The 55,694-nt window shown below is 64.9% G+C and carries 59 protein-coding genes and 1 tRNA gene (2 of these 60 only partly in view); 30 read left to right on the top strand and 30 right to left on the bottom strand.

Annotation, left to right across the window (positions count from 1 at the left end; genetic code table 11):
* The 6 genes from K3551_RS14490 to K3551_RS14515 all read right to left on the bottom strand — a co-directional run.
* Positions 1-783: the 5' portion of a site-specific integrase gene (locus K3551_RS14490; RefSeq protein ID WP_259914727.1), read on the bottom strand. Its footprint begins 564 nt before the window's first position; 783 of the gene's 1,347 nt are visible here — the first part of the coding sequence; it begins with the start codon at positions 781-783; its stop codon lies off the left edge, out of view.
* Between the two features lie 678 nt (positions 784-1,461).
* A complete protein-coding gene (locus tag K3551_RS14495) occupies positions 1,462-2,517 on the bottom strand; it encodes a GGDEF domain-containing protein (RefSeq protein ID WP_259914729.1) in 1,056 nt (351 codons plus the stop codon).
* Entirely contained in the window at positions 2,517-3,113 is a 597-nt protein-coding gene (locus tag K3551_RS14500; protein ID WP_259914737.1) for a heme NO-binding domain-containing protein, read from the bottom strand. The genes K3551_RS14495 and K3551_RS14500 overlap by 1 nt, the downstream gene beginning before the upstream one ends.
* Positions 3,114-3,171: 58 nt before the next feature.
* Entirely contained in the window at positions 3,172-3,885 is a 714-nt protein-coding gene (locus tag K3551_RS14505) for an HAD family hydrolase (protein WP_259914739.1), read from the bottom strand.
* A gap of 5 nt (positions 3,886-3,890) precedes the next feature.
* Positions 3,891-4,565 (bottom strand): thioredoxin family protein, encoded by a 675-nt coding sequence (locus tag K3551_RS14510; RefSeq protein ID WP_259914741.1) that lies wholly within the window; start codon positions 4,563-4,565, stop codon positions 3,891-3,893.
* Between the two features lie 110 nt (positions 4,566-4,675).
* Positions 4,676-5,122 carry an isoprenylcysteine carboxylmethyltransferase family protein gene (locus tag K3551_RS14515; protein ID WP_259914743.1) on the bottom strand — a complete coding sequence of 149 codons (447 nt, stop codon included), beginning with the start codon at positions 5,120-5,122 and terminating at the stop codon, positions 4,676-4,678.
* 132 nt (positions 5,123-5,254) lie between these two features.
* Here K3551_RS14515 and K3551_RS14520 point away from each other — a divergent pair, with 132 nt between their 5' ends.
* Together K3551_RS14520 and K3551_RS14525 are read left to right on the top strand one after the other, a co-directional pair.
* Complete coding sequence (locus K3551_RS14520) at positions 5,255-5,758, top strand: hypothetical protein (protein WP_259914745.1); 504 nt, start codon at positions 5,255-5,257, stop codon at positions 5,756-5,758.
* 100 nt (positions 5,759-5,858) lie between these two features.
* Positions 5,859-6,227: a peptidoglycan-binding protein gene (locus K3551_RS14525; protein WP_259914747.1), complete on the top strand. Its 369-nt coding sequence runs from the start codon at positions 5,859-5,861 to the stop codon at positions 6,225-6,227.
* Positions 6,228-6,372: 145 nt separating this feature from the next.
* On the opposite strand, the gene acnA is transcribed toward K3551_RS14525, so the two are convergent.
* The gene (gene acnA / locus K3551_RS14530) at positions 6,373-9,165 is read right to left on the bottom strand and encodes an aconitate hydratase AcnA (protein WP_259914749.1); all 2,793 of its coding nucleotides are present in this window, start codon (positions 9,163-9,165) and stop codon (positions 6,373-6,375) included.
* 227 nt (positions 9,166-9,392) lie between these two features.
* Here acnA and ccmA point away from each other — a divergent pair, with 227 nt between their 5' ends.
* The 6 genes from ccmA to K3551_RS14560 all read left to right on the top strand — a co-directional run bounded on the left by ccmA (position 9,393) and on the right by K3551_RS14560 (position 13,052).
* Positions 9,393-10,028 carry a heme ABC exporter ATP-binding protein CcmA gene (ccmA, locus tag K3551_RS14535; RefSeq protein WP_259914751.1) on the top strand — a complete coding sequence of 212 codons (636 nt, stop codon included), beginning with the start codon at positions 9,393-9,395 and terminating at the stop codon, positions 10,026-10,028.
* On the top strand, positions 10,025-10,681 hold the full coding sequence (gene ccmB / locus K3551_RS14540) for a heme exporter protein CcmB (protein WP_259914753.1): 657 nt from the start codon (positions 10,025-10,027) through the stop codon (positions 10,679-10,681). Before ccmA ends, ccmB begins: the two co-directional genes overlap by 4 nt.
* Before the next feature lie 86 nt (positions 10,682-10,767).
* Complete coding sequence (locus tag K3551_RS14545) at positions 10,768-11,559, top strand: class I SAM-dependent methyltransferase (RefSeq protein ID WP_259914756.1); 792 nt, start codon at positions 10,768-10,770, stop codon at positions 11,557-11,559.
* A 106-nt stretch (positions 11,560-11,665) separates the two neighbouring features.
* Positions 11,666-12,394: a heme ABC transporter permease CcmC gene (gene ccmC, locus K3551_RS14550; protein ID WP_259914757.1), complete on the top strand. Its 729-nt coding sequence runs from the start codon at positions 11,666-11,668 to the stop codon at positions 12,392-12,394.
* Positions 12,391-12,528, top strand: coding sequence for a heme exporter protein CcmD (ccmD, locus tag K3551_RS14555; RefSeq protein ID WP_259914759.1), 138 nt, complete (start codon positions 12,391-12,393; stop codon positions 12,526-12,528). The genes ccmC and ccmD overlap by 4 nt, the downstream gene beginning before the upstream one ends.
* The gene (locus K3551_RS14560) at positions 12,525-13,052 is read left to right on the top strand and encodes a DsbE family thiol:disulfide interchange protein (protein WP_259914761.1); all 528 of its coding nucleotides are present in this window, start codon (positions 12,525-12,527) and stop codon (positions 13,050-13,052) included. The genes ccmD and K3551_RS14560 overlap by 4 nt, the downstream gene beginning before the upstream one ends.
* A gap of 232 nt (positions 13,053-13,284) precedes the next feature.
* Here K3551_RS14560 and galE read toward each other — a convergent pair whose 3' ends face one another.
* Positions 13,285-14,298 (bottom strand): UDP-glucose 4-epimerase GalE, encoded by a 1,014-nt coding sequence (gene galE, locus K3551_RS14565; protein ID WP_259914763.1) that lies wholly within the window; start codon positions 14,296-14,298, stop codon positions 13,285-13,287.
* A 159-nt stretch (positions 14,299-14,457) separates the two neighbouring features.
* Here galE and K3551_RS14570 point away from each other — a divergent pair, with 159 nt between their 5' ends.
* From K3551_RS14570 to K3551_RS14580, 3 genes are all read left to right on the top strand, one after another.
* Entirely contained in the window at positions 14,458-15,150 is a 693-nt protein-coding gene (locus K3551_RS14570; protein WP_259919700.1) for a hypothetical protein, read from the top strand.
* Between the two features lie 149 nt (positions 15,151-15,299).
* Positions 15,300-17,258 (top strand): DNA topoisomerase IV subunit B, encoded by a 1,959-nt coding sequence (gene parE, locus K3551_RS14575; RefSeq protein ID WP_259914771.1) that lies wholly within the window; start codon positions 15,300-15,302, stop codon positions 17,256-17,258.
* Positions 17,251-18,516, top strand: coding sequence for an ATP-binding protein (locus tag K3551_RS14580; protein ID WP_259914773.1), 1,266 nt, complete (start codon positions 17,251-17,253; stop codon positions 18,514-18,516). Before parE ends, K3551_RS14580 begins: the two co-directional genes overlap by 8 nt.
* A 178-nt stretch (positions 18,517-18,694) precedes the next feature.
* On the opposite strand, the gene K3551_RS14585 is transcribed toward K3551_RS14580, so the two are convergent.
* Entirely contained in the window at positions 18,695-19,189 is a 495-nt protein-coding gene (locus K3551_RS14585) for an REP-associated tyrosine transposase (protein ID WP_259914775.1), read from the bottom strand.
* 100 nt (positions 19,190-19,289) lie between these two features.
* Between K3551_RS14585 and K3551_RS14590 the strand changes: the two genes are divergently transcribed.
* Both K3551_RS14590 and K3551_RS14595 read left to right on the top strand, forming a co-directional pair.
* Complete coding sequence (locus K3551_RS14590) at positions 19,290-19,997, top strand: hypothetical protein (RefSeq protein ID WP_259914777.1); 708 nt, start codon at positions 19,290-19,292, stop codon at positions 19,995-19,997.
* Between the two features lie 47 nt (positions 19,998-20,044).
* Positions 20,045-20,740 (top strand): DUF1194 domain-containing protein, encoded by a 696-nt coding sequence (locus K3551_RS14595; protein WP_259914779.1) that lies wholly within the window; start codon positions 20,045-20,047, stop codon positions 20,738-20,740.
* Between the two features lie 54 nt (positions 20,741-20,794).
* Here the strand turns inward: K3551_RS14595 and K3551_RS14600 are convergent, their stop codons facing one another.
* Together K3551_RS14600 and K3551_RS14605 are read right to left on the bottom strand one after the other, a co-directional pair.
* Positions 20,795-22,603, bottom strand: coding sequence for an ABC-F family ATP-binding cassette domain-containing protein (locus tag K3551_RS14600; RefSeq protein WP_259914780.1), 1,809 nt, complete (start codon positions 22,601-22,603; stop codon positions 20,795-20,797).
* A 35-nt stretch (positions 22,604-22,638) separates the two neighbouring features.
* Entirely contained in the window at positions 22,639-23,319 is a 681-nt protein-coding gene (locus K3551_RS14605) for a GNAT family N-acetyltransferase (RefSeq protein WP_259914782.1), read from the bottom strand.
* 77 nt (positions 23,320-23,396) lie between these two features.
* Here K3551_RS14605 and msrB point away from each other — a divergent pair, with 77 nt between their 5' ends.
* Positions 23,397-23,798, top strand: a complete 402-nt coding sequence (gene msrB, locus K3551_RS14610; protein ID WP_259914784.1) for a peptide-methionine (R)-S-oxide reductase MsrB — start codon at positions 23,397-23,399, stop codon at positions 23,796-23,798.
* A gap of 3 nt (positions 23,799-23,801) precedes the next feature.
* On the opposite strand, the gene K3551_RS14615 is transcribed toward msrB, so the two are convergent.
* Positions 23,802-24,287: a cupin domain-containing protein gene (locus K3551_RS14615; protein ID WP_259914786.1), complete on the bottom strand. Its 486-nt coding sequence runs from the start codon at positions 24,285-24,287 to the stop codon at positions 23,802-23,804.
* A 3-nt stretch (positions 24,288-24,290) separates the two neighbouring features.
* Entirely contained in the window at positions 24,291-24,773 is a 483-nt protein-coding gene (locus tag K3551_RS14620; protein WP_259914788.1) for an outer membrane protein assembly factor BamE, read from the bottom strand.
* A 124-nt stretch (positions 24,774-24,897) separates the two neighbouring features.
* Here K3551_RS14620 and K3551_RS14625 point away from each other — a divergent pair, with 124 nt between their 5' ends.
* From K3551_RS14625 to K3551_RS14660, 8 genes are all read left to right on the top strand, one after another.
* Complete coding sequence (locus tag K3551_RS14625; protein WP_259914790.1) at positions 24,898-25,443, top strand: DUF177 domain-containing protein; 546 nt, start codon at positions 24,898-24,900, stop codon at positions 25,441-25,443.
* Between the two features lie 169 nt (positions 25,444-25,612).
* The gene (gene rpmF / locus K3551_RS14630) at positions 25,613-25,816 is read left to right on the top strand and encodes a 50S ribosomal protein L32 (RefSeq protein ID WP_259914792.1); all 204 of its coding nucleotides are present in this window, start codon (positions 25,613-25,615) and stop codon (positions 25,814-25,816) included.
* A 40-nt stretch (positions 25,817-25,856) separates the two neighbouring features.
* Entirely contained in the window at positions 25,857-26,933 is a 1,077-nt protein-coding gene (gene plsX / locus K3551_RS14635) for a phosphate acyltransferase PlsX (RefSeq protein WP_259914794.1), read from the top strand.
* Positions 26,934-26,936: 3 nt separating this feature from the next.
* Positions 26,937-27,908 carry a beta-ketoacyl-ACP synthase III gene (locus K3551_RS14640; protein ID WP_259914796.1) on the top strand — a complete coding sequence of 324 codons (972 nt, stop codon included), beginning with the start codon at positions 26,937-26,939 and terminating at the stop codon, positions 27,906-27,908.
* Between the two features lie 153 nt (positions 27,909-28,061).
* On the top strand, positions 28,062-28,367 hold the full coding sequence (ihfA, locus tag K3551_RS14645) for an integration host factor subunit alpha (RefSeq protein ID WP_259914812.1): 306 nt from the start codon (positions 28,062-28,064) through the stop codon (positions 28,365-28,367).
* Positions 28,368-28,369: 2 nt separating this feature from the next.
* On the top strand, positions 28,370-29,296 hold the full coding sequence (locus tag K3551_RS14650) for a MerR family transcriptional regulator (RefSeq protein ID WP_259914814.1): 927 nt from the start codon (positions 28,370-28,372) through the stop codon (positions 29,294-29,296).
* 58 nt (positions 29,297-29,354) lie between these two features.
* Positions 29,355-29,431, top strand: a tRNA-Pro gene (locus tag K3551_RS14655).
* Between the two features lie 79 nt (positions 29,432-29,510).
* Complete coding sequence (locus K3551_RS14660) at positions 29,511-30,581, top strand: 2'-deoxycytidine 5'-triphosphate deaminase (RefSeq protein ID WP_259914816.1); 1,071 nt, start codon at positions 29,511-29,513, stop codon at positions 30,579-30,581.
* Positions 30,582-30,603: 22 nt separating this feature from the next.
* On the opposite strand, the gene K3551_RS14665 is transcribed toward K3551_RS14660, so the two are convergent.
* The 9 genes from K3551_RS14665 to K3551_RS14705 form a co-directional block, all read right to left on the bottom strand.
* Positions 30,604-31,374: a DUF3445 domain-containing protein gene (locus K3551_RS14665; RefSeq protein WP_259914819.1), complete on the bottom strand. Its 771-nt coding sequence runs from the start codon at positions 31,372-31,374 to the stop codon at positions 30,604-30,606.
* The gene (locus tag K3551_RS14670; RefSeq protein ID WP_259914830.1) at positions 31,371-32,717 is read right to left on the bottom strand and encodes a mechanosensitive ion channel family protein; all 1,347 of its coding nucleotides are present in this window, start codon (positions 32,715-32,717) and stop codon (positions 31,371-31,373) included. The genes K3551_RS14665 and K3551_RS14670 overlap by 4 nt, the downstream gene beginning before the upstream one ends.
* A gap of 77 nt (positions 32,718-32,794) precedes the next feature.
* Positions 32,795-34,381 (bottom strand): capsule biosynthesis protein, encoded by a 1,587-nt coding sequence (locus tag K3551_RS14675; protein ID WP_259914840.1) that lies wholly within the window; start codon positions 34,379-34,381, stop codon positions 32,795-32,797.
* Positions 34,365-35,018 carry an ABC transporter ATP-binding protein gene (locus K3551_RS14680; protein WP_259914842.1) on the bottom strand — a complete coding sequence of 218 codons (654 nt, stop codon included), beginning with the start codon at positions 35,016-35,018 and terminating at the stop codon, positions 34,365-34,367. Before K3551_RS14680 ends, K3551_RS14675 begins: the two co-directional genes overlap by 17 nt.
* A gap of 166 nt (positions 35,019-35,184) precedes the next feature.
* Entirely contained in the window at positions 35,185-36,483 is a 1,299-nt protein-coding gene (locus K3551_RS14685) for a Na+/H+ antiporter NhaA (RefSeq protein WP_259914845.1), read from the bottom strand.
* A 224-nt stretch (positions 36,484-36,707) separates the two neighbouring features.
* Positions 36,708-38,351, bottom strand: coding sequence for a chaperonin GroEL (groL, locus tag K3551_RS14690; RefSeq protein ID WP_259914847.1), 1,644 nt, complete (start codon positions 38,349-38,351; stop codon positions 36,708-36,710).
* Between the two features lie 51 nt (positions 38,352-38,402).
* Positions 38,403-38,690 carry a co-chaperone GroES gene (locus K3551_RS14695; protein ID WP_259914849.1) on the bottom strand — a complete coding sequence of 96 codons (288 nt, stop codon included), beginning with the start codon at positions 38,688-38,690 and terminating at the stop codon, positions 38,403-38,405.
* Between the two features lie 131 nt (positions 38,691-38,821).
* On the bottom strand, positions 38,822-39,433 hold the full coding sequence (locus K3551_RS14700; protein WP_259914858.1) for a hypothetical protein: 612 nt from the start codon (positions 39,431-39,433) through the stop codon (positions 38,822-38,824).
* A 55-nt stretch (positions 39,434-39,488) separates the two neighbouring features.
* Positions 39,489-39,965 carry a hypothetical protein gene (locus K3551_RS14705; RefSeq protein ID WP_259914860.1) on the bottom strand — a complete coding sequence of 159 codons (477 nt, stop codon included), beginning with the start codon at positions 39,963-39,965 and terminating at the stop codon, positions 39,489-39,491.
* Between the two features lie 180 nt (positions 39,966-40,145).
* On the opposite strand from K3551_RS14705, the gene K3551_RS14710 reads away from it, so the two are divergent.
* Complete coding sequence (locus K3551_RS14710) at positions 40,146-40,724, top strand: uracil-DNA glycosylase family protein (protein ID WP_259914862.1); 579 nt, start codon at positions 40,146-40,148, stop codon at positions 40,722-40,724.
* On the top strand, positions 40,721-41,476 hold the full coding sequence (locus tag K3551_RS14715) for an SseB family protein (protein ID WP_259914864.1): 756 nt from the start codon (positions 40,721-40,723) through the stop codon (positions 41,474-41,476). The genes K3551_RS14710 and K3551_RS14715 overlap by 4 nt, the downstream gene beginning before the upstream one ends.
* Before the next feature lie 137 nt (positions 41,477-41,613).
* On the opposite strand, the gene K3551_RS14720 is transcribed toward K3551_RS14715, so the two are convergent.
* The 4 genes from K3551_RS14720 to K3551_RS14735 all read right to left on the bottom strand — a co-directional run bounded on the left by K3551_RS14720 (position 41,614) and on the right by K3551_RS14735 (position 44,871).
* Entirely contained in the window at positions 41,614-41,952 is a 339-nt protein-coding gene (locus K3551_RS14720; RefSeq protein WP_259914866.1) for a hypothetical protein, read from the bottom strand.
* Positions 41,953-42,335: 383 nt separating this feature from the next.
* Entirely contained in the window at positions 42,336-43,097 is a 762-nt protein-coding gene (locus K3551_RS14725) for a LamB/YcsF family protein (protein ID WP_259914868.1), read from the bottom strand.
* Positions 43,094-44,071 carry a biotin-dependent carboxyltransferase family protein gene (locus tag K3551_RS14730; RefSeq protein ID WP_259914872.1) on the bottom strand — a complete coding sequence of 326 codons (978 nt, stop codon included), beginning with the start codon at positions 44,069-44,071 and terminating at the stop codon, positions 43,094-43,096. The genes K3551_RS14725 and K3551_RS14730 overlap by 4 nt, the downstream gene beginning before the upstream one ends.
* The gene (locus tag K3551_RS14735) at positions 44,068-44,871 is read right to left on the bottom strand and encodes an allophanate hydrolase subunit 1 (protein ID WP_259914875.1); all 804 of its coding nucleotides are present in this window, start codon (positions 44,869-44,871) and stop codon (positions 44,068-44,070) included. Before K3551_RS14735 ends, K3551_RS14730 begins: the two co-directional genes overlap by 4 nt.
* On the opposite strand from K3551_RS14735, the gene K3551_RS14740 reads away from it, so the two are divergent.
* From K3551_RS14740 to K3551_RS14750, 3 genes are all read left to right on the top strand, one after another.
* Positions 44,870-45,376, top strand: a complete 507-nt coding sequence (locus K3551_RS14740) for a DUF2478 domain-containing protein (protein WP_259914877.1) — start codon at positions 44,870-44,872, stop codon at positions 45,374-45,376. The genes K3551_RS14735 and K3551_RS14740 overlap by 2 nt on opposite strands.
* Before the next feature lie 91 nt (positions 45,377-45,467).
* Positions 45,468-48,446, top strand: a complete 2,979-nt coding sequence (locus K3551_RS14745) for a CheR family methyltransferase (protein ID WP_259914879.1) — start codon at positions 45,468-45,470, stop codon at positions 48,444-48,446.
* A 90-nt stretch (positions 48,447-48,536) separates the two neighbouring features.
* Positions 48,537-49,253, top strand: a complete 717-nt coding sequence (locus K3551_RS14750; protein ID WP_259914881.1) for a hypothetical protein — start codon at positions 48,537-48,539, stop codon at positions 49,251-49,253.
* A gap of 12 nt (positions 49,254-49,265) precedes the next feature.
* Here the strand turns inward: K3551_RS14750 and K3551_RS14755 are convergent, their stop codons facing one another.
* From K3551_RS14755 to K3551_RS14770, 4 genes are read right to left on the bottom strand one after another with little or no spacing between them, the layout of a single operon-like run.
* On the bottom strand, positions 49,266-50,507 hold the full coding sequence (locus K3551_RS14755; RefSeq protein WP_259914883.1) for an OmpA family protein: 1,242 nt from the start codon (positions 50,505-50,507) through the stop codon (positions 49,266-49,268).
* Positions 50,504-51,502 (bottom strand): hypothetical protein, encoded by a 999-nt coding sequence (locus tag K3551_RS14760; RefSeq protein WP_259914885.1) that lies wholly within the window; start codon positions 51,500-51,502, stop codon positions 50,504-50,506. The genes K3551_RS14755 and K3551_RS14760 overlap by 4 nt, the downstream gene beginning before the upstream one ends.
* 1 nt (position 51,503) lies before the next feature.
* A complete protein-coding gene (locus K3551_RS14765; RefSeq protein ID WP_259914888.1) occupies positions 51,504-52,307 on the bottom strand; it encodes a hypothetical protein in 804 nt (267 codons plus the stop codon).
* A 1-nt stretch (position 52,308) separates the two neighbouring features.
* Positions 52,309-53,727, bottom strand: coding sequence for a hypothetical protein (locus K3551_RS14770; protein ID WP_259914890.1), 1,419 nt, complete (start codon positions 53,725-53,727; stop codon positions 52,309-52,311).
* 124 nt (positions 53,728-53,851) lie between these two features.
* On the opposite strand from K3551_RS14770, the gene K3551_RS14775 reads away from it, so the two are divergent.
* From K3551_RS14775 to K3551_RS14785, 3 genes are all read left to right on the top strand, one after another.
* On the top strand, positions 53,852-54,535 hold the full coding sequence (locus tag K3551_RS14775; RefSeq protein ID WP_259914893.1) for a TVP38/TMEM64 family protein: 684 nt from the start codon (positions 53,852-53,854) through the stop codon (positions 54,533-54,535).
* 77 nt (positions 54,536-54,612) lie between these two features.
* Positions 54,613-55,413, top strand: a complete 801-nt coding sequence (locus tag K3551_RS14780) for an SDR family NAD(P)-dependent oxidoreductase (RefSeq protein WP_259914896.1) — start codon at positions 54,613-54,615, stop codon at positions 55,411-55,413.
* Positions 55,410-55,694: the start of an alpha/beta hydrolase gene (locus K3551_RS14785; RefSeq protein ID WP_259914898.1), read on the top strand. 567 nt of this gene lie beyond the right edge of the window; the window shows 285 of its 852 coding nt (coding positions 1-285); its start codon is at positions 55,410-55,412; its stop codon lies off the right edge, out of view. Before K3551_RS14780 ends, K3551_RS14785 begins: the two co-directional genes overlap by 4 nt.

Raw genomic sequence — 55,694 nt, forward strand, 5'->3', positions numbered from 1 at the left:
CTTCATGCGATCAGCCGGAACCGTCCAGACTTTCTCTTTGAAGTCGAATTCGGACCATTCCGCTTGCACAACACAATTCACGCGGACGGCGGACAGAATAAGCAACCTCATACTGTAGCCCACCAGAGTATCCGGCAGCGCAAGCCATAGGTCAGGGATATCCCGCCAAGGCACCGCCGCATGGTGCGCGTACTGCACCCTCTGAGGGCCAAGGCGGTTCTTTACCTTGTCCATCAACTGCGTATCGACTCGCGGATCGTCCACAGAGACGAACGTGATGACCTGATTGACCCACTGAGATAACTTCCGGGCCTTCTCGCGCCCCCATATCGGCTTGAACGCTGTAATCAGGTGTTCCGGCAACACGTCCACAACGGCACGCCTGCCAACACGTGGGAAGATATCCTTCTCCATCGCAGCAATCCAGTTAGACGGCTTGGCCATGTCCTGACAGTGTGTCTGCCAGTATTCGCGGGCCGCGTCTTCGAAGGTCACGCCCGTGCGCTTCCGCTGGACCTTAGCGGCAGCGGGGTCCACTCCATCGGCACGTCGCCCACGTTCGATCTGCGCCAGCTTACGCGCTTGGGTCAACGTAACGCCGGGATACGCCCCAAGGCCCAACCGCTTTTCCACACCACCCACCTTGTAGCGATAGACCCATGATTGTGACGTGGTGCTGTTGACCAGCAGCATTAGGCCCGCCCCGTCCGATAGGCTGTGCTTCTTGGTGAAGCCCTTGACTGCGGAATCAATGTCGGTCTGGCGTAGGACGTGCTGCTTCAATGGCTTAACTCCCTTAGCAACGTTATACGCTTTTCTGGCGATTCAGGTGTTCGATTCCCTCACGCGCCGTTGCACCCTTCTTTCCGCAAGCTCGCGATGGGTACAGGGGTGCCACAAAAACGTTATACGCTTTTTTATACACCTACATATTGATTCGTGGAGTCCAAAATCCAAAATTATCCAATGATTTCAAATATTGCATCTACATGTTGTGCCTTCAGATTCCCCTACGGGCTGCCACTTTCTCTCGTTTGTAGCATTTCTCTGATTTACCTGATCTAACCTGCGTGCGACGTTGGCCTGTGGGTCAGGTGGCCGACGAACGCGCAAGACAGGGCCAAGGGTGGTCCATGGAAATCGTCATTTCGACTGACCCTCAGCACGTCTTTGGTAAACGGGTTTTCAAGCAGCCGCTCAGGACCTCTGACAAGGCGGTGGGAATCGCGCCGCCGGGATCAGTCCACGCCAAATGGAACGTTGGTTGAAGCCCCCCGCGGTGCCCGATCGGGACTCACTCAAAACCTCCCAAGATTGTCTGAGTTGCCAGGCGAGATCGGAACGCCGATCCCGACGCTATGGCATGGGGCGAGACAGATCGCTTGAGCCCGCAGGCAAACCGGCTGCGGCAAATCGAAACCCAGACCAGCGAGGCAGAAACCCGCAAGGCTTCCAGGAAAGTCACCGGGCGACTCGCGATGACGGACGGTCATGACGTGGTGGCGGCCCGCCCCCCGCCGCATGCTTTGAATTGGGATCCGCGACACAATGCTGGGCACGCCCTTGGTTTTTCGACAGATAGAGCGCCGTGTCAGCATCCGACATCAGCCGATCGACCTGCAGCCGGTCATAGAAAGTCGAGAGCGTGATGCCGATACTACCAGAGATTCGACATTCGTGGTCTTCCCAGGGGATCGGAGCCTCCAGCATTGCGATAATTCGATCCGCGATACTGGCCAGTAATTCCAGATCCGTGCAGCCGTTGAAAACCAGCATGAACTCATCCCCACCGACACGGGCCACCATGTCCCCTTTGCGGACCTGTTCGCGCAGAATGTGACCCACCTGGGCCAGCACGTGATCGCCCGCCGCGTGGCCCAGCGTGTCATTGACCGATTTGAAGTAGTCCAGATCCAGATGCATCAACGCAAAGCGCGCGTTCGGATCTTCGACCAAGTCGGCCAGAAAGGCATCCATGGCGCGGCGGTTGTGCAGGCCGGTCAGCTTGTCGGTGACCGACAACGTCTCCGCCTCGCGATGCGCCTCCGTCAGACGATCGTTCAGGCGGCGGAACTCGCCCAGAACGGCCGTCTGCGCCTCCATCAGGAAGAGCACTTCGACCATCGGATCGTAGGCCGCGAAATCGCCCGCGCTCAGGTCATGGCGGGCCACCCCGCGGGCGACGCCAGCCCCGAAGAAGACGTTCATCAGCCCCTTTCCTTCGCCCAGCGCATAGACGACCGCACGCATACGGGTGCGGTCGGCCACCTCCGTGGTCTGTCGTTCATGGCGCAATTCCACCGTCAACCGCCGCCCGCGAAAGCGCAGCAGATGTCGCGGATCGGTGCCCAGACGAGGTTGAACGATACGCAGAACGTCCCCGACTGACCGGCCCGTTGCGCCGGGCGCGATCTTTTCCAGCGTGGGACCGACATGCAGGACCTGGCCCGCGGCGTCGAACAGCAGATGCATTGGCAGCCCGGCGTCCAGAACCTCCGACCGGATCTCTAACTTCATCACGATGCGCCCCCGAGGGAAAACGCCTTGGGCGTATGAAAGCTTTCTTCCACCAGCCGGACAGAGACCGATTCCTGCCAGCCGTTCAGCACCCGTTCCGCCCCCTCGATTTCGATCATGGCCAGCGCCCCGTATTCATCGGCCAAGGCCCTCAGAATGCCGGTCAGAAATCCGCTCGCCCCCGGCATCGTCCAGGCCGATCGCACCTCGAATTCGCCTTCGTCCAACTGGGTCACGCTGTAGCTGGGCAGGATCAGATCCGGCACCGCCATACGGGCGCGGGCATCTATCTCGTCCAGCGACATCAGAAAGTCGAAAAATGTTGTCCCCGAAAACCGGAACAGGCGCCGCACGGGTTCCAAGGGGGGATGCGTGCAGATCCAGGTGCCCATATCCTCCATCACGGCAATCGCGGATCGGTCCAGAACCTTGGCGGCGGCATCCAGGACCGCGCGAAATTCGGCATCGTCATAGCTGAGCATCGTCTCAAACCCGGCGCGTGACAGACCGGCATCGCGGCGCACACTGTCCCAGACCCCCTGCCCGTGGGTGGTGGTCACAAAGGCCTCCAGGGATTTGCAGATCATGCCATGCATGAGACCCGTCCGCGCTGTTCCATCCGCGCCAGATGGCCTGACAAGTCTGAATATGCGGTTAAGTCGCGACCAGTTCCTGCTGGCTCAGCCAGTCGGGCAGCGCCGCCACCGATGTCAGCACCACCTCTGCATGGGGGCGCAGCGCGGCGGCATCCAGCGTTCCGGTCGTCACGGCAACGGCGCGCAAACCCGCGTTCCGCGCAGCCAACAGGTCGGTCATCCCGTCGCCGACCATCACCACCTCGGCGCGCGCCAGGCCCAGGTCGTCGGCAAAGGCCGCGGCCCCCGCCGGATCAGGTTTGGGCGCAAATCCACTATCGCAGCCGATCACCCGATCCAGATGCGGCATCGCACCCATCTTCGTCAAAGAGGCATGCGCCTCGGCCGACTGGGCATTGGTCAAAACACCCAGCTTCAGCCCCCGCGCCCGCAGCCCAGCCAGCAGCGGCGCAAGCGGCGCGGCGGGGATCTGTTCAACCCCGCTCAGCGCCTGGGCCCAGTGGCTGCGCACCCGCGCCTGCGGCCAGCCGGTCAGCCGCGCAAAGGCCGCCGTCATCTGCCCGTCCGTTCCGGTCACGAACAAAGATGTGCCCAGGAACCGCCCCCGCAGCAAATCGAAGCCCAGCGCCTGCGCCAACGCGCCCACGGGCACGCCGCTTGCATCGGACAGGTCGGCCAAGGCCTTTGGGATCGCCCCCTGCCACGTACGGCGAAAGTCGGTCAGCGTGCCGTCCTTGTCGAACAGGATCGCGCGGATCGCGCCGGGTCGCATGGGGATCAGTCGACCCTGACCGCGCCCAGGATCGCGCCCGGCTTGCCGTCCACAAGGGCCTGCGCAATCACGACCTGCGCCATGCCGTCGGGGGCTTCGGGCAGGGTAACGTCCAGGGCTTCGCCCGACATTTCGGCCAGAACGTCCCAGCCGCGAACGATGTTGTGATAGGTCATGTCGTGCCCGGCGTTTTCGCCATGCAGGATCTTGACCGTGGCCTCTGGCTGCAGGGTCACGAGGATCAGAACGCCTTCGCCGCTCATGGCCATGACCTTGCGCCCCTCCGCCCCCGAGGCAACGCGCAGCATGTCGCCGGTGCGGCCTTGGTTGTCGTCGATCAGCTTGGCCAGTTCCATCGCCGAGGGGCCGGCAACCTGATCCAGACCGTTGATGACGAATTGCGGCGTGTAGACGACCGAGGATCCGGCGACCGCGGCATAGTCCCGTTGGCGCGACGAGAATGCGGAATGACCGAAAGTATCCGTCCAGCCGATCCAGTCCCAGTAATCGACGTGCAGCGACAAGGCGATCACGTCTTCCCGCGTGGCCAGCTCCCCCAGCATCGCGTCAGCAGGCGGGCAGGACGAGCAGCCTTGCGAGGTGAACAACTCGACCACCACCGGGTCGGCGACAGCCGGGGCCGCCAGCAAGGTGGCGACGACAAAGGGGGCAAAGCGCATGAGAAAGATCCATTGGTCCGGGTCAGGTGAAATGTAGACACCGCCCCGCGCGAAAGCCAATCACCCCTTGGTGAGGAAAGTCCGCGGCTGTGGCCCGCCGGGCACCAAGGTCACAGCCAACGTCGCGTGGCCGCCAGATAGGCCTTGGCCTCCGCGCCGAAACTGTCGCGCAACACGGCTTCCTCCACGGCGGCAAAGCGACGATCCAACACCCACCACAGCACCGGCACCGGCACCAGCGCCGTGAATGGCCCCAGGCTCAGCGCCCAACCAAGGGCAAGCAGCAGCAAGCCCAGATAGATCGGGTTCCGGCTAAGACGATAGGGGCCCTCGACGATCAGGGTACGGGGCCGGTGGTGCGGTTCGATCGGGGTTCGCTTGCGCCAGAACCAAAGCGCCGACCAGGCGATAATCCCCAGACCCAGCAGGATCACCCCTGCCCCCACCCACAACCCGACCTGTCCCGTCGAGGCGAAGGGCCGCGCCTCTGCCACCGCCCAGGACAGACCCATCGTACCCAAAAGCCAGATTGGCGGCAGATCGGGGAACCCCTTCATCATGTACCTCCTGCATGCGGGGGCCAGTTGGCGCCGGTGCCATGCCGTTTGCAAGGGTCAGCCCCCGAGACGTTTGGAATCGACGACAATCCAGTTAACATGGCCGCAACAGGACAAACCCGGACCCCCTCGATGCTGACCGCGCTTGACGACACCAGCCTTGCCTACATCGTGCTCAGCCGTTGGTTGCCTGGGCTGATCACAGTCGTCGCGGGCGGCTACATGGCCAGCATCCTGTTTCCCAAGCTGCAGCGCAGCGCCCTTCGGGCCAGCCAGGTAGAAGAAAAGAAGATCGAAATCGCGGAGCAGATCGTGCAGGGCTTCAACCGCTACATCGTGTCCTGGCGGCGGCTGATCCAGATCTCCAACCTGGAAACGATGCGCGCGCTGACAACGGAAGAACAGGACCGCAAGATGGGCTTCGTCACCGAACGGAACGCCCGGCGCGATGACCTGCTCGACAAGCTGAAGCTCTGCCAGCTCTACTTCTGCGAGACGTCCTGCAGCGAGATAGAGCGCTTCGTGGCCTGGGACGAGGGCCAGTCGACGAAGCCACTCGAAGATCTGCCGGATCTGGAAGACTGGCGACGGCATGAGCGGACCATCACGGGGTTGATAAAAAATGAGATTTCCTAGTTTCGCTACCCTGTGCGCGGCCCTCTGCCTCGCCAGTCCCGCCGTCGCGACCTGCCCCGGCCCCAGCTGCCCGTCCCAACCCAACGCAAACAGCGCGATCTTGGGCGCGATCGTCGGATCCATCATCTCGGCCCGCCCGGATGCGGGACCGGACGCACCGCGCCGACCGACCCGCGCGACCAGCAGCCGACAAACGCCAGAGGCGCAGCGCGCCGAAAACCGGCTGATCCAGACCAAGCTGAATGCCCTTGGCCATGACACGGGCACCCCGGACGGCCTGATCGGTCGCAAGACGCGTGCCGCCATCACAAGCTGGCAAGCCAGCATCGGCGCCGCCCCGACCGGCACGCTGACCCCGGCGCAGCGGCGCCTGCTGTTGGGTCAGCGGTCCGCCCCGCCCCGCGCGCCCATGATCGCATCGACGCCCACCCCCGTCGCGCCGATCCCCGCCGAGCCCGACACCGACTGAAAGCGCGGTCGAACAGCCACCCAGGCCAGAGCCTTCGAACCGCTGCCACTGGCGCAGACCTCCGACCTTTCGCTGCGCTGATACCCCCGGCCAAAACGAAAAAGGGCGCCCCACCGGGACGCCCTTTCGATCGCTTTGGTCCGCGTCACTCGGCGGCGACGGGGGCCTGCGCCAGGTTGCGCAGCACATAGTGCAGAACGCCGCCGTTCTTGATGTAGTCGATCTCCACCTCGGTATCGATCCGACACTTCAGCGTCACGACCTTCTCGGTGCCATCGGCCATCTTGATGGTGGCATCGACCGCCTGCAGCGGCTTGACGTCGCCCAGCCCCTCGATGGTCACTTCTTCCTCGCCGGTCAGACCCAGCGAGGACCGGCTGTCGCCGCCCGTGAATTCGAACGGGATCACGCCCATGCCAACCAGGTTCGACCGGTGGATCCGCTCGAAGCTTTCGGCGATGACCGCCTTGACGCCCAGCAACGCGGTGCCCTTGGCCGCCCAGTCGCGGGACGATCCGGCCCCATATTGCTCGCCACCAAAGACAACCAGCGGAACGCCCGCGTCCTGCCAGGCCATCGCGGCGTCATAGATCGAGGTCTCTGCGCCGTCGGGGCCCTTGGTATAGCCGCCCTCGACGCCATCCAGCATCTCATTCTTGATGCGGATGTTGGCGAAGGTGCCGCGCATCATGATCTCGTGGTTGCCGCGCCGCGACCCGTAGGAGTTGAACTCCCGAACCGGAACCTGCCGTTCGATCAGATACTTGCCCGCAGGCGAAGTTTCCTTGAACGATCCGGCCGGGCTAATGTGGTCGGTGGTGATCATGTCACCCAGGACGGCCAGAACGCGGGCCGACTTGATGTCATGGATCTCGCCCGGCTCGGTCGACATGCCCTGGAAATACGGCGGGTTCTGCACGTAGGTCGAGGTCGCGGGCCAGTCGTAGGTTTCCTGCTGCGGCACCTCGACGGCCTGCCACTTCTCGTCGCCCTTGAAGACGTCGGCATACTTCTCCTGGAAGGCTTCGCGCGTCACCGTCTGTTCGACCAGATCCGCGACTTCCTTGGCGGTGGGCCAGATGTCTTTCAGGTAGACGTCGTTGCCGTCCTTGTCCTTGCCAAGGCTTTCGGTGGTGATGTCGACGTTCATGTCGCCCACCAGCGCATAGGCCACCACCAGCGGCGGCGAGGCCAGGTAGTTGGCGCGCACGTCCGGGCTGATCCGCCCTTCGAAGTTGCGGTTGCCCGACAGGATCGAGGTGGCGATCAGGTCGTTGTCATTGATGGTCTTCGACACTTCGGGCGCCAGCGGCCCGGAGTTGCCGATACAGGTCGTGCAGCCATAGCCCACCAGGTTGAACCCGATGGCATCCAGATCTTCCTGCAGGTCAGCCGCCTCCAGGTAGTGCGAGACAACCTGAGATCCGGGCGCGAGCGAGGTCTTGACCCAGGGCTTGCGCGTCAGGCCCAGCGCACGGGCCTTGCGGGCCACCAGACCGGCCCCGATCATCACGTAGGGGTTCGAGGTGTTGGTGCACGACGTGATCGAGGCGATCACGATGGACCCGTCATGCAGCTGCGCGCGATCCGCTTCCCCGCCAGAGACGAAACCTTTCAGGTGGAAGCCCTCGTCGCCGGGGATGTCCATAGGCTCGGGCGCGCCGCCCTCACCTTCCCAACGCACTTCGGCCTTGGGCGAGGCGTCCTTGGCCCCGCGGATGCCGTTCACGTATTTGCTGAACGCCGAGGCGGCGTTGGTCAGCGCGATGTAATCCTGCGGACGCTTCGGGCCCGAGATTGCCGGCACGATCGTGCCCATGTCCAGCGACAGGGTGTCGGTGTAGACCGGCGCGTAATCAGCGTCGCGCCAGAAACCGTTCTCCTTGGCATAGGCCTCGACCAGGGCGATCCGGTCTTCGTCGCGACCGGTATTGCGCAGATAGCGGATGGTTTCGGCGTCGATCGGGAAGAAGCCGCAGGTGGCACCATATTCCGGGGCCATGTTGGCGATGGTCGCCCGGTCGGCCAGCGGCAGGTTGTCCAGGCCCGCGCCGTAGAATTCCACGAACTTGGACACGACGCCCTTTTCGCGCAGCATCTCGACGACCTTCAGAACCAGGTCGGTGCCGGTGGTGCCTTCCATCATGGCACCGGTCAGCTCAAAGCCCACGACCTCGGGGATCAGCATCGAAATCGGCTGACCCAGCATCGCGGCCTCGGCCTCGATGCCACCCACGCCCCAGCCCAGGACGGCGGCGCCGTTGACCATGGTGGTGTGGCTGTCGGTGCCCACCAGCGTGTCCGGATAGGCGACTTCTTCGCCATTCTGGTCGGAATCGGTCCAGACGGTCTGGGCCAGGTATTCCAGGTTCACCTGGTGGCAGATGCCGGTTCCCGGCGGCACAACGCGGAAGTTGTTGAACGCGTTCTGACCCCACTTCAGGAACTGATACCGCTCCATGTTGCGCTCATACTCGCGGTCCACGTTCATCTGGAACGCGCGCGGGTTGCCGAACTCGTCGATCATGACCGAGTGGTCGATGACCAGGTCGACGGGGTTCAGCGGGTTGATCTTCTGCGCGTCACCGCCCAGCGCCACGATCCCGTCTCGCATCGCGGCCAGGTCGACCACGGCGGGCACGCCGGTGAAATCCTGCATCAGAACGCGGGCCGGGCGATAGGCGATTTCGCGCGGGTTCTTGCCGCCCTTGGTCGCCCATTCGGCAAAGGCCTTCACGTCGTCCACGGACACGGTGCGGCCGCCGTCCTCGAACCGCAGCATGTTTTCCAGCACCACCTTCAAGGCGGCGGGCAGCTTGGAAAAGTCGCCCAGGCCCGCTTCGGTGGCGGCGGCGATGGAATAATATGCGACGGACTGGTCGCCGACGCTCAGCGTGCGGCGGGTCTTTGCGGTATCGGTTCCGACTTGGACGGTCATGGCAGTCTCCCGGAGTGGCTGTGATGGCTTGCCGTCCCTTTGCCCGAAGCCCCGGCGCGGATCAAGGGGCTACGGCATACCATTGCATACAAATTGACCCTGACGGGTGCCGCAAAGCCGCGCCAAGGCGTCGCGCAGACGTCGGCACAGACCCTCGGCAAAGGTTTTTCCACCCCGCCCGCGCGCACCGCCTTCCCCTCCCTGCCTGTCTGCGGCAAGACGGGGGCATGAACCTCGACGTCACGGATCTGGCTTGCCGCCGCGGCGAAGCGGTCGTCCTGCGCGGGCTGTCCTTTCGCCTGTCGGCGGGCGAGGCGCTGGTCCTGCGCGGCCCCAACGGCGCGGGCAAGACGACGCTGCTGCGCACCCTGGCGGGCCTGACACCCCCCGCCGCCGGCCGGATCGACGCCCCCGAAGACGCCATGGCCTACGGGGCCCATGCCGACGGGCTCAAGACCCAGCTGACCGTGCGCGAAAACCTCGCCTTCTGGGCCGCCACCTTTGGTACCGGGACCCGCGGGCTGGACCGCGCCGTCGATGCCTTCGACCTCGCCCCGCTCCTGTCGCGCCGCGCCGCCGACCTGTCCGCCGGGCAGAAACGCCGCGCCGCGCTGGCGCGCATGACGCTGACGGAACGGCCAATCTGGCTGCTGGACGAACCGACGGTGTCGCTGGATGCCGCCAACGTCGCCCGTTTCGCCAGGGCCGTCGGGGCCCATCTGGCCGGCGGAGGTGCCGCCCTGATCGCGACCCACATCGATCTTGGCCTGCCCGAGACGCGGATCCTTGACGTCACCCCCTACGCCGCCCGCAGCCAGACCATGGCCCCCGGCGACGACCCCTTCGCCGAGGCGGTGGAATGATCGCGCTGCTGACCCGTGACCTGCGCCTGGCGCTCCGCGCGGGCGGCGGCTTTGGCCTGGGGCTTTCGTTTTTCCTGATCCTGGCCACGCTGGTCCCCCTCGCCGTCGGCCCGCAGCCGGACCTGCTGGCCCCGATCGCGCCCGGAATCCTGTGGCTCGGCGCGCTGCTGGCCTGTTTGCTGTCGCTCGACCGTCTCTGGGCGCTGGACGCCGAAGACGGCTCGCTCGACCTGCTGGCCACGGCCCCCCTGCCGCTGGAGGGGGCGGCGACCGCCAAGGCCCTGGCCCATTGGATCACGACCGGCCTGCCCCTGACCCTGATCGCCCCCGCGCTGTCGCTGCTGTTGTTCCTGCCGACGCCGGCCCTGCCCTGGTTGACCCTGTCGCTTCTGATCGGCACGCCCGCGTTGTCCTGGCTGGGCACCTTCGGCGCGGCGCTGACCGTGGGGCTCAAACGCGGCTCGCTTCTCCTCAGCCTGCTGATCCTGCCGCTTTATATTCCCACCCTCGTCTTCGGGGCCGAGGTCACCCGCCGCGGCGCCGAGGGCCTGCCCGTCGGCACCCCCCTCGCCCTGCTGGCGGCCATCACGCTGGGCTGTGTCGCGATCCTGCCCTTTGCAACGGCTGCGGCGCTGCGGGTGAACCTGCGATAGACGGCCGGCCCATATTCGACAGGTGCCCCCCGCGCGCGCTATGATCCACCAATCGATCGGACCCCGGATCAGGCAGAGGGCGGCAGATGTCATTCCAACTTTCAGGCAAGGCCCCCGAGACTTACGAACAGACGATGGTGCCCCTGTGGTTCGGTCGGTGGGCCAAGACGCTTTTGGATCTGGTCGCCCTTAAACCGGGCGACCGCGTTCTGGATGTCGCCTGCGGCACCGGTGTCACGACCCGTCTTGCCAGGCAGGCGGTGGGCCATGGGGGGCGCGTCACCGGGCTTGATATCAATGCCGGAATGCTGCGCGCGGCGCGCGACCTGGCCCGTGACATGGATATCGAATGGCTGCAAAGCGATGTGGTGGACACAGCTCTGCCCTCGGGCACCTACGATGTCGTCCTGTCGCAGCACGGCTATCACTACTTTCCGGATCAGGCTGCGGCCCTGACCGAGTTTCACCGCCTGCTCACCCCCGGTGGCCGAATCGCCCTGTCCATCTGGGACGGACACAGCCCCTATACCCGGGCGCTTTGCACCGCCCTCGCGGCCCATATCTCGCCCGACATCGCACAAAAACAACGCAGCCAGCGCGAAACGCCCGCCGCCGCCGCCCTCGAGGCCGACCTGAGGACCGCAGGCTATCGAGACGTCGCCGTCATCCGGCAGGAGCTGTCCATCGCCGTGCCGCTTGCGACCGAATTCGTGCCTCTGCACCTCAGTTCGATGCCGATCGCCGGGGCGTTTCTCGGCCTTGATCCGGGGCAACAGGCCGCCCTGATCGCGGATGTGTCCGACGCCCTCTCGGATCACGTCGAAGGTAACCGCATCGTCTACCCGGATGCGGTGAACGTGCTGACCGGGATCAAGTAACCCACCCCCCCACGCCGCCCGCCCGAACACCGACCCCAAGCGACTGTGACCGCCCGTCGCGGTGTCACCGCTTGCGACGCCCTGCGCGGCCTCATAGGAAGGTCCCATGTCGATCTGGGACTACGCAAATCCGCGCCGCTTCATGGCCTTCTCCGGCCGCCTCCTGCCCTGGGTGGCGGGGCTGGCGGCGGCTTTGTGCGGGACCGGCCTGATCTGGGGGTTCTTCTTCACCCCCGAAGACTTCCGCATGGGGCATTCGGTCAAGATCATCTACATCCACGTCCCCTCTGCGTTTCTGGCAATCAACGCCTGGTTCATGATGCTGGTCGCCTCGCTGATCTGGATCATCCGCCGCCACCATGTCTCGGCCCTGGCCGCCCGCGCCGCGGCCCCCATCGGGCTGGTGATGACCGCCGTGGCCCTGCTGACCGGGGCGATCTGGGGCAAGCCGATGTGGGGCACCTACTGGGAATGGGATCCGCGCCTGACGTCCTTTCTGATCCTTGGCCTGTTCTACCTGGGCTACATCGCCCTTTGGTCCGCCATAGAAGAGGCCGATCGCGCCGCTGACCTGACCGCCATCCTCTGCCTCGTGGGCACCGTCTTCGCCGTCCTGTCGCGCTACGCCGCGCAGTTCTGGAACCAGGGCCTGCACCAGGGCGCGTCCCTGTCGCTCGACAAGGAAGAAAACGTGGCCGATGTCTTCTGGCTGCCGCTTGTGGTGACGCTGGCGGGGTTTGTCTGTCTCTTTGTGGCGCTGGTCCTGATCCGCACCCGGACAGAGATCCGCCGCCGCCGCCTTCACGCCCTTTCGCTTCGGGACCGCCTGGCATGATCGATCTTGGAAAATACGCGTTCGACATCTGGCTGGCCTACGGCCTCTCGGCGCTGCTTATCATCGGGCTGATCGTGCAATCCGTCGCCGCCGCCCGCCGCACCCGCCGCAAGCTGGACGAGGCCGAGACATGAGACTGCTGTTGCTTGTGCCCATCGCGCTCTTTGCCGCGCTGGGCGGGTTCTTTCTGTCGGGTCTGTTCCGCGAAGATCCCGACGCCCTGCCGTCGGCCCTGATCGACGGCCCCGCGCCCGCGCTGGCCACCACCGAGCTGCCGGGATACGTCCCCCTGCCCGAGGGGCTTCTGACCGACGGAGAGGTCAAGCTCGTCAACTTCTGGGCCAGTTGGTGCGTCCCCTGCCGGGTCGAACATCCGCAACTGGAAACCCTGGCCCAGGACCTGCCGGTCTATGGCGTCAACTACAAGGACCAGATCCCCGACGCGCGCGCCTTCCTGGAAGAGTTGGGCGACCCCTTCGCCGCCATCGGCGTCGATGGCAGCGGGCGCACGGGCATCGACTGGGGCCTCTATGGCGTGCCGGAAACCTTCGTGATTGCGGGCGACGGCACCGTCGCGCTCCGCTTTGCGGGCCCGATCACCACCTCAGTCATCGAAGACACGCTGCGCCCCGCGATCGAAGCCGCCCGCGCCCGCTGACGCGGGGCCGCCCGCGCTCCGACCCACAAGCGCCCAGACGCACCAAGGCGGGGGCACATTAACCTTAACGCGCCTGCCCTGGTTTGACGGCCCCGCCGGTCCGATGCGGGCGACCGGCCCCTGCTTCTTCTCGGCGAAAATACTCAGACGCGACGCTGCGGCCCGCGCCTCACCCGCAGATCGGGCGACCGGGCCCGCCACATGCGCGCACGGGGCCCCGCCAGCCGCGCCTCTAACTGTTGAACCGCCAGCCTGCGGCCTGGGCTTGCACCCAGTCCCAGCTGGACCGGCACATATCCTCCAGCCCGAACTCCGCGTCGAACCCAAGCACCTCGCGCGCCTTCGTGGGATCCGCATACAGGCGCGGCACGTCGCCCGGCCGACGCGGGCCGATGACATGCGGCAACTCGCGCCCGACGACGGCCTGGTAGGCCCCGTGCATCTCGAGGACAGATACCGGCGTGCCGGTCCCGATGTTCAACACGTGGCCGCGTCCCTCCATCAGGGCATCCAGCGATTGCACATGGGCGCGCGCAAGATCCATGACGTGGATATAGTCGCGCCAGCAGGTGCCGTCGGGCGTGTCGTAGTCGTTGCCATGCACCTGCAGACGCGACAGCTCTCCCATGGCGACCTTTGCGATGTAGGGCATCAAATTGTCGGGCACCCCGCGCGGGTCTTCGCCGATCAAGGCAGAGGGATGCGCACCGACCGGGTTGAAATACCGCAGCACGCCCACCGCCCAATCGTCGGCACGAGCCGCCTGTTCCAGCACCCGCTCGCAGGTGACCTTGGTAAAGGCATAGGGCGAGGTATGCGACAACGGCATGTCTTCGGTCAGCGGAAAGACCTCCGGCTCGCCGTAGACGGTCGCCGTGGACGAAAACACGATCCGCATCACGCCAGCGGCCTTCATTTCCTGCATCAAGGCGATCAGGCCTGAGATGTTGGTCTCGAAGTAGTCAAGCGGCTTGGCCACGCTTTCGCCCACGGCCTTGCGCGCGGCGAAATGCACGACCCCGTCGATGCCCCGCGACAGCGCTGCCTGCACGGCAGTAGGGTACAGAACCGACCCACGGACCAGGTCGACCTCGTCGCCGGTCAACCGCACAAGGCGGTCGATCACGCCAGGATCACTGTTGGAAAAGTCGTCGAGGATGGTCACCTCATACCCTGCGGCGCGCAGGGCCACATAGGTATGCGATCCGATGTATCCGGCCCCACCGGTCAGTAGTATCCGTGCCATCCTGGCCCCGCTCCTTCGGCTGTGTTTCTTACCGCGCTAGCCCGTGAAAGCGCCGTCAATGTGGCGCCCCCTTCCTCGGAGACGCACCAATAGGGTCATAGTTTCGACAAGTCCGCTCAATAGCAAACCTCTGTATTTTCGTTTGCGAGAGCAGTTTGCATGTCACATTTCCTGTCCAGTGAATCCGGTGCCGTTACAGTCGATTGGGTCGTCCTGACCGCGGCTGCCGTCGGGCTTGGCCTCGCCACGATGACCGTTGTCAGCGGTGGGGTCGAGGATCAGTCCAACGACATCCGGGACACCATGACCGGCATCGAGATCATGACCGCCTTCGACAAGCTCTTCTCCGAGACCGACTTCAGCGACGGGCGCGGCGATTGGTCGGGTGGCGAGCTGATCAATTTCGGCGGCTTCGGCGACATCCTGGCCCTGTCCCGCAACGCCCCTACAGCCGATCTGCCGATCAACGTCGACAGCAGCTACAGATATGCCGTGGTCGAATTCGACATGGTCTTCGGCGATAGCTGGGATGGGGAACAGGGGTCCATCTCGCTCAACGGTGAAGACATCGCCGTCGGCGATTTCAACTGGCAAAGCGGCGAGCCCGTGATCACCACCTTCGAAGGCGATGCCGACACGACGGTCACCCTGACACGGGCCTCGACGGGCACCGGGTCCGGATCGGGCCGCTGGCAAAGACAGAACGACTACACCTACTCCGTGCGCGTCGTGGCCGCCAACGACGGCACACCGATGCAACTGGGGGCCGCAACCACGCTCAACAGCGGCACAAACGACGAATTCTTCGGCATCGACAACGTGCGCGTCAGCGGCAGCACGCAATCCGACTGACGCGTCGACGGTCGGGGGACCCCATCCCCCGGCCAGGGCGTCAGCCGTTCCTTGCAGGCGTGGGCACGCCCCAACAGCGCCGCGGCACCCTTCCCCCGCATCCGTATCTCGCCTATCTTGAGCCCAACACCACAAGATAGAGCAGCAAAATGCCCGACGACCTCCTCAAGGCCGCGCAGACCGAAACCTACGACGCCTCCTCCATCGAGGTGCTGGAGGGTTTGGAGCCGGTGCGCAAACGTCCCGGCATGTACATCGGCGGCACCGACGAACGCGCGCTGCACCACATGGTGGCCGAGGTTCTCGACAATTCCATGGACGAGGCCGTCGCGGGCCATGCCAACCGCATCGAGGTAGAGCTGCTGGCAGACGGATCGTGCACCGTGCGCGACAACGGCCGCGGCATCCCGGTCGACCCCCACCCCAAGTTCCCCGACAAATCCGCGTTGGAGGTGATCCTCTGCACGCTGCACGCGGGGGGCAAGTTTTCCGGCAAGGCCTATCAGACGTCCGGCGGCCTGCACGGCGTGGGCGCGTCGGTCGTCAACGCCCTGTCCGACAGCATGGTCGTCCAGGTCGCCCGCGACCGGGAGCTGTGGGAGCAGCGGTTCAGCCGGGGGCACCCCCTGGGACCGGTGGCAAAGATCGGGGCCGCCCCCAACCGGCGCGGCACGACCGTCACCTTTCATGCCGATGCGGAAATCTTTGGCTCGCACCGCCTCAAACCCGCGCGCCTGTTCAAATCCATCCGCTCCAAGGCCTACCTGTTCAGCGGCGTCGAAATCCGCTGGAAGTCGGAAATCGACGACGGCGAAACCCCGACCTCTGCCACCTTCCACTTCCCCGGGGGCCTGTCCGACTATCTGACCGAGACGCTGGGCACCGCCTCCACCTACGCGGATGCGGCCTTTGCGGGCACCGTCGAGTTTCAGGAAAAATTCGGTGAACCCGGCAAGGTCGAATGGGCGATCAACTGGACGCCCTCGCGCGATGGTTTTCTGCAAAGCTACTGCAACACCGTCCCCACACCCGAGGGCGGCACCCATGTCACCGGCTTCTGGGCCGCGATCCTCAAGGGCATCAAGGCCTACGGAGAGCTTGCGAACAACAAGAAGGCCGCGCAGATCACCCGCGACGACCTGATGTCGGGCGGCTGCGCGCTGGTGTCGTGTTTCATCGCAGAGCCGGCCTTTGTCGGCCAGACCAAGGACCGGCTCTCGACCGAGGCCGCCGCCAAGATGACCGAAGGCGCCGTCCGCGATCGTTTCGACAACTGGCTGGCGTCGGATACGAAATCGGCGGGCGCGATTCTCGACTTTCTGGTGCTGCGCGCCGAGGAACGCCTGCGCCGCCGCCAGGAAAAGGAAACCGCCCGCAAATCCGCGACCAAACGCCTGCGCCTGCCCGGCAAGCTGGTCGATTGCAGCCAGAACAACCGCGACGGCACCGAGTTGTTCATCGTCGAGGGCGACAGCGCGGGCGGCTCCGCCAAGATGGCCCGCAACCGCAAGACCCAGGCCCTGCTGCCGCTGCGCGGCAAGATCCTGAACGTTCTGGGCGCCGCCTCGGGCAAGCTGACGTCGAACGCGGAAATCAGCGACCTGTCACAGGCGCTGGGCGTGGCGCTGGGCACGAAATTCAACATCGACGACCTGCGCTACGACAAGGTCATCATCATGACCGACGCCGACGTGGACGGCGCACATATCGCGTCGCTCCTGATGACGTTCTTCTTCACCCAGATGCGGCCCATGATCGACGCAGGCCACCTCTACCTCGCCTGCCCGCCGCTGTTCCGCCTGACCCAAGGCGCCAAACGCGTCTATTGCATCGACGAGGCCGAACGCGACGTCTGGCTGGCCAAGGGCCTGGGCGGCAAAGGCAAGATCGACGTCAGCCGCTTCAAGGGCCTGGGCGAAATGGACGCCAAGGACCTGAAGGAAACCACCATGGACCCCGCCTCCCGCAAACTGATCCGCGTAACCGTGGACGAAGACGCCCCGGGCGAGACCGGCGATCTGGTGGAGCGGCTGATGGGGAAAAAACCGGAGATGCGGTTTCAGTATATTTCTGAGAACGCGCGCTTTGCGGGGGAGTTGGATGTTTAACGCAGTAGATCAGGAACGAAGAGATTTTCGCGCAAGATTGGATTATCTTCTGCATCCATCTCGACATATTGAGCTAACGTCACAGCTCAAAGGTAGAAAACAGTCCCTCGGAGAAATGCTTGATGCCCTCGAAACCCCTGGAGCACATCCTTTTATCTGGGGGGCTAGAGGGATCGGAAAAACGTCCCTTGGACACACGGCATGCATGGAGTTTAGAAATGTCGTTGAGCTAAAGGTCGCAGTTGCCTGTGGCAAAGACACGACTTTTCGTAGTTTGCTTCAGGACATTGTCGATGAAGCGGAACGTAAAAACCCAGCCCTACTGAGGTCAAGCAAAATAAAGGCTCAATTTAAGATTCTCGGACTTACGGTAAGTGGTGAAACAGGTGGACTGTTCCAGGTCGGAGAGGCAATTAGCCCCAACCAAGCTGCTAGTTTGATCGAAAGCATGATCGTATCTCAGGACGTGGATTGTGCTCCATGTCTTATTGTCGATGAGTTTGACAGGCTTGAGAACTATGAAACTTTCCAACATCTGTCTGATATGCTGAAACAGCTGTCTGTCCGAGGCTCCAAAGTGAAGATTATCTTTTGCGGGGTAACTCGAGATCTTGATGACTTGCTCAGCGCCCACGAGTCTGTTGACCGCTATGTGTCTGGCGTCGAGCTAAGGCCGCTCACACATGACGCCATTTGGGAGATTATTGAAGACGTTGAAAAGGAATTCAGCGTAGTGTTCCATAAGGGGCAGCGTGTTAGGATCAGCCAAATCTCATGCGGCTATCCTCATTTTGCGCACCTCATTCTTAAGTCTGCGATACTCAAACTGTATGAAGAACAGCAATCAGTAGAACAGATTTCGGACGATTTATTTCAAAAGGCCATCTCTGGCGCTGCGCAGAACGCAGCCGCTAGGCTTCGAACCGCTTTTGATCATGCTGTCAAAAAGGGTACGGATAGGTATGTTGAGGTATTATTTGCACTTTCAGCGGGACCACACATTGCCCGTCAATTTAAAGACATTGTGTCTGACTACGATGAAATAATGGAGGGTCGTGAAGGCAGGCCTAGATATGACACGTCCAAAAATAACGCTCAAGATATAAGGAACGCTCTAAACAGCTTGCACCGCAGAAAAATTCTTCGGAAAACTAAATCTGGTTGGTACGAATTCGAGGATCCTATGTTGCGTGGTTATGTTAGACTAATAGCTGAGCAGGACGGGGTATCCTTGGGTGCCAGCCATCTTCCGGCGTAACTCAGCAGACCAGCCAACGTAGGGTGGGTGAAACCCACCATCCCCCGCCCGCAAACGCCACCCCGACAACATCGCAAACGGTGGGTTGCACCCACCCTACGGCCATCCCCGCGCCCGATCCCGACCCAAACCGGCCTATGCGGCGGGTCGCACCGACCCCATCGAAACCATAATCCGCCTACGGCCCCTCCGGCGGCAATCGCCCCGCTGCGATCTCCCGGTGGACCGACGAATACGGCCACTCCACCGCGCGCGTCACCAATCCGTGCTTAACCGGGTTGCCCCACACATATCGTACACACGCCGCCAACTCCGCCTCATCCCGTACGCACCGCTCCCAAAACCGCCGCTGCCAGAGGCCGGCCTCTCCCTTCCGGCGCTTGCTGCGCGACCGTCCCCGCGTCTCACCGGTCGAGACGGTGAACGCCCGCTTGATCCGCCTCCACCGCGTCGAAAAATCGCTGTCCCCTTCGGGCAGCGTCCAGATCGCATGGATGTGGTCGGGCAACACGACGACCGCCCGGGTGGTGAATGGCATATCCGTCCCGACGCTGCGGTAAGCCCTCCGTAATTCGTCGATCCGGTCCGTCAGCATCGTTTCACCCCGCACGGCCAGATTGACCGTAAAGAAGAACGTGCCACCGGGTGTCTGTGCGCGGCGATAATTGGACATGGGCGAGCATCGCATGGAATGGTTAACGGTGGGTTTCACCCACCCTACGCCCCATCGTGCCCAAGCGACCCGTCCCCCCGGGATCACCCGCAAATCACCCATGGATCACCCACAAGATCCGCCCTACCCTGCCCCCATGCGCGCGCTTCTGATCCTCCTCCTCGCCCTCACCGCCTGCAGCAGGCCCCTGACCGAGGCGGAGATCGCGTTGACCGCGCAGCTCCACGGCTCGACCCTCGACACGGCCCCGATCCGGCTGACGAAGAACCCCACGATCGGCCTCTTCCCGATCACCTTCGACGCCCGCCCCCGGACCACCTGCCGCGAACGGATCGGCCCGCCGCAGACGGGCCGCATCACCGCCGCCACGGGCGGTATCGTCTTGTTTGAAAAGCTTCTTCTCAGCCCGCGCGCCTGGCTGCCCGACTACGCCCGACAAACGACGGACGGCCGCCTCGACCTCGCCTCCGCGATGTTCCTGATCCACGAGATGACCCACGTTTGGCAGTGGCAGAACCGGGCCCAGACCGGCTACCACCCCAGCCGCGCCTTTGCCGAACAGGTGACCATCGACGATCCCTATCTCTTCGACGAAGACCCCTCCCGCCGCTTCCTCGACTACGGCTACGAACAACAGGCCAGCCTGGTGGAGGAATACTTCTGCTGCGCCGTCCTCCACCCCGAAGGCACCCGCACGGACCGACTGAAAACCCTTCTGCGTCAGGTGCTTCCGGTGGCGGAGCCGGAACAGATCACCCGGCCCGCCATCGTCCCCTACGAAGATGACCTGCCCGGTATCTGCGCCTGAACAGATGTGATTGGACGCGGTCCGCGTGCCCGGTCCAGACTGCGGAAATGCGCGCCCTCGCCCTCCTCGCCCTGCTGACGGGCCCCGCCTTCGCCCAGGACACCGACCTGGAACTGGTTCTGTTGGCCGATGCCTCCGGCTCGATCACCCAGCGAGAGCTGATGTTCCAACGGCAGAGTTATGCCCGGGCGATGACCGACCCCGACGTGCTGGCCGCCATCGCCAACACCGCCTACGGGCACATCGCCGTCACCTACGTCGAATGGGCGACGACCCAGGGCGTCATCGTGCCCTGGATGCAGATCGACGGCCCCGACAGCGCCGCCGCCTTTGCCGCAGCGCTCGACGGCCCGCCGCGGGGGGCTACGGGACGCAATGCCATCGGATCGGCCCTGCTGTTTGCGCGCGACCTGATCGAGCAGAATCGCATCGACGGGTGGCGCCGTGTCATCGACTTTTCCGGCGACACCACGGGCAACACCTACGGCCCGCCCATCGAAGTCGCCCGCGACGAAGTTCTGGAAAGCAACATTACCATCAACGCGCTGGCCATCGTCACCGACCGACCGTGGGAGGACGCGAGTCTGGCGCAGCAATACGAGGCCCGCATCATCGGCGGTCCCGGTGCTTTCGTGGTCGAGGCGGCGCAGGGCGGCGTCTTTGCCGAGGCGGTAAAGCGGAAACTGATTCTCGAAATCTCGGGGCTTCCGACCCGCCGGATCGTGGCCGATCTGGGCGACTGAGGTTTGTACAAAACGGGGGAAGACGGGTCGGAAACCTCCCCCAAAACGTGAAGATCAGCCGTCGGCCTTCTCTTCCAGCTCCAGCCATTCCTCTTCCGCGGCAGCCAGCTTTTCGTGCCGCTGGGTCAGCGCCTCGGTCGCTTTCTGGAATTTGACCGGTTCGCGCGTGAACAACTCCGCATCCGAAAGCAGCTCTTCCAATTTCGCGATCTCGGCCGACAGCCGCTCCATCTCGGCGGGCAAAGCATCAAGCCGGTGACGTTCCGTATAGCTCAGCTTGCTGGAACTGGCCTGTTCCTTGGGGACCTCGACGGGTTTTGATTTCTTCTTTTCCGTTTTTATCTCGGTGGTTACGGGGCGACGTTGAACCTGATAATCCGACCAACCGCCCGGATAGACCTGCGCCCTGCCGTCCCCTTCCATCGCGATGGTCTGGGTGGCGACGCGGTCCAGGAAATCCCTGTCGTGACTGACCAGCAGAACGGTGCCATCATAGTCGCCCAACACGTCCTGCAACAGGTCGAGCGTCTCGATGTCCAGATCGTTCGTCGGTTCGTCCAGCACCAGCAGGTTGGACGGCAGCGCCATGATCCGCGCCAGCAGCAACCGTGCCTTTTCACCACCGGACAGAGATCGTACCGGAGCCTTCAACTGTTTGTCATCAAACAGGAAATCCTTGAGATAGCCAGCCACGTGCCGGGGCGTGCCACGCACCATGACCTGATCGGAATTGCCCGAAACGCCCAGGCTGGGATCCAACGTCAGATTATCCCAAAGCGTCTTGTCCCCGTCCAGCTTGTCCCGCGTCTGATCAAAGACGGCGACCTCCAGATTGGTGCCCAACCTGACCGTTCCGGCATCCGGCTCAACCTCGCCCAGCAGCATCTTGAGCACCGTCGTCTTGCCCACGCCATTGGGTCCTACAAAGGCCACGCGATCCCCGCGCAGCACCCGCAAATCAAAATCGCGAAGGATCAACTTATCCCCGTAAGTCTTTGAAAGACCTTCGGCTTCGATCACCTTCTTGCCGCTGGACTGGCCTGCATCCAGTTCCAGCGCGGCGGTCCCGGCGCGGCGGATCTGGGCAGAGCGTTCGGCGCGCAACTCTCCCAGGGCGCGCACGCGGCCTTGGTTGCGTTTGCGCCGGGCAGAAATACCCTCGACCGCCCAACGGGCTTCGGCCTTGATCTTGCGGTCCAGCTTGTGCCGGGCGGTGTCTTCCTCGTCCCAGGTCTTGTCGCGCCAGGCTTCGAAAGCCTCGAAGCCTTTTTCCTGCCGGCGGACATTTCCCCTGTCAACCCAAAGGGTTGCGCGGGTCAGCGCCGTCAGGAACGCGCGGTCGTGCGAGATCAGGACAAAGGCCGCGCGCGTTTCCTTCAACTCCCGCTCCAGCCAGGCGATGGCCTCGATATCCAGATGGTTCGTCGGCTCGTCCAGCAGCATCAGCTCGGGCGCCTCGGCCAGCAGTTTGGCCAGCGCCGCGCGCCGCCGCTCTCCGCCAGATGCTTTCTCCGGCGTCGCCTCCAACGGCAGCTTCAGCCCCTCGGCCACGGCATCCACGCGCCAGGCTTCTGACGGGTCCAGACCGGACAACGCATAGTCCCCCAGCGTGGCGAACCCTGAAATATCAGGGTCTTGTTCCATATATCCGACTGAGGTGCCGGGCGACAGCACACGGCTGCCGGTGTCGGCCTCGACCAATCCGGCCATGACCTTCATCAGGGTGGATTTGCCCGATCCGTTGCGCCCGACCAGGGCCACCCGGTCACCGGGCTGCACGACCAACGAGAGGTCGGCGAAAACAGGATTCCCGCCGAAGGTCAGCGAGATATCGGAGAGTTGGAGAAGGGGTGCGCGTGCCATGAGGCGCGCTTATGCGGCCTGCGCGCGCCCGTCAATCAGACCGCGTCCAGCATTCCCGTCAACAGGCGTGCCCGGTTCGGCGGAATCGCCGCGATCGGCAGGGCGGTAAAGACATGGACGGTGCCCAGATCCCGGTCCACGACCCCGTGGTCCGACACCCGCGCACCAAGGGCCAGATAGGACCGCAGCAGCGGCGGCATCGGCCCTGTCCCGGTCAACGCGCGCACCTCGGATGCCTTGCGCCCCGGTGCCCATTCCGCCGGGGCCAACCGATCCGTCAGCCCATCCAGCGACGCCTCTGCCAACGGGAAGGACGCGCAACCAAACAGAACGGCGGCCCGCGCCTCCAGGACCAACTGAGCCAGCGTCGCCAAAAGCAGGCGGAGCACATCCGGCGATGTCACCTCGGGCGCAAGGCAGATGCGGCCCACCTCCAACGCGCGGGGGAACGCGGCGGAAAACTTTTGCAGATCATAGTATTGCGCGGAATATCCCGCGCCGACCTCGGCCCGGCGTTGCAGTTGCAGCCGGGCGCAGGCCAAGGTCCGGGCCCCGTCTTCGACGACCAGATGCCGCGCCCGCGCATCAAAGGCATCCCGGTCACAGGCCCCGCCCCGAAAAACACGCGCCCGCAGGGCCAGCGCGGCGTCCGCGTTCTCGGACCCGGTCAGGCGCACGCGCCAGCGACCGGCAGTGATGATGCGATCTTCGGTCACGCGTTTGTGCCCTTTGCCTTGCGCCGCAGCGCCCCTATCTGCGTTAGTCGCACGAGGCACGCGCAGGAGGAAGCCCGATGGACAAGGTCATCAAGACGGACGAGGAATGGCGCGCTCAGCTGGGGCCGGAGGCGTTCAAGGTCCTGCGCAAGCACGGCACCGAACGGGCCGGAACCCACGAGGATTTCCCCAAGGATCCCGGCACTTACATGTGCAAAGGCTGTGGCGCACCGCTATTTGACCAATCGCACAAGTTCGACAGCGGCACCGGTTGGCCCAGCTTTTATCAGCCGGTGGACGGGGTCGAGGGCGCGCAGGTCGGCGAAAGTCAGGACAAATCCTGGTTCATGACCCGCACAGAGGTGCATTGCGCGCGCTGCGACGGGCACCTGGGCCACGTCTTTCCGGACGGACCGAACCCCACCGGGTTGCGATACTGCATCAATGGCGTCGCGCTGGATTTCGAGCCGGAAGAATAGCGGCTACTTCTTGCCGCCCGTGGGGGTGGCGATGGCGGCGATATCGACGAGGTTCCAGGGCAGACCGGCCTGGCGATAGATCCGTTTGTCCAGATCCACATAGTCGGCGACATCGTGGGCCAAACGCTGTCCGATCACCAGACAGCGCAGCACCTCGGCCCCGGTGTTGACGATCGTATGCGCCAGCCCGCCCGCACGGTAGCCGATGAAATCGCCCGGCCCGATGGCGTGCGTGTCGTCGCCGATCCGCGCCGTGGCCGTGCCCGACAGCACGTAGACGGCCTCATCCTCGTGGTAATGGACGTGGCAGGCGGTGGTTTCATCGCCGGGCTGCACCTCTATCAGGTGAATGCCCAACCCGGTCAGCCCGGTTGCATCGCCCAGCGACTTGTTTACGCGTTTGGCCGCCGGATTGATGAAGTGGGTCTTTTGAACCCCTTCCATCGCTGCAATGTCAGCGGCCCGCAGCAGATAGCGATCCGAGCCCACGGCTCAATTGTCCGCGGCGAGGGTTTCGCCGATGTTGATGCGGCCAAAGTTGCGGACAATCTGCTGGATCAGGCCGAATTCCTTGATCGTCGTCTTGGTGATGCGCCGAGACAGGGTCACGACCTTGCCATCCTCCAACCCGAACCGTTCGATGTTTTCGACCGTGCCATCGGGGGCAAAGGAAATGGCGACCAGTTCCCTCTCGATGGTCTGCGGGGCGCGCCAGCCGAAGTTCCGCACGCGGGACTGGACAAAATACCAGGCATCGCCGCGCAGCACACCGGTGGCAGACGGGCGTCCGACCGAGGCCTCGACCGTGTCGCGCGTGTCCACCCCGACGATCAGCGATTGCAGGTCCGCCTCGGACGGGACGTAGCCATGATCGCGAAAGGTGGCCGCACAGGCCGTCAGACCGACCGATAGAAAGGCGGCCGCTGCAAAACGGAGAAACCGGCGGCTTGGACGCGGTCCACGTGGTGTCGTCATGGCTGGCGCCCTACCCTTCCCCGTCGAGTCCGTTGCAGGACCCCCTCAATTCGACCTATGGCTTAACCGCCCCGGCGGTGCCCATCAAGCCCGTGACCGGGGGGCGAGACTGCGAGATTACGTGATGAAGCCTGTTCTGTCCCACCCGTTGCGCCTGGCCGACCTGCGGCAGCGGCGTGCCACTCATGTCCGGCTGGTGCCCGATGCCGGCCAGTTGGAGGCGCTGGCCGACCGGCTGGACGTCGATATCCTGCGCAAGGTCCGGCTGGAGGGGGACCTGACCCCCGGGCCGGGGCGCGACTGGACGTTTTCCGGGCATCTGGGGGCGACCGTCGTGCAGCCCTGCCGCGTCACGACGGACCCGGTCACCACCCGGATCGAAGAATCCGTCGTGCGCCGCTACACGCCCGATTTCGACGTCCCGCCCGAAGAGGAAGTCGAGATGGCCGAGGATGAGAACGTGGAGCCCCTGCCCGATGTGCTCGATATGGGGGATCTGCTGGAAGAATCCCTGATCCTGTCGATCCCACCGTTTCCCCGCGTGGACGGGGCCGAAGACGTCGATCTGAGCGCGGCACCCCCGGGCGCGGAGCCCCTGACAGACGAGGCCGTCAAACCCTTTGCGGGTCTGGCCGCATTGAAAGCGAAGATGGACAAGGGCGACGACTGACCGGCGTACTTGCATCCGCGCTGAATCGCTGTATGACGCGCGTTCCTCCGCCCGTCGGGCCGGAAATGGCTGGACCCTTGCGCCGATTGGCAATAGGGACCGGCAGAGATTGAAATGACACCCAGGGCTGCGCCGACGCGCCCCCTCCGAACTGATCAGAGGCTGAGACATGGCCGTTCCGCAGAACAAGATTACCCCGTCGCGCCGCAACAACCGTCGCTCGCACGACAGCCTGACGCCCGGCAACCCGGCCGAATGCCCCAACTGTGGCGAGCTCAAGCGCCCGCACCACGTTTGCGGTGCCTGTGGCCACTATGCCGATCGCGAAGTCGTCGCGGCGGACACCGTTGAACTGGACGACGACGTCGCCTGAGCCTTGGGCTCCGACGCGCGCATGACAGGGGGTCGGCTGCATGTCTGACGACGGCACCACCCCGACCTCGTCCCGCGCGGGCGCAAGCGGCGTTCTGTCGATTGACGCCATGGGCGGCGATCATGGCCCCGAGGCCGTGGTCGCGGGTCTGGCCCGCGCCGTCCGAAAGACGCCTGCCATGCGCTTTATCGTGCACGGCAACAAACCCGTGCTTGAGGCGTTGATCGCCAAGCGCAGGGGCCTGTCCGATCATTGCATCGTCCGCCACGCCGAAGGCATCGTGCAGATGGATGACAAGCCGTCTCAGGTCGTGCGCACCGGCAAGGACACATCCATGTGGTCCGCCGTCGAGGCGGTCAAATCCGGCGAGGCCGAGGTCTGCGTCAGTTGTGGCAACACCGGCGCGTTGATGGCGGTGTCGATGATCCGCCTGCGCAAGCTGCCCGGCGTGAACCGCCCCGCGATTGCGATTCTCTGGCCGTCGCGCAATCCGTCCGGGTTCAACGTGATGCTGGACGTTGGCGCCGATATCCGCGCGGACCCCGACGATTTGTTGCAATATGCGCTGATGGGCATGTCCTATGCCCGCAATGGTCTGGGCCTTGAACGCCCGCGCGTCGGCCTGCTGAACGTCGGCACCGAAGAGAACAAGGGCCGCAGCGAGCTGAAAGACGCCCATGACCTGATCGAGGCCAATGCCGATCAGAACCAATACGATTTCGTGGGCTTCGTCGAAGGCGGTGATATTCCCGCCGACACCTGCGACGTGATCGTGACCGACGGCTTTACCGGAAACATCGCGTTGAAGACCGGCGAAGGCACGGCGCGTTTTGTCCGCGATATGCTGGCCGAGGCGTTCGGGGCCACGATCCTGTCCAAGGTGTCGGCCCTGCTGGCGATGACATCCCTGAAACGCCTGTCCAAACGGATCGACCCGCGCCGGGTCAACGGCGGCGTGTTTCTGGGGCTGAACGGAACGGTGGTGAAATCCCACGGCTCCGCCGACGAGACCGGCGTGGCCGCCGCCGTGGGCCTGGCCTGGAACCTTTCGAAATCCGGCTTTTCGGAGCGGTTGAAAGCCCGCGTCGCAGCCGCAACCCGCACCCTGGAGTCCTGACGCTTGAGACGATCCATCATCAGAGGCGTGGGCCATTACCTGCCCGAACGTATCGTGGAAAACTCCTGGTTCGAGAGCTTTCTCGAAACCTCGGACGAATGGATCAAGTCCCGCTCTGGTATCGAACGCCGCCATTTCGCGGCCGAAGGACAGATGACCTCGGACCTGGCCACCGCCGCCGCGCAGGCCGCGTTGGATGACGCGGGGCTGCAGGCCGATGACATCGACGCCATCATCCTCGCCACTTCGACCCCTGACCTGACGTTTCCGGCAACCGCCACCATCGTTCAGCAAAAGCTGGGGATGACGCGCGGGTTCGCCTTTGACGTGCAGGCGGTTTGCGCGGGTTTTGTCTATGCGCTGACCAATGCCGACGGGCTGATCCTGTCGGGCCAGGCCAAACGGGTCCTCGTGATCGGGGCGGAAACCTTCAGCCGAATCATGAACTGGGAAGACCGCACCACCTGCGTTCTGTTCGGCGACGGTGCCGGCGCGCTGGTGCTGGAGGCAGGCGAAGGCGCGGGCACGTCGGACGACCGGGGGATCCTGGCCACCGATCTGCATTCGGACGGCCGCTATCGCGACATTCTGCAAGTATCGGGCGGGGTATCCGCAACCCAGACCACGGGCCACCTGATGATGGCCGGCAAAGAGGTGTTCCGCCACGCGGTCGAGAAACTCGCCGCGTCGACCATCGCGGTGATGGACAAGGGGGGCGTGACGGCCGAGCAGATCGACCGCGTCGTGCCCCATCAGGCCAACATCCGCATCATCACCCGCACAGCGGCCAAGCTGAACCTGCCGATGGACAAGGTCATCGTCACGGTTGCCGATCACGGCAACACCTCGGCGGCATCGATTCCCCTGGCGATGTCCGTGGCCAAGGCCTCTGGACAGTTGCGCGAAGGTGATTTGACCGTGACAGAGGCGATCGGCGGCGGTTTGGCCTGGGGTGCGCTGCTGCTGCGCTGGTAGGCAAAGCGCCTTGCGGGGCAACGGCTTTCGCCATTTTATCCCCGGCAAAGGCCCGCGTGTGAACTTCGATGCGTAAGCCTCGGCATTGACTTGCCTTTCCCTTCACGCGAAGCTGCGCCCCAAGGTGCGGCAACCCGATCACAGGAGTGTGACATGGCAGGAAAGACCCTGACCCGAATGGACCTCAGCGAAGCCGTTTTTCGCGAAGTCGGCCTGAGCCGAAACGAAAGCGCCACGCTTGTCGCCTCGGTTTTGCAGCACGTCTCGGACGCGCTGGTCGCCGGCGAACAGGTCAAGGTGTCCAGCTTCGGCACCTTTTCCACACGCGACAAATCTGCCCGCGTGGGCCGCAACCCCAAGACCGGCGAAGAGGCCCCGATCCCGCCCCGCCGGGTTCTGACCTTCCGCCCTTCGCACCTGATGAAGGACCGTGTGGCGGCGGGCAACAAGAAGGGCTGAGTTTGACTCGTGCTCCGGAAAAATCCGACGGTGCGTTTCGCACCATTCGCGAGGTTGCCGACTGGCTGACCGTGCCGACGCATGTCCTGCGGTTCTGGGAATCGAAGTTCGACCAGATCGCGCCCGTCAAGGGCGCAGGCGGTCGGCGCTATTACCGGCCCGAGGACATGCGCCTGCTGGGTGGCATCAAAGTGATGCTGCACGATCAGGGGCTGACGATCCGCGCCGTCAGCCAAAAGATCGAGGACGACGGGGTCGACCCCGTGATGGCCTTGTCGCCAGAGCTCGAGATGCCAGAACAGCCGATCCAGCGCACGCGCCGCGTCATCCGCCAAGGGGAAGATGACGGCCCGGCCAAGGTCGTGCCGCTGCGCGACGCCGGATCCGTGGCACCGGTCGCCCCCCCCGCGGCGCCGGTCGAGATCGCCAAGGAACCGCCAAGTTCCCCAGCCGAGGTCATGCCCGAGCAACCGGACGCGCCCGCGCCCGACACCATGGAAAGCGCGCCTGCCCCGGCCATCGAAGATCCCTTGCCCGAGGCCCCCGCACCGGAACCCGAAACGCTGGACGAAGCGCCGGTCGACACGCCCGAGGCCCCCCTGCCCGACGCGCCCGCCGACGCGCCGGAAACAGTGACCCACGCCCCCGATCCAGAGCCTGAGCCTGAGCCTGAGCCTGAGCCTGAGCCTGAAACGCCCGCCCCGCCGCCCGAGGACACGCAACCTGCGGATCCGGTGGCCGAACCTGCGCAGGTGGTCGACGCCGTGGTCCCGCCGCCGATGCCGACGCTGCGGGCCTTGCGATTGGCGCGTGCGGCAAGAACCGTGTCCGACCCGGACCGGATGCGTCTGCGGCGCGTGATCCGACGCTATCGCGCGCTGTGCGACGAAATTTCCGACGACCTTGCGGAGCATCGGACGGACCGGTGAAAACCTTTCGTTTTCCCGCTTGCGCCCCCGGCGAAAGGCCGTATGTATTGCCGCCAGTCGGGCTATGGCGCAGCCTGGTAGCGCGTCCGTCTGGGGGACGGAAGGTCGCAGGTTCGAGTCCTGCTAGCCCGACCAATAGCACCCGTGCCGGGGTGCCCTCAAACGCCTCTCCCCTGTCGGGGCGGGGCGTTTTGCGCATCAGGGGGACCGCGCCATGACCTATCCGACAGGTGTTCTGGCCAGCCAGCAGATCGAGGCGATGGTCGCCACGGGGGCCATCACCGCCCCTGATCTGGTTGCCGGACAGGTGCAGCCAGCCTCGCTGGACCTGCGACTGGGGGATGTGGCGTATCGGGTCCGCGCCTCTTTCCTGCCGGGTGCCGGGCGCAGCCTGACCGATCGCCTGCCCGAGTTCGAGATGCACAGGATCGATCTGTCGGATGGGGCCGTTCTGGAAAAGGGGGCCGTCTATCTGGTGCCCTTGCAGGAACGTCTGTCCCTGCCTGCCGGGCTGTCGGCGGTGGCGAATGCGAAATCCTCGACCGGGCGGCTGGACCTGTTGACGCGGACGGTGACCGATGGCGGGACGGAGTTCGACCGCATCCCGACCGGCTACGACGGCCCGCTCTATGCAGAGATTTGCCCGCGCAGTTTTTCGGTTCTGGTCCGCCCGGGCATGCGGCTGAACCAGATCCGCTTCCGCGCCGGCGAGGCGGTGCTGGACGATGATGCGCTGCGCGCCCTGCATGACCAGTCGCCGCTGGTGGATGGGGTTCCGGTGATCGACGAAGGCCTGGGCTTTTCCGTCGATCTGGAACCGGGACCGGGGGACCTGGTGGGCTGGCGGGCCAAGCCGCATACCGGTGTGATCGACCTCGACCGCCTGGGCCACTATGCGCCCCGCGACTTCTGGGAAGCGATCCGCACCGACCGCCGACAGATCATCCTCGACCCCGGCGCGTTCTACATCCTCGTCAGTCGCGAAGCGGTCACCATCCCGCCGACCCATGCCGCCGAGATGGCCCCCTATCTGGCCATGGTCGGAGAGTTCCGGGTGCATTACGCGGGATTCTTCGACCCCGGTTTCGGCCACGGCACGCCCGCGCGCGGCGTGTTGGAGGTGCGCTGCCATGAGGCCCCCTTCGTTCTGGAACATGGGCAGGTCGTTGGGCGGCTGGTCTATGAGGCTATGTCGGACGTGCCCGCGCAGTTATACGGTCAGGGGATCGCGTCGAACTATCAAGGTCAGGGGCTGAAGCTGTCGAAGCACTTCGCCACCCCCTGAGCAGGGCGGCGTGAACCCCGCCCTACGCGGTCAGCGACAATGGGCAGGTTGCGCGTTGCTCGGCGGTCAAGGCCTGCAGCCGGACGACATAGGTGTGCACCGTAAATACGACGGCGCCGGTCCGTGGCAGACGCAGCACCGTCTGCCGCTCTGACCGGAGAAAACGCGCAGGCCTAGAGGCCGGGCGGGGATCGGCTTCGCCATGGGGCTGGTTCAGGTCGGGCCGCGCATAGGCCAGCGCATTGGCCCGCCACATCGGGCGGCCGACCTGCACGCGGTCGAACATCCGCTGCACCCTGTGGGCGATATCGGCATCGTAGTCCGGCACCGGGCGGTGAATACGCGTGAGAGGGCGGCCAATCTTTTCCGACAACGTCCAGGACGCCGGAAAGCAGAGCAATCCGGCAGACAGCACGTGTTCCCTGGGGCCGCGCGTCAGGATCAGGAGATCTTCCTGCAGGAGGCGCGACAGAACAAGCAGCGGCGGGCCGTCGATATCGATACGGACCCCGTCGGGACGCAGGATCTGTGCACCAGTTCTGGCAAACCCCGGCGGCAGGTCGGCCAGGACACCGGCGCGCAGTTCTTCTGCCGCGGCCTCTGCCTCTGGCAAGAGGCACAGCACGTCATCCCGGCGCGCCCGAAGCAATCGCGCCTTTTCCGCCAACTGCGGCTGATAGGCGTCGTCCACGATCGCCCAGTGCCCCTCGACCGGCCGCATTCCGGGCATGCGGGACAGCGCGGGATCCGACCAGGGCGTGTAGGGCAACCGTCCCTGAAGGATTGCGGTCATTCCTCGGGCGCGGCAGTGCTGAGCAGATCGGTGCGGTCGTTTTCACGCCGCTCCTCGTCCACCATCCGTTCGATCGTGGTGTCGGCGGCGACGTCCCGTGCGTCCAGGTGCGGTTTCTCCGGCTCTGGCGTATCGTCTTCCGACAGGACCAATGCCTCGGCGCGCCGGTCGGTATCCGGCAAGTCGATCACCGGCAGACCGCCACCGGTCAGGTTCAGGCGATAGCTGGGCTCTGGCAGGCCGATGCCGGCCCGTGTCAGGGCGGCCATCACGACGCGCAGCGCCTCGCCACGCGCCACTGCAAAGTTCACCTCGCGCTGGTTGACCCAGGCCAGGAATTCCATCGACACGGTGCTGTCGCCCGCCTCCTTGACCCAGACCTGCGGCGCGGGATCAGTCAGGACAAAGTCCAACTCGGCCAAGGTCGCCAGCCCGATCTGCCGCGCCTGCGCCAGATCGTCGTTCGGATCGATGCCCAACATGAACGAAAATCGACGCTCCTCGTTGCGCGTGTAGTTCAGGATCTTGGCCTTAAAGACAAAGGAATTGGGCAGGCGCACATGATTGCCGTCCGCGTCCAGCAGGATCGTCGCCCGGCTGGTCAGGCGGATGACCGACCCGGCGCTGCCCTCGATATCGACGTAGTCATTGGGCCGGAACGGCTGGCGCAAGGACAGCATGACAGAAGCGATGAAGTTCTCGACCGTGTCGCGAACGGCAAAACCAACCGCCAGACCGACGATGCCCGCCGCCCCCAACAGACCGGTCAGAACCGCCGTCGCATTCAGAATGTCCAGCGCAACGACCACCCCGGCCAGCACAAAGGCCAGCCGCAGCACCACGCGGTAGATGTCGGCGATGAATGCGTTGGGCGCGATGCGTTTCCACGGCCAGTCCCAGCGTGCCAGAAGAACCCCAAGCAGGATGACGAACACGCCCGCCGTCACCGCCACAGCCAGCAGCGGCAGATAGGTCACCGTCTGCCAGAACCGATCCTGGAACCGTTTGACCACAGGATCCAGACGGCGCGAGACGTCCGTGCTCTCGATGACTTCGCTTTCGATCGCGACGACGCCGTCGACGCGGGCGGCCAATTCCTCCAACCGGGGGATCGCCTCTCCGTCGAGGACCTCTCCGGTGAAGGTCACGATGCCTTCGCGAACATCGACACCAACCTCGGCGTAGCCGTCCAATTCAGCGATGATTGCCTCGATCCGTTGCTCGATTGCCAGATCGCCACGCGAATCCTGGGTGGTGGAAATCGTGCCGGAAGGCTGTGTCGGGGCATCCTGGGCAGCAGCGGGGCCGGCCAGGCAAAGCAGGAAAAGAAGCGCGCGGATCATCTGCGCACAGTTGACGCGCCCCGCGCCCGGATCAAGCCCGAACGCGGGGATTTTTTGGCAACCCTGGGACCAGGGTGTCAGCCGGTGACCTGTTCCCGCAGGATCGCGGCGGTGAGCGAGATCATCAGATAGGCCCCGGCAAAGATCAGGAACGCCAGAATCGTATTTTCAAAGGACCGCGGATAGGTCGCCTCGTCCGTCGGCAGGGGCGGAACCGGCGTGGACAGATACCGAACCTGACGATTCGCCTCGATCCGCGCCATTTCCTGTTGTTGCGCCGCCTGTTGCAGCAGCAGTTGCCGCGTCGTCAGATCCATCTGCGCCACGCCCAGTTCGGCGGTCACCCGTGCCAATGATGCACCGCTGTTGACCCCATCGGTCAGGCCGGCGCGCAGACTGTCCAGTTCAGCCGTCAACCGGTCGATATTACGTCGCGACACGTCCACCCGCGTCGGGTTGGGGCGCGCATTGGCCTGCAATTGGTCCAGGCGCAGCCGTTCGGCCCGCAGCTCCGTCTCGATGACGCTGATCTGGCCATAGCGGTTGGTCAGCTCGGCGTCGGCAGATACGACACCCAGCTGTTCCTGCAGCGAGACGATCCGCGCCTGCGCCTGCAACATCCGTTCCTCGGCCGCCTGGAAACTATCGACCGCACCCGCCATCTGGTCAGAGCGGAGCCGGGCGGTCAGTTGGTCCACCTGTTCTTCTGCATAGCCGATAAGGGCCCGGCTGAAGGCGGCGGAAACCTCCGGATCGGCGGCGACCACCTCCATCTTGATGACGCCCTCGGTCGGATCGTAGCCGATTTCGACCATGCGCTGATACAGTTTGTAGGCGGCTTCCTGCGTGCTGTCCGGGTCGAGCCGTTGGAGGGGGTCGATCCCTTCGGCCGAAAAATGCTCCTTGAAGCCCAGATCCGCATCGAGCCGTTGGAACGCGTCGCGCGACAAGAGATAGCCCTGCACCGAAATGCTGTCTTGTTGCGTGGCGATCCCTGTCCCGGAAAACAGCCCGCCCAGACCGGCCCCGCCAGCCGCGGCGGCGTCGGCCTGTTGGATGATGAATTCGGACTTGGTGGCGTACATCGGGGTGGCGATCACATAGAAATAGATCGCCGCGATGACCGTCGGCAGCGCCACGAAAAACGCCAGCCGCGTGGTCAGCAGGGCCAGCCTGCGGCGGCGGCGCTTGGCGATGTCGCGCTGAATCTTGACGATCTCAGAGGCGCGGGCGTCTGCGTCCATGACCACGGGATTAGGATGCGCGGGCGGCGGGGCCTGTTTCTGGACGGCAGGCAACTGGGCGTCAGGGGCCGCCGGGTCGGTCTGACCGGGGACCAGTTGCAACATGTTCGACCGCTCAAACGGATTGATCCCGATCTTGCGCAGCGCCTCGATCGCCTGGGCATCATCCTCGACCTTGATGCCGTGTTTCTGGGCGATGCGTCGGGCCATGCGCATCTGACGGCCGGACGGCGCCTCTGTCTTGGCCTCTGCCGGTGCGGGGGGCGCGGGTGCGGGCGCGGCGGTATCGGAATTGGCGGCGGGCGCGATCTGGTCTGGGGCGACGGCGGGAACCGGCCCCTCGGGCACGGTCACGCCGGGGGTCAGAAAGGGACCGTCCGGGCGGATGCGGAACTTGCGAGCCTTAGGCGTCGTATTCATAGAGCCTCCGCGCTTCTTCAAGCGTGTCGAAGTGATAGATCTTGCCATCGCGCAGCACGGCGGCCGAATGGGCGAACCGTTCCAGGATACGGGCCTGGTGGCTGACGATGACGACGGTGGCATCCTGAAGCCGTTCGCGCAGGATCGTGCCCGCGCGTTTGTTGAAACCCGCGTCTGTGGTGGACGGCATCCCCTCATCGATGAGGTAGATGTCGAATTCCAGCGCCAGCATCAGGCTGAAACTGAACCGCGCGCGCATCCCCTGGCTATAGGTGCCGACGGGCATGTCGAAGTATTCCTTGATATCGCAAAGCCAGCGGCAGAACGCCTCGACGTAGTCGGGATCCAGGCCATACAGCTGCGCGATGTAGCGGGCGTTTTCGGTGGCCGTGTTCTTGGGGATGATCCCCCCCATGAAACCCAGCGGAAACGACACGCGCGAGGTGCGGCGGACCTCGCCCTCGTCAGGTTTTTCAAGCCCCGCCATCATGTTGATGATCGTCGTCTTGCCGGTGCCGTTGGGGGCCAGGATACCGACCGACCGCCCCGCCTCCACCCGGAAGGACGCGCGGTCAAGGATCACCTTGCGCTGCTTGCCGGTCCAGAAGGACTTACTGACGTAATCGAATTCGATCATGCGCACGGGCACCTGGTTGGACTCATGAAAGAGGCCCCCAATATGGGCGCGCCCTGCCCTGCTGATAACCGGTTAATCCGTCTACATTGTGGACGCCCGGGCGATTTTCACACCGCCCGGGCGTTATTTTGCGGCGAACTTGCCGAAAATTGCCCGGCTCTCGCCTTTATCCGGCCACCTTCTGCACTTTGGCAAGCTTGCCTGCGATCAAGGAAATCCCGGCTGCGGCAAAGCTGAACAGCGCGCCCATCTTGGCGGCATCCTGAACCGGTCCCGGTTCGAACGCGACGGAGGCCACGAAGAGAGACACCGTAAAGCCAATCGCCGCCACGCAGCCGATCACGAACAGATCGACGGTGCGCATCCCTGCTGGCAGCCCGAGTTTGAGCGTATGCGCCCCGATGTAGCCGAACAGCAGCACGCCAAGCGGTTTGCCGATGATCAACCCCGCAAGGACCAGCCAGGTCGGCTCGGAAATCGCCGAGAATTCAACGCCCGCGTTCATCAGGCCAAAGAAGAACAAGACGATCTCCACCGGGTGTTTCAGCAGGTGTTCCGTATGGTTCAGCAGATCGGTCAGATACTGCTCCGCCTCGGCAAAGATGCCGAAGGCACGGTCCGCGTGCGGCAGGGTCGGCACGATCGGCAGCAGGCCAAGCGCCGGATGCAGGCCGGACTGGGCAAAGCCGAACCAGGACAAGGCACCGGCGATCAGATAGGGCCACCACGACAGTTTCTGCCGGACCCAGGTGGAGCGGGGCCGCAGTTGATCCCCGGCATCCAGCTTGCGCGGCAACCAGTTGAACAGAACGTACACGCCCACAGCAGAGGCCAGCGACAGCAGCAACCAGACCGGGGCCAGTTCCCCCGACGGATAGAAGATCGCCAGGATGATCAAGCCCGCTGCATCGTCGGCAATCGCCAGCAGCAGCAGAAAGCGCACCGCCGGGTGACCCGCGCCGAACACAAGGCGGCCGACCAGATAGCTGAACGCGATGTCGGTCGCGGTGGGAATGGCCCAGCCGTTGGCGACCATGCCGAACTTCTCGGCACCCAGGAACCAGGCGAGGCCCAGATAGACCGAAATCGGCCCGATCATGCCACCCAGCGTCGCAAACAGGGGCGTCGCCGCCTTTTTGCCGCGCAGGGATCCGTTTTCCAGGATCACCGCCTCCCAGACTTCCTTGCCCGCGATGGCAAAGAAGAACGCCATGAGGATATCGTTGACCAGGTAGTGTGCCGTGACGACCTTGGCCGTTTCGGCGTGGCCAAAGGCCTCGGCGTCCGGGCCCATGAGCAGTTCCCAGTGGTGTAGATCTGCCCCGATCCAGTTGTTGAACCACAGGGGGTATTCGACCAGCAAGTGATAGGAATGCGCATCGCTGTTCGCCCAGACCAGCGCGATCAACGCGCCTGCAATCAAGAGCAGCGAATAATTAGTGAGAAAGTTCCAGACGCGATACATTCATGCCCCCTTGAATATCGTTCTGCACTGCTAACGGAGGTGGCTGGACAGGACAAGCGCGCGACGCAGGCCGCGATGCCTTTGATCCGGGTCGATTGGGCCCACAACCTGATCCCGGCGGGACGCGCGCCCGGATAAAGCCTCTGTAAAGCGTGACAAGGGCCCCACGAGGGGGCCCTTGCACTAACGTGTTCGCAAAAGTCGGCTGAACGCCGCCTTACTGCTTACATCATGCCGCCCATGCCGCCCATGTCGGGCATGCCGCCACCGGCGCCAGCACCTTCCTTGGCAGGCTTGTCGGCAACCATGGCTTCGGTCGTGATCAGCAGACCGGCGATGGAGGCTGCATCCTCCAGAGCGGTGCGGACAACCTTGGCCGGGTCGATGACGCCGAACTTGAACATGTCGCCATATTCTTCGGTCTGAGCGTTGAAGCCGAAGGTCAGGTCGGAGCTTTCGCGGACCTTGCCAGCAACCACGGCACCGTCGACACCGGCGTTTTCGGCGATCTGACGCAGCGGGGCCTCGATGGCCTTGCGCACGATGGCGATACCGGCGGTCTGGTCGGAGTTGGCGCCTTCCAGCCCGTCGAGCGACTTGCCCGCCTGAACCAGAGCAACACCACCGCCCACGACGACACCTTCCTGCACGGCAGCGCGGGTGGCGTTCAGCGCGTCATCGACACGGTCCTTACGCTCCTTCACTTCCACTTCGGTCATGCCACCGACGCGGATGACGGCAACACCGCCGGCCAGCTTGGCAACACGTTCCTGCAGCTTTTCACGGTCGTAGTCGGAGGTGGTCTCTTCGATCTGACCACGGATCTGAGCAACGCGTGCCTCGATCTCGGCCTTGTCACCGGCACCATCGACGATGGTGGTGGTGTCCTTGGTGATCGACACGCGCTTGGCGGTGCCCAGCATCTCCATGCCGACATTCTCAAGCTTCATGCCCAGATCGTCGGAGATGACCTGACCACCGGTCAGGATCGCGATGTCCTGCAGCATGGCCTTGCGGCGGTCACCGAAGCCCGGTGCCTTGACGGCAGCGATCTTGAGGCCACCGCGCAGCTTGTTGACGACCAGCGTGGCCAGAGCCTCGCCTTCGACGTCTTCGGCGATGATCAGCAGGGGCTTCTGCGACTGGATGACCTGCTCCAGCAGCGGAACCATCGGCTGCAGCGACGACAGCTTCTTCTCGTGCAGCAGGACGATCACGTCCTCCAGCTCGGTGGTCATCTTGTCGGGGTTGGTCACGAAGTAAGGCGACAGGTAGCCGCGATCGAACTGCATGCCTTCGACAACATCGGTCTCGGTCTCGAGGCCCTTGTTCTCTTCGACGGTGATGACACCCTCGTTGCCGACCTTCTGCATCGCGTCGGCGATCTGACGACCGATTTCAGCTTCTCCGTTGGCGGAGATGGTGCCGACCTGGGCGACTTCGTCGCTGTCGGTCACGTCACGGGCAGCGGCCTTGATGGCCTCGACGACCTTGGCGGTGGCCATGTCGATGCCGCGCTTGAGGTCCATCGGGTTCATGCCGGCGGCAACCGACTTCATGCCTTCCTTGACGATGGCCTGGGCCAGAACCGTCGCGGTGGTGGTGCCGTCACCGGCCTCGTCGTTGGTGCGGGAAGCAACTTCCTTCACCATCTGGGCGCCCATGTTCTCGAACTTGTCTTCCAGCTCGATTTCCTTGGCGACCGAAACACCGTCCTTGGTGATGCGGGGGGCACCGAACGACTTGTCCAGAACCACGTTGCGGCCCTTGGGGCCCAGCGTGACCTTGACGGCGTCGGCGAGGATGTTGACGCCTTTCAGCATGCGATTGCGGGCGTCGGTGTCGAATTTCACGTCCTTGGCGGCCATGTTATTCTCCTGAGAATTGAATGTGTTGGGATGCGACGTTCAGGCGATCTCTTACGAGATGATGCCCAGAATGTCGGATTCCTTCATGATCAGCAGCTCTTCGCCATCGAGGGTGACCTCGGTGCCGGACCACTTGCCGAACAGGATCTTGTCGCCAGCGGCAACAGACGGTGCGATCAGCTCGCCCGAGTCCTTGCGGGCGCCTTCGCCGACGGACACGATCTCACCCTCGGCGGGCTTTTCCTTGGCGGTGTCGGGAATGATCAGACCACCCTTGGTCTTCTCGTCGGATTCCGTACGACGAACCAGAACGCGGTCGTGCAGCGGTTTGAAAGCCATGTGCATAGCCTTTCAGCTTGAATGTTTCTCCCTGTTGTCACTCACCCGAAGGGAGTGCCAACGAGGGGTAGGTAGGCAAGCCATCGCGGACTGTCAACGCATACCGATGTCAAAATTTTTGGCGGTTGTGGTCAGAACCGAAGGCCAAGGAACGCGACGGCGAACGGCACCGGGGCCACCGCCAGAACAACCGACACAAAAGTCGCAAGCGGCGTGAACAGACCGCTCAGCCCGGCGATCATCATGATTCCACCGCCCCCGCCAAGAAGAGAGTTGCCCGGCGTGTTCAAAGCGATCGCCAGGGCAAGATACCGATAGCGCAACGCCAGACGCAGCAACCTTGGCGGTTGCCCTTCCAGCAGCATTTCCAATCGCTTCTCCTGCGGCAGGGTCGCCGCCCGCGCCACCAGGTCGGCGGCCCTGCGCATCCGGACCAGGCGCAACAGCCTTTCCAAGCCGCCCATCGGAAGAAACCGGCCGACGACGAACGCCAGCATCATGGCGGTCACGGTGCAGACATAAATCAACGGCGCTATGGCCGCGCCGAACCCGGCGAGCAGGGCGATCCCGATTTCCGCCCCCGGCACAAAGGGCATCGCCAGAAGGCCGATATAGGCCACGGCCCCGATCATGATGCCGCGATGGACCTGCTGCTCGTTGTCGGGGCGAATCTGCAGGTCCAGGGCGTCGCGGATCTCGTGCGCACCCAAGGTCGCCAGCCCGATCAGACTGATCAGAAGCACACCCCTGACAACCAGCGACGTCGCACCACCGCCCCCGCCTGCCATCGACCAGACCTCAGCCCGTTACGCTGCCGTCCGGGACCAAGGTGCCCGACGCGCGTATCGGAATCTGGTTGGTCCAGTACCAGCGCCGCGTGGTCCAGGTTGCGTCAATGACCACCTCGTCCCCCTCGACCTGACCGTACCAGACAACCGTGTGGGGCGCATCGGGACAGATCGTGGTCGTCGAGAAGTGGATCACGCCGTCGACAACCTTGGTGCGATAATCCGACCACCCAAAGGCGCAGTAGTCTTCACAATCCGTCGACTGGAAGGTCCCGTCCCGGAAGATGATTTCGTCCGTCAATTCGGCACCGCTGTTGAGGTCTTCGCCGTGGACCCGGAACGTTCGCCCATCCAGCGCGCCGGTGTCGGCCCAGTTGCCGTCCGGAATTACCAGGTCGGGAATGTCTTCATTCATCACGGTCAAGGCAGCGGCCCCCGTCCCCAAGGTGGCAACCGCGATGGCGGCAATCTGGAATATCTGCGACATGTTCGCTCCAGTCTGACAATTTGGGGTTCAGGCTGGCAGCATCATGGCGCAATCGAGCCTGAAAGCAATACGATTGCCGTCGGGCCTGCGGCAGGCAACGGGATATCGTGCTTGACGTCCCCGGTGTCCCGCACGGGGCAGGCCTTTGACCTCGGGCTCCCGCGCTCCTACCTCCGCCTCATGCCCGTGACTGATGACATCTCTGCCTGCCGCTTTTGCGCTGACCGCTTCGCCGCCACCGCTTCGGCGCATCGCCCGCAGCCGGTCGTCTGGTTCCGCCCCGGCGCGCGCATCCTTGTCGCGTCCCAAGCGCCCGGCATGCGCGCGCATCTGTCGGGCAAGCCCTTCGACGACCCGTCGGGCGTGCGCCTGCGCGATTGGATGGGCGTGGACGAGGCGACGTTCTGGGACCGGCGCAACGTGGCCATTGTGCCGATGGGGTTCTGCTTTCCCGGCTACGACGCCAAGGGTGGCGACATCCCCCCGCCCCGGGTCTGTGCCAGCACCTGGCGCAAGGCGGCGCTCGACCATGCGGGCGATCCCCCCGTAACCCTGTTGATCGGGGCCTACGCGCAGACCTGGCATCTGGGGCCAGGTCGTGTCACCGACCGGGTGCGCGACTGGCGCGCCCTTGCGCCTCGGGTCTGGTGTCTGCCACATCCGTCCTGGCGCAACACCGCCTGGCTGAAGAAGCACCCCTGGTTTGACGCCGAAACCCTGCCCGCCCTGCGTGAGACGATCCGAAAGGCCCTGACATGACCCCGCTCGACACTGCCCATATCCACGCAGAGGCGACGGGGAACGACGCCGACCGCCTGACCTTCTTCAACCGGCTAGCCGAAGCAGAGCTGCATCTGCTGCTCGACGGGGCCGAGGGCGACACGGTCACCCCGCGCCTCTTCGAGATCGACGGCACGTCCTACGCGCTGGCATTCGACCTGCCCGACAGGTTGGAAGGCTTTGCCGGCGGTGCCCCCACCGCGACCCTGTCGGGGCGCCGCCTGGCCGGCTTGCTCGCCGCTGAGGGGCTGGGCCTCGGCCTCAACCTCGAAGACGCGCCGTCGGCGCAGCTTTTGGACCCGGATGCCCTGCGCTGGTTGGCCGAAACCCTGGCCCATGCCCCCGAAGAGACCGAGCGCCGCATCGCGGAGGTCACGCCTCCGGGGGCTTTGCCCGAAGCGCTGATCACCGCGCTCGACGGCAAATTGACCCTGGCTGCGGGACTGGCCCGCACGGCCTATCTGGCGGGTGCAATTTACGAAGACGGTGCGCGATCCCACGTTCTGGGCATCATCGATCCCGTGCCAGGGGCCGAGCCCGACCTGGCCCGGGCCGTGTCAGAGGCGTTGGTCTTTTCGGGGCTGGAGGCGGGCCAACTCGACGTCACCTTCCTGCGTGCGGCACAGCCCCTTGCGGCGACCCTGTCGCGCCACGGCCTGCGCATCGACCTGCCCGAGGCCGCGCAGACCGGCCCCGTCCGCAACCCCGACGCGCCACCCCGCCTGCGCTGACCCCCAAATAACGAAGCGCCCCCCGTCGAGCGAATGCTCTGACGGGGGGCGCGTGCGTTCGACGCATTTCGGGATGAGGGACAGGCACGGTCCGGGCGGGGGAGAGGCACCCGGACCGCGAGGGGGTGGCTAGTTGATCAGTCGTCCAGCTCGCGCTGACGCTCGATCTCGGCGAAGATGTCGGCGTTGTAGGCCGGGGTCGTGGCGACCAGCGTTGCGCCGTTCTGACCGGTGAAGTCGTTGGCCACGTCGGCGTCCGAGTTGAACAGGGCAAAGACCGCGCCCAGACCGCCCGAGCGGCTGGAGACGACGACCCGGTCGCCATCCAGGTTGATCAGCGAGACCGCGTCGTTGGCGACGTTCACGTCCTGGTTGAAGTGCGCGATGGCGGCGGCAGCGCCCGATCCGACTTGGGCAGAGGCGGCACCGGTCAGAGCGGCGGAAGCGACGAGGGCGGAGATGATGAGGGTTTTCATAACGTTAGTCCTTTTGCGGTGGACCCTGTGGTTGCGGCGGGCCCGTTTGGGTTTGGTGCGGGGCGGTGTGTGTTGCCCTGCTGATGAACCCTATTTGCGCCTTGTGGACCTGACATTCAACAAACGAACCCGTGAGTATGACGCGATAAGCGTGCACCTATGCACATAAACCTCTCCGCCCCGCACCCCCCTCACGCCCGCGCGACGAGGCCTCACGCGGGCGCGATCGAACCCCGCGAAACCGCAACAAAGGTGAGGGGACAGGTCGCTATGACGGGGTGAGTCGGATCTTTGGGGAGGGGAGTCGGCCTACGCCGACGGGAAGAAAAATCCTGACGCAGGGGCCGAACGATAAACAGACGCCCGGATCATCCGTTGAGAGATCAGCGCCCAACCATCGGCCGCAACGACACGCCCGCATCCTCCAGCGCCGCGCGGACAGCGCGGGCGATGGCGACCGCTTCGGGGCCGTCTCCGTGCAGGCAGATCGAATCGCAAGCCGCCGGGATTTCCTTGCCCGTGGGGTTAAAGATCGCACCGGCCTTCACGAATTTCACCATCCGGGCGGCGGCCTCCGTCGGATCGTGAATCATCGCACCCGGTGTGCCACGCGTGATCAACGTTGCATCGGCGTTATAGCCCCGGTCTGCAAAGATCTCTCCGGCCCACTTGGCCCCCAGCTCGCGCGCGACGACTTCCTGTGCGGTGCCCGCCAGAACCAGAAGGATCACGTCCGGGTCGACACGCAGCGCGGCCGTATAGGCCGCCCGCGCCAGATCCGCATCGCGGGATGCCATGTTGGCCAGCGCGCCATGCAACTTGAAGTGGCGCACCTCGGTGCCCAGAGCCTTTGCCATCCCGCGCGCCGCGCCGAACTGCCAGATCACAAGATTGGACAGGCTGTCGCCGGCCAGCTTCATTTCACGGCGGCCAAACCCCTGCAGGTCGGGAAAGCCGGGATGCGCCCCGATGCCGACGCCCCGGTCGCGCGCGCGCGCCATGGTCCGCGCCATCACGTCCCAGTCGCCCGCATGGGCACCGCAGGCCACATTGGCCGAGGTCACGACATCCAGAAGGGCGGCGTCATCCCCGATGACCCAATCGCCAAAGCTTTCGCCCATGTCCGCGTTCAGATCCACCTTCATGCCACATCCTCCGGGTCGGCCGCGTTCACGACGCCGCTGATCAATTGCATCGACAGCAGATCCGCGACATCTGCCGGGTCCCGCACCAAAGGCACGGCGCGGGGCGCATCGAGGGCCCGCAGATCGTCCGCATCGACAAATCGGAACCAAAACTCCGCCCCCGGCGGGGCCTGCAAGGCACGCGGCAAGTCGTCGGGGACGATCGTTCCGATCCGGGGATAACCTCCGGTGGTCTGGCATTCCGCGCCCAGAACATAGGGCACGCCATCGCCGGTCATCTGAATGTCGCCCGGCAAGATGAAATCAGACAGAATCGACAGCTGCCCCTCGGCGGCGAAACCCGCGCCGTCCATCTCCAACTGGACACCTTGCCGGTTGCCACGCTGGCCCCGGCGAAAAGTCGTCGCCTCGAAGCGGGCCAATTCGGATGCGGGAAACAGGCGTGTCTGCGGCGTGGCCGTCACGCGGATCTCGCCCCCCCGGAACCGGTCGGGCGCGGGCGAAAGGGTGCGCGCGACGCCGGTCGATGTGACACAGGGCAGGCGATCTCCGGGGGACAGCGCGGCCCCGATTCCGGCTATCATGTGAACCGCACGGCTGCCCATGATCGTCTCGGTCCGAAGGCCGCCTTGCACGTGGACGTAGGAATAAACCCCCTGCCCCATCGGCCGCAGATCCAGCACCTCGCCCGCGGACACGACGTGGGACCCGGGCCAGACCAAGGCGCGCCCCTCGACGCTGGCCTGCATCGGCGCGCCGGTCAGGGCGATCTGGCACTCCCCCTCGAACCGGAGCCGGAGCGGCGAGCCCGGAGTTTCCAAACCCGCGCCCGGATCCCCCCCAAGCAGCGCGCGCGCCTCGATGATGGCTCTCCGGTCGGCAGCCCCGCCGCGGGCCAACCCTTCGGACATCCAGCCGGGGCGGCCAAGATCCTGAACGGTGACAAGCGGCCCGCAGGAGAGAACTTCGATCATGTCTCCTCCTCCAGGCGGGCACCGCCGTGACCAGCGGCGTCGGCGGCGGCCCTGGCACGCATTTCTTCGGGGGTGACGGGCGGAAACAGCAGGTGGTCGCCCGGCCGCAGGGCAATCGGGCGCGGGCGGGCGATGTTCAGACACTGAAACCCGGTACGCCCGATCTGTCGCCAACCGGTCGGCGCGTCGGTCCCGAACAACACGAGTTGGCGCACCGCAATCACCAGCGCCCCGGCGGGCACCCTTGGCGTCAATTCCTTCTGCCGCGGCAGATCCCATTCCGGCGGCAGGATACCCAGATAGGGCATGCCCGGCGTGAAGCCCAGGCCAAGGACCCGCACCGGTGTCGACGACAGCATCTCGATCGCCTGCGCTTCGCTGAGCCCGGCAAGGTTTGCCGCATCGCCCAGTTGCGGCCCGTCTTCGCCACCATAGCTGCACGGGATGTGCCAGGTGCGTGGCCCCTGCGGTGCGGTGGCGTGCCAATCGGTCTGGGCCAGGCGTGTTTCCAACGCGGCCTGCAACGGGGCCCGGGGGCCGTCGAACCGCACCAGAACGGAGCCCAGTGACGAGGCCGTCTCCGTCACGCCTGCCGGGCGGTCCGCCTCTAGCGCGGTGCGAAAGGCAATGCAGGCGCGGTTGGCAACATCGTCCAGCCGGTCCGAAAACCGAACCAGAAGGCCATCGACACCCAATCGTTCAATGCGGGGGAATTGGTCCGTCATCGGGATGGCGTCGCATCGGACCAGCGGGGCGTCAAGACTTGCCTTGGCGCGCATCGCATGAAATCGAAGACTCATGCGATTGGCCTATACCATGACCGAAGGACGCGGAGAGCTGGACCCGCTGCTGCATGACGTGGCGCAGGCTGCGATGGCGCGCGGCGTCCGTGTAGCCGGCATCGTCCAGATCAACAGCGATCGTCCCGGTTGTGCGCGCTGCGACATGGATGCCGTGGTGCTGCCGCAGGGTCCTGTCATTCGCATCAGTCAGTCCCTTGGACCTCAGGCACGCGGCTGCCGGTTGGATGCCGAAGGGCTGGAAACGGCCGTGGCCGCCACCGAGGCGCAGCTGGCTGCAGGCACCGACCTGCTGATCGTGAACAAGTTCGGCAAGCAAGAGGCGATGGGCCGTGGATTTCGACCGGTCATTGCCGAGGCCCTGGCCGCGGGCATCGATGTGCTGGTCGGGGTGAATCCACTGAATCAGTCCGCGCTGGAGGATTTCGCGGGCGGCCTGGCTCAGGTCCTGCCACCGGACCCATCGGCCCTGGCCACCTGGATCGCGGACCGCCCCGAAATTTGATCGCCCGCGAAGGTGGACGGCGTGTCGAAAACCCGGCACCCTGTGGCCTTTAGGTAGCAGATTGGCGCCCGGAGCGTCGGAGACCATCCACATGATTGACGACACACCGGCCCCCGGACCGAAGGACGAACCAACACAAAACCAACAGGCGCGCGACGCCGACAGTTCCCCGCACAACCCGGAGGAGTCACCCCCGGAGCCGCCCCTGATCGTCGGGATCGCGTCGTCGGCAGGCGGGTTGGAGGCAGTGTCCCTGCTGGTCCAGAACCTGCCACGCGACCTGGGCGTCAGCTATGTCCTGGCACAACACATGTCGCCGACACACAAAAGCATGCTGGCCTCGCTTTTGTCGAACGAGACAACCCTGCCGGTGGTGGAACTGTCTGCCGACACGGTGCCTAGCCCCGATACGATCTATGTGACGCAACCCAATTCCGACGTCATCATCGAAAACGGCCAGATCTGCCTGCGCCCGCAGATCGGCACCGCGATCAAGCCAAAGCCTTCGGCTGACCGCTTGTTCGAATCGATGGCCCGGGAAATGGGCGAACGCTGTGTCGGTCTGGTTCTGTCGGGCACCGGCAGCGATGGCAGCTATGGCGTGCAAGCCATCCGCGAGGCGGGTGGCATCACCATCGCGCAGGATGTGGGCACCGCGAAATATGACGGCATGCCCGCCTCGTCCATCGAGACGGGCTGCATCGATCTGCAACTGTCGCCCCAGCAAATCGGTCAGCACCTGGCCAAGATCCTGTCCAAGCCGCGCGACCTGTCCCGGTTCAAGGACGTGGAGGAAGACCCCTCGCCCCTGTCGGATCTGATGCAGATCCTGCTGGCGCGCACCGGCGTGGATTTCCGCGATTACCGGGAAAACACCGTCAACCGGCGGATCGCCCGGCGGATGACGGCCCTGGCGATCGACCACTACGAAGATTACGTCCAGCATTGCCGCGGGTCTGCCGAAGAGGTGGACGCGCTGCACAAGGATCTGTTGATTTCCGTCACGCGGTTTTTCCGCGACCGCGATCAGTTCGAACAACTCAGCCGTCGTCTTCGACGACTGAACCGCGACCGCGCCGACGGGCAGATCCGCGTCTGGGTCGCCGGATGCGCCACCGGTGAAGAGGCCTATTCCCTCGCGATTCTTTTGATCGAAGCCCTCGGCGGCGTGGACGCGCTACACCAGTCCCGTGTGCAGATATTCGCGACCGACATCGACGCGCACGCGTTGGAAATCGGTCGCAAGGGCGTCTACCCGCAGACGGCGCTGAACGATGTGCCCGACGAATTCATCGACCGGTATTTCCGCCTGACGGACGGCAAGGTGGAGGTGATCCCCGCCCTGCGTCAGATGGTTCTGTTTTCGCACCACAACATTTTCCAGGATCCGCCGTTCATCAATCTGGACCTCGTGTCCCTGCGCAACGTGTTGATCTACTTCAAGACACCCCTGCAGGAACGGGTCCTGACGCGGCTGCACTATGCGCTCAACGATGGGGGGGCGCTGTTTCTGGGCACGTCCGAGGCAATCGGCGCGATGCACGCCTATTTCGATACCACCAACGACGGCGACAAGATCTTTTCCAAGCGTCCGATGAGCCGCAGGCGGTTCGACAGGATCGGCATCGCGCCCGGCACGCAGGTGCCCAACCATCAACGCGCCATGACGGCACCTGTCCGGATGGGCCACGCCGAAGAGGCCAAGGACACCGCGATGTTCGATCAGTTGGCCCGTGTCGTCGCGCCCAACGGTTTTGTGGTGACACGTGGCAACGACATCGTCCGGGTGTTCGGCGACATCTCCATCGTGACCGAGCTGAGCGAACGGTCGTCGCTGGCATTGAACGTCTCGATCCTGCGGCCCGGCCTGCGCGAGGATGCAAGCCGCCTGACCCCGGTCGTGCTGCGCTACAAGGAGGCGCGGCGCGGCAATTGGCACCAGCTGGACGGCAGCGACTTCAACGAAGTCATGCTGGAGGCCTATCCGATCATCGACGAAAACGGCGGCGAAGCGCATGTTCTTTTCGCCCTGCGCACCCGCGCCCACAGCGCGCCTGGCCCCGAGCTGGACGCGCTGTCGAATGCTGAGGGCCGCGCCTACATCCACGAGATGGAGGTCGAGATGGCCTCCACCCGCGAGACATTGCAGCAAACCGTCGAGGAGCTTCAGACCTCGAACGAGGAACTGCAATCCGTGAACGAGGAACTGCAATCCACCAACGAAGAATTGCAGGCCACCAACGAAGAGATGGAGACCTCCAACGAGGAACTTCAGTCCACCAACGAAGAGCTGATCACCGTCAACGAGGAATTGCAGATCAACGCGGCGGAACTGCAGACCGTCACGTCAGAGATGCTGGCGGTTCTGGACGCCGTCCCCCTGCCCATTCTGGTGATCGATCATGCGTTGCAGATCCGCCGCGCCAGTGCGCGGGCGGTGGACTATTTCGGTCTCGACGGGCTGACGGCGGTGGGTGTGCATCTGTCTCAATGTCACCTGCCCGAGGGGATCCCCCCCCTGACGCGCATCGTGTCCGACGTTTTCCGACTGCGCGAATCCCGCGACATTCATGCCGACATCCGGGGGTTGATGCGCCAGATCCGCGTCACGCCCTATGCGCGCCGCGACGGCGAGGTGCAGGGCGTGACCCTGACCGTGACAGAATTCGACACCCGTGGGCTGGATACAATGGCGGGGCTGATGGACAACGTCGGGGGCTTTTCGCACTGGCGCTACGATGTGGGCACCGGCACGATGTTCTGGTCCGATGAGGTCTATCGCATCCACGGGCTGGAACCGGCCGACCAGCCCCCCGCCCTCGACAAGGCCATCGATTTCTACCTGCCGGAGTCGAAGACACGGATCCTCGCGGCCTTTACCGCCTGCATGGAGGACGGCGTATCATACAGCGAACCCGCCGACCTGCGGCGCGCCGATGGCGAGGTCATTCGCGTCCATGCCGATGCCGTGCCTGTCCGATCCGACAACGGACAGATCGTGTCGGTCGTCGGAACGTTCCGCGCCGTCGATGACCAGAACGGCGCCGACGCGGGGACGGAGCCGTCCTGAGCAATTCGTAACGAATTTTTAAGATTTCACACGGACACTGAAGGCCACTCCGGTGCGGACCAAGGCGCAACGCTTTCATGGGGGGCTCCTGTGCCTGAAATTGACACATTGCACATGTCGGAGATGTTCTCGCTCCAGATCCGAAAAAAGGGGCGCGGTCTGCCGCTTGTGATCGAGACCGCCGAAGTTGTCCGCCCCGGTTTTCGTCATCGTCTGACCTTTGGCAAGAACAACACCATCCCGGAGGTGCTGCAACCGCGGCTGGCCGCCTACGTGCAGGACCTGATCGACGGTGAGATCGACACAGGCCCCCGCGTGCTGACCCAGCCCGATGTGACGCTGGCCCTGCCCGGCCTGATGCTGGGCCGGTTGCGCGCGATCATTGGCGCGCCGGTGGGCGATGCGCGGATGGCGACGCTGCGCTTTCGCTATTTCATCGGTGGCATTCAGGCGGCCTTTGCCGCGCGCACCTATTTCGACCGCCCTGCCCTGGAACACCGCGAAGAAATCGGCATGCGCGCGCTGGAGGATGTGGCCGTCCCCCTGCTCAACATGGCCCTGACGGCGCAGACATGGCCGCAGGTCGCCCAGGAATCGCAGGGCAGCGCCAAGATGGTCACCGCGCTGGCCTCGATCGAGGCCCACGCAACGGAGTTGGAGTTCTACGCCGGTCTTTTGCGGCGCTACATCCAGGAATGCGGACCCGGCCGGATGGAGGAATTGGCCGATTTCGACGATCCGGTCCTGCGCATGATGCAGATGTCCGAACCCCCTGTACCCGCCCTGCGACGCCGCGAAGACGGCTGACCGCCCGTCCGATCAGGGGCGCACCGCCGCCGTGTCTTCCGGGCCCAGCGTGTCGATGGCAAAGACGACGCGGCGCGAGGCGACGGGGTCTTCGCCCCCCGCCTCGGTGCGGATCGGCCGCGAGGAGGAGTAGCCGACCGCGGTCATCAGGCTGCGGGCCCATTGCCCGATCGCGTCCTCGCCCGCGTGGTCCAGGCACCGTTTGAACACCGCTGCCGCGCGCGCCTGGCTGAGATCCAGATTGCGATCAAAGGCCGCGCGCGGCGGCAACGCCAACCAGTCGGAGGACGCGTGCCCCTCGATCCGCACGGCAGTCAGGTCGGCACGGCGCGCGTACAGCGTTTCAACCCAGGGCCGGCAAATGTCTTGAAGCACCGCGTCAAATTCCGGGCTGATGCGCGCGGATCCCCCGTCGAACAGCAAGGTATCCCGAAACACGATGGAGCCATCGGGCAGGATTTCTCCGCCCAGTCCCGCGACCAACCCGCCCGCCTGCGCCTGCAGCGCGCCCGCGATTTCGGCCCGCCGCGCCACGGCAGCCAGCCGGGCGCGGGTCAGCCCATCGACCTGCGAGGCCAGCGCCTCGACCTCTTCGGCGGTCAAACCCGTGGCGCGGTAGGCGGCCAGCGCCTGGGCCAGATCCGCCGCGGTTTCCGGGTCGCGCCCCTCGTCCAGGATCTCTTCGAAGATGGCCAGCTTGGCCAGATCATCGCGCAGCCGCGCCAAGCCGCCATCGCGCAGCAGCTCTGCCAGATCCGGGAAATCGTCCAGCTGCGCCATATCGGTCAGCACCGCCCGCGCGTCCGGGTCCAAGGCGACCGCTGCCTGCGCCAGGTCGCGCAACATCGCCTCGTCCATCAGGCGCAATCGGTCCAACAGGTCCGCCGGGCTGGCCCCGTCGGTCAGCGCGGGCAACAGCTCCAACGCCATGGCGGCCTGCGACGGGGTGGCCCCCTGCGCAGCCAGCGTGCGGAACACCTCCAACTTGGCCAGGTCATTGCCCAGCAGGGACAGCTGCGCACGGTTGGCCAGGGCGGCGGCCTTTTGTTCTTCGGTAAAGGACTGGGCGAAGGGTTCGGCCGCGGCGACCCGGTTTTCCAATGCGGTGATCTTTTCGCGGGCGGTGGCCATCCAGACCCCCAGCAACATCAGCAGCACAAAGGCAATCAGCATGAAAGCCTCGGCCACGGTCAGCCCCATGACGGTGCCGCGACGATAGCCGCGTCCGCGATCCATCTGCGCGCCGTGCCTCATGCGTCATCCGCACGGCGCGGCGCATCGTTGGCCGCACGCGCCAGGGTCAGGGATTGCTCGATCTCGGCGCGGATCTCTTCTCGGTGCGCGCGCAGCTCGCGCAGGGCAACCTGCCCGATTTCCGCGGTAGAGGCCCCAAGCGCCGCCGAAGATCGGTTTGCCGCCGCTTCGAACCTGGCAATCACCTTGTCCAGCCGCGCTTCGGCGGCGGCAACCGACCGGACGGAAGCCGCGTCGATCCGATCCTCCAACGCCGTGATCCGCGCCTCTGCTGCGCGGGCCTGCAGGTCGCTCAGCCCCGCCAAGCGGCCAGAGGCCGTGCTCACCGTCCCCTCGGCCCGCGCCGCCAGGGCGTCGTTCATTTCCGCCGCGCGCTCGGCGAACCGGTCCATCGCGGCTTCGAAACCGGCCATCATGCGGTCGGTCGTCTCTCGCGTGCGGGCGATGTCCTGCTCTGCCAGCTCGCGGTGGTGCTGGGCCAGGGTCTGGCGGATTTCCACGCCCAGGTAGCGGGTGCCGCGAATGACCTCTGCGATCTCGGAGCGGAAGGCCGCCATGCCCTCGCCCAAGGCCATCTGTGCCTCCCGCTCGCGGGCGACCAGGTCGATGCGGAACTGCATCAGAAAGACCCGGACCGCGACGCCCACCACCGTTGATGTCAGCGCCACGCCAAAGCCAGAGATGACCTCGGCGATGAAGGCGGCCTCCGCCTCCAGGGTGCCCAGCGCCCAAAGCGTGTAGGCCAGCGAGCACAGCGTCAGGACAAAACCAAGGTAATAGGCGTTGTCGCCGATCTGCTCCGGCTCCAACCGGGCAGAGCGGAGAAACCAGGTCAACCCCGCGTAGGCCAAGATCACACCCCCCGCATAGACGGCAGGCACCCATTGCGGCAGGTCCGAGACCTTCAACGCGACCACGCCCAGCGCGCCCGCGAAAAAGGCAATCGCCAGCAGCCAGCGATCCAGACCGAAACTGTCCAGCGTGCGGCGCGCCATCTCAGAGATCCCCCAGAACGGTGGGCGACACGCGGGCTGCGCCCTGCGCATCCAGATACCGCACCCAGAAATCATCGACCACGGCGGCAGGTGCGGCAGGACGCGGCAGGCGCAGGATGCGAACCTCGGCCCCGGTCAGGCTGCGCGCCAGGCGCGCGCTTGCTCCGCTGTTCTGGAAACTGGACCAATCGCCCCCGCGGTAAAAGCTGAAGACGTCGGAATGCTGAACCAGGTCCGTCACCAGAACCACCTCGCGCGGGGTCGTGGCGGTCGCAAAGCCGGGGATTTCGGCCAGGAACTGCTGCAACCCCTCCATGATCGGAGAGCTGTCGGCCTGGGGAATGGCAAGCAAACCGTCCAGCGTGTCAGAGACGGGCCGCAGAAAGGCATCGCGATATCGTTCCGCCACAAGGCGGGGGTTGCCGGTCAGGGCAGAGGCATCGCTCGGCGGTTTGCACAGCGACCGGAACGAGGCGGCGCGCAGCCCCGCATCCGGGCTGACGGTGGCAAAGCTGACGCGCGTGAAATCGGGGGCCGCCGTGATCTGCGCCTCGATCCGGGCCCGTGCCGCCTGCAACTGGGTGGCGGATACGGGATCGGTCGTGTCCAACAGGATTGCCAGGTGCCCGCTTGGCCCATCCTCGGGGCACAGACTGGCGGCGTCGATGCCGGGCCGCTTGCTTTCGGTAAAGACCAGCCAGCCGATTGCACCAAAGGCCGCCAGCGCACCGGCAATCAACGCGACCCCCAACAGGGTCGTGCCAGGCCCATTGCCCTTGCGACGGCTGCGCCTGCGACGAGCCACGTCAGGCGGCCTCGGACCCGGCGACCACATGGGGCCGCGCAGAGGTGTCGCCCACCTTGATCTCGCGCACCGTCGGATAGGCGTCCAGGGCATGTTCTCGCGCCGCCAGCAGGGCGGTCACGCCCGCGCCCATGACCGCGTCGATGCGGCTGATTTCCTGCTCTGCCCGGTCCCTGTCCCCCTCTGGCGGGGTGGGCGCGACGTAGGTCGGAAAGGCGAATGGTTCGTTGAAATAGGCCGGTCCCGCATCGTCGCGCGCCCGCAGGTTGGCGTCACGATAGAGGCGGATCAGGCGGTTCGCGGCCTCGTCACAGGTTTCCAGAAAGGTCTGCAGGGTCCGGGTCAGCGTGCCACGCTGATGCACGGCATCGATCGCGGCCTTCAGCTCTGTGCGACGCGCGGTGCCCTCCTGCTCCAAGGCGTCCTTGGCCTCTGCAAAGGCATCTTCCAAGGCGTCCTGGGCGTCTCCATAGGCCTCGGCGTAGTCGTCGATGGCGTCTTCCCAATCGTCGTGGATGGCGTTGTAGCCGGGCATCGGGTCATACATCGTCAACCCCTTGCCAAAGGCCGTCAGGCTGACCAGCAATCCAAACCCCACCACCAACCACGACGCAAACGAACGCAGGTCAACCGGCCCTGCCCGCAAATCAACGACCGCCGCGATCAGAGCCGCGTTCCAGGCCTGCGTCTCCAACGCGTCGCGAAAATGCGCCACGGCCAGGTTCAGTGTCGCGGCAAAGGCCAGGAAGGCCAGAAAACACATCGCGCCCCACAGCTTCCACGTCAGGCCGCGCCGGTTGACGAAGCGCACCTGCACCCCGGCCGCATAGCTGAACGCCACGTTCACGACGGCAATCACGCAGGCGATCGCAATGCCCCCGACGTATCCCAACGCATTTTGTTCCGCGAAGAAATACCCGTTGAGCACGACCTCGCAGAGCCCGACAACAAGGATCAGCCCGAAGGCCAGAAAACCGTTCTGCGCCGGGCGCGGCGGGCCATCGAGGCGGTGGCGGTCCTGAAAGGCGCGCAGCTTGCGTTCCAGTCCGCCGACGCGGGCACGGGCGTTTTCCAGACGGTTCTCTTCGTCCAGGGTCAGGTTGCGGATCGCATTGCGCGCGGCACCGACCTTCAGCTCGACCTGCTCGCGGGCGGATCCGGCCTCGGCGATGCGGGCGGCAAAGGCCTGCTGCTCCATCTCGTATTGCGACAAGGCGCGGCGGCGCAGGGCGCGCACGGCGTCTGCCGCCTCCAGCTCTGGCGCGGACAGGGCGGCGGCGCTTGTGGGGGGCACTCCGGCGCGGGCATCGGCCTGCGCGCGCTTTTCCAGTTTCAGATCGGCGGCCAGCTTGTCGACCATGATCTCTGGAAAGGTCTGCAGGTCCGGCTCGAACCGGTTTGACTTGCCCTTGCCGAACATCGCTTGCTCCTGACCCCCATGCCGCACTGGTCGTATTTAAAATGGAGCAGGCGCGGGGTGATTACAAATCAACAGACTGTCGCCTGCCCTTGCGGCAGTCGTCCGCCCCGCCCATACCGGTCCGATGAACCCGCGCGCGCGTATCCCCTGGCAAATCTGGATCTGGCCCGCGCTGCTGGTGGTGTTGGCCGTGGTGGCCTGGCTGTTGCCCTGGCGCGACTGGGTGCCCCTGCTGCGGGCCTGGGTCGAAAGTCATGAACGCACCGGTTGGCTGGTCTTCATCCTGGTCTATGTCGTGGTCGTCATGTTGCCCCTGCCCGCGGCGGCCATGTCGGTCGTGGGCGGCCTGGCCTTTGGTTGGTGGGGCTTTCCACTGTCCATCGCAGGCAGCATCCTGGGGGCCATCCCCCCCTATCTGATCGGGCGTCACTGGCTGCGCGAACCGATCCTGCGCCGCATCGGCAGCCCGCGCGTCCTGGCGGCCGATCGGGTGATCGCGCGCAATGCGGTGATCTTCGTCGCCCTGTTGCGGCTGACACCGGTTTTGCCGTTCACCGTGCAGAACTGGCTGTTGGGTCTGACGGCGGTGCGGTTCTGGCCGTATATCTGGGCCACGTTGGCGGGGTTGGCACCGGGCACGCTGGCCATGGTCTGGATCGGGGAAATGGGCGGCCTCGCCTCCGCCGAAGTCGAGGACGCAACGCTTTGGCTGGTCGGCGGGGGGTTGGCAGCCTTTTGCGTCATGGTTCTGTGGATTGGGCGGCTCGCCACCCGAGAACTCCGCCGGGCGGGCTTCGACGAGGGGTAGGCGGAACCGAGAACCGCCTGCCGGGGTTGAGGGCGCAACCGGGCCATCCTGGCCCTGAGCGATGACGGAGACCCCCTATGGACCTCAAGATTTCCGGCCGCACCGCGGTCATTTCCGGTGCCGCAGGCGCCATGGCGCTGGAGACGGCGAAACTTCTGGAAGCGGATGGATGCAACCTGGTGTTGACGGACGTCGACAAGGACGAACTGGCCGAGGCCGCGTCCAAGCTGTCGTCGCAGGTCGTGACCGTCGTCGCGGACCTGTCCGAACAGGCCGGTGCCGACAAGGTCGCGCAGGCCGTGGCCGAGGCTGGCTGGCACTGTGACATCCTCGTGCATGCCGCAGGCGTCACGGGGGCCAAGGGCGATCCGTTGGCGGACATCAGCGAAGATGACTGGACGCACGCCTGGAACACCGACTTCATGACCGCGGTGCGCATGTCCAAGGCCTTTGTCCCCGGCATGAATGACCGCGGCTGGGGCCGGGTGGTGTTCGTCACGTCCGAAAACGTGGCGCAGCCCTATCCGGATGAGGTCGTCTACAACGCCTCGAAATCCGCATTGCTCAGCTTTTCCAAAGGCATGAGCCAAGTTTATGCCCAGAAAGGCACGCTGATCAACTGCGTCGCGCCCGCCTTTATCAAGACCGATATGACCGACGGCATGATGGAAAAGCGCGCCGAACAGATGGGCGTCAGCGTCGATGAGGCAGTCGAAACCTTCCTGGAGGAGGAGCGTCCGCACCTGGTCCTCAAGCGTCGGGGCCGCCCGGAAGAGACGGCATTCGTCATCGCCTGCCTGTGTTCGGACCGTGCAAGTTTCGTCAACGGGTCGAACTGGCGCGTGGACGGCGGGGCCGTTCAGACCATGAACCTGTGACCCTGCCCCGCACGCGGTCCGGGGTTCTGGCCCGGATCGCCGCGCACCCCCTGGGGTCCGCCCCCGCCGAGATGCGCGCGGGTTTCGCCGCCCTTGCGGCCGGGCCAGAGGGCCTGCCGGACGGCGTCTCGATCAAGGAGACGTCCACCGGTCTGACGGTGGCACCGCTAGACGCGTCCAATGCGCGGGAAATCGTTTGGTTTCATGGCGGCGGATACGTCTTTGGCGCGCCAGAGACGCATCTGCGGCCAGCCGCCTACCTGGCGGCGCGGCACCGGTTC

The sequence above is a fragment of the Jannaschia sp. M317 genome (assembly GCF_025141175.1).
Taxonomy (GTDB): domain Bacteria; phylum Pseudomonadota; class Alphaproteobacteria; order Rhodobacterales; family Rhodobacteraceae; genus Jannaschia.

Coding starts and splice junctions, on each gene's coding strand:
- K3551_RS14495 (WP_259914729.1), bottom strand. CDS start 2,517: ATGAAGTTAGAGATCCGGTCGGAGGTTCTGGACGCCGGGCTGCCAATG.
- K3551_RS14500 (WP_259914737.1), bottom strand. CDS start 3,113: ATGCATGGCATGATCTGCAAATCCCTGGAGGCCTTTGTGACCACCACC.
- K3551_RS14505 (WP_259914739.1), bottom strand. CDS start 3,885: ATGCGACCCGGCGCGATCCGCGCGATCCTGTTCGACAAGGACGGCACG.
- K3551_RS14510 (WP_259914741.1), bottom strand. CDS start 4,565: ATGCGCTTTGCCCCCTTTGTCGTCGCCACCTTGCTGGCGGCCCCGGCT.
- K3551_RS14515 (WP_259914743.1), bottom strand. CDS start 5,122: ATGAAGGGGTTCCCCGATCTGCCGCCAATCTGGCTTTTGGGTACGATG.
- K3551_RS14520 (WP_259914745.1), top strand. CDS start 5,255: ATGCTGACCGCGCTTGACGACACCAGCCTTGCCTACATCGTGCTCAGC.
- acnA (WP_259914749.1), bottom strand. CDS start 9,165: ATGACCGTCCAAGTCGGAACCGATACCGCAAAGACCCGCCGCACGCTG.
- ccmA (WP_259914751.1), top strand. CDS start 9,393: ATGAACCTCGACGTCACGGATCTGGCTTGCCGCCGCGGCGAAGCGGTC.
- ccmB (WP_259914753.1), top strand. CDS start 10,025: ATGATCGCGCTGCTGACCCGTGACCTGCGCCTGGCGCTCCGCGCGGGC.
- K3551_RS14545 (WP_259914756.1), top strand. CDS start 10,768: ATGTCATTCCAACTTTCAGGCAAGGCCCCCGAGACTTACGAACAGACG.
- ccmC (WP_259914757.1), top strand. CDS start 11,666: ATGTCGATCTGGGACTACGCAAATCCGCGCCGCTTCATGGCCTTCTCC.
- ccmD (WP_259914759.1), top strand. CDS start 12,391: ATGATCGATCTTGGAAAATACGCGTTCGACATCTGGCTGGCCTACGGC.
- K3551_RS14560 (WP_259914761.1), top strand. CDS start 12,525: ATGAGACTGCTGTTGCTTGTGCCCATCGCGCTCTTTGCCGCGCTGGGC.
- galE (WP_259914763.1), bottom strand. CDS start 14,298: ATGGCACGGATACTACTGACCGGTGGGGCCGGATACATCGGATCGCAT.
- K3551_RS14570 (WP_259919700.1), top strand. CDS start 14,458: ATGTCACATTTCCTGTCCAGTGAATCCGGTGCCGTTACAGTCGATTGG.
- parE (WP_259914771.1), top strand. CDS start 15,300: ATGCCCGACGACCTCCTCAAGGCCGCGCAGACCGAAACCTACGACGCC.
- K3551_RS14580 (WP_259914773.1), top strand. CDS start 17,251: ATGTTTAACGCAGTAGATCAGGAACGAAGAGATTTTCGCGCAAGATTG.
- K3551_RS14585 (WP_259914775.1), bottom strand. CDS start 19,189: ATGTCCAATTATCGCCGCGCACAGACACCCGGTGGCACGTTCTTCTTT.
- K3551_RS14590 (WP_259914777.1), top strand. CDS start 19,290: ATGGATCACCCACAAGATCCGCCCTACCCTGCCCCCATGCGCGCGCTT.
- K3551_RS14595 (WP_259914779.1), top strand. CDS start 20,045: ATGCGCGCCCTCGCCCTCCTCGCCCTGCTGACGGGCCCCGCCTTCGCC.
- K3551_RS14600 (WP_259914780.1), bottom strand. CDS start 22,603: ATGGCACGCGCACCCCTTCTCCAACTCTCCGATATCTCGCTGACCTTC.
- msrB (WP_259914784.1), top strand. CDS start 23,397: ATGGACAAGGTCATCAAGACGGACGAGGAATGGCGCGCTCAGCTGGGG.
- K3551_RS14620 (WP_259914788.1), bottom strand. CDS start 24,773: ATGACGACACCACGTGGACCGCGTCCAAGCCGCCGGTTTCTCCGTTTT.
- K3551_RS14625 (WP_259914790.1), top strand. CDS start 24,898: ATGAAGCCTGTTCTGTCCCACCCGTTGCGCCTGGCCGACCTGCGGCAG.
- rpmF (WP_259914792.1), top strand. CDS start 25,613: ATGGCCGTTCCGCAGAACAAGATTACCCCGTCGCGCCGCAACAACCGT.
- plsX (WP_259914794.1), top strand. CDS start 25,857: ATGTCTGACGACGGCACCACCCCGACCTCGTCCCGCGCGGGCGCAAGC.
- ihfA (WP_259914812.1), top strand. CDS start 28,062: ATGGCAGGAAAGACCCTGACCCGAATGGACCTCAGCGAAGCCGTTTTT.
- K3551_RS14660 (WP_259914816.1), top strand. CDS start 29,511: ATGACCTATCCGACAGGTGTTCTGGCCAGCCAGCAGATCGAGGCGATG.
- K3551_RS14665 (WP_259914819.1), bottom strand. CDS start 31,374: ATGACCGCAATCCTTCAGGGACGGTTGCCCTACACGCCCTGGTCGGAT.
- K3551_RS14670 (WP_259914830.1), bottom strand. CDS start 32,717: ATGATCCGCGCGCTTCTTTTCCTGCTTTGCCTGGCCGGCCCCGCTGCT.
- K3551_RS14675 (WP_259914840.1), bottom strand. CDS start 34,381: ATGAATACGACGCCTAAGGCTCGCAAGTTCCGCATCCGCCCGGACGGT.
- K3551_RS14680 (WP_259914842.1), bottom strand. CDS start 35,018: ATGATCGAATTCGATTACGTCAGTAAGTCCTTCTGGACCGGCAAGCAG.
- K3551_RS14685 (WP_259914845.1), bottom strand. CDS start 36,483: ATGTATCGCGTCTGGAACTTTCTCACTAATTATTCGCTGCTCTTGATT.
- groL (WP_259914847.1), bottom strand. CDS start 38,351: ATGGCCGCCAAGGACGTGAAATTCGACACCGACGCCCGCAATCGCATG.
- K3551_RS14695 (WP_259914849.1), bottom strand. CDS start 38,690: ATGGCTTTCAAACCGCTGCACGACCGCGTTCTGGTTCGTCGTACGGAA.
- K3551_RS14705 (WP_259914860.1), bottom strand. CDS start 39,965: ATGTCGCAGATATTCCAGATTGCCGCCATCGCGGTTGCCACCTTGGGG.
- K3551_RS14710 (WP_259914862.1), top strand. CDS start 40,146: ATGCCCGTGACTGATGACATCTCTGCCTGCCGCTTTTGCGCTGACCGC.
- K3551_RS14715 (WP_259914864.1), top strand. CDS start 40,721: ATGACCCCGCTCGACACTGCCCATATCCACGCAGAGGCGACGGGGAAC.
- K3551_RS14720 (WP_259914866.1), bottom strand. CDS start 41,952: ATGAAAACCCTCATCATCTCCGCCCTCGTCGCTTCCGCCGCTCTGACC.
- K3551_RS14725 (WP_259914868.1), bottom strand. CDS start 43,097: ATGAAGGTGGATCTGAACGCGGACATGGGCGAAAGCTTTGGCGATTGG.
- K3551_RS14730 (WP_259914872.1), bottom strand. CDS start 44,071: ATGATCGAAGTTCTCTCCTGCGGGCCGCTTGTCACCGTTCAGGATCTT.
- K3551_RS14740 (WP_259914877.1), top strand. CDS start 44,870: ATGCGATTGGCCTATACCATGACCGAAGGACGCGGAGAGCTGGACCCG.
- K3551_RS14735 (WP_259914875.1), bottom strand. CDS start 44,871: ATGAGTCTTCGATTTCATGCGATGCGCGCCAAGGCAAGTCTTGACGCC.
- K3551_RS14745 (WP_259914879.1), top strand. CDS start 45,468: ATGATTGACGACACACCGGCCCCCGGACCGAAGGACGAACCAACACAA.
- K3551_RS14755 (WP_259914883.1), bottom strand. CDS start 50,507: ATGAGGCACGGCGCGCAGATGGATCGCGGACGCGGCTATCGTCGCGGC.
- K3551_RS14760 (WP_259914885.1), bottom strand. CDS start 51,502: ATGGCGCGCCGCACGCTGGACAGTTTCGGTCTGGATCGCTGGCTGCTG.
- K3551_RS14770 (WP_259914890.1), bottom strand. CDS start 53,727: ATGTTCGGCAAGGGCAAGTCAAACCGGTTCGAGCCGGACCTGCAGACC.
- K3551_RS14775 (WP_259914893.1), top strand. CDS start 53,852: ATGAACCCGCGCGCGCGTATCCCCTGGCAAATCTGGATCTGGCCCGCG.
- K3551_RS14780 (WP_259914896.1), top strand. CDS start 54,613: ATGGACCTCAAGATTTCCGGCCGCACCGCGGTCATTTCCGGTGCCGCA.